General features: G+C 42.7%; 57 protein-coding genes (2 of these 57 cut by a window edge). 20 read left to right on the forward strand and 37 right to left on the reverse strand.

All coding sequences use genetic code 11. From position 1 onward, the window contains the following. Both J2X69_RS06345 and J2X69_RS06350 read left to right on the forward strand, forming a co-directional pair. Positions 1-29, forward strand: partial view of a DUF5074 domain-containing protein gene (locus J2X69_RS06345; RefSeq protein WP_310100262.1) — the 3' portion only. It extends 1,021 nt beyond the left edge of the window; 29 of the gene's 1,050 nt are visible here — the last part of the coding sequence; the start codon falls outside the window, past its left edge; its stop codon occupies positions 27-29. Between the two features lie 233 nt (positions 30-262). Further along, positions 263-1,381 (forward strand): ATP-binding protein, encoded by a 1,119-nt coding sequence (locus J2X69_RS06350; RefSeq protein ID WP_310100266.1) that lies wholly within the window; start codon positions 263-265, stop codon positions 1,379-1,381. Positions 1,382-1,450: 69 nt separating this feature from the next. On the opposite strand, the gene meaB is transcribed toward J2X69_RS06350, so the two are convergent. Both meaB and J2X69_RS06360 read right to left on the reverse strand, forming a co-directional pair. After that, on the reverse strand, positions 1,451-2,446 hold the full coding sequence (meaB, locus tag J2X69_RS06355) for a methylmalonyl Co-A mutase-associated GTPase MeaB (protein WP_310100269.1): 996 nt from the start codon (positions 2,444-2,446) through the stop codon (positions 1,451-1,453). Further along, positions 2,443-2,781 (reverse strand): hypothetical protein, encoded by a 339-nt coding sequence (locus J2X69_RS06360; RefSeq protein WP_310100272.1) that lies wholly within the window; start codon positions 2,779-2,781, stop codon positions 2,443-2,445. Before J2X69_RS06360 ends, meaB begins: the two co-directional genes overlap by 4 nt. A 122-nt stretch (positions 2,782-2,903) precedes the next feature. On the opposite strand from J2X69_RS06360, the gene J2X69_RS06365 reads away from it, so the two are divergent. Genes J2X69_RS06365 through J2X69_RS06375 form a run of 3 tightly spaced genes read left to right on the forward strand, consistent with a single transcriptional unit; the run spans position 2,904 to position 4,533 of the window. Beyond that, on the forward strand, positions 2,904-3,440 hold the full coding sequence (locus J2X69_RS06365) for a CopD family protein (RefSeq protein ID WP_310100274.1): 537 nt from the start codon (positions 2,904-2,906) through the stop codon (positions 3,438-3,440). Between the two features lie 5 nt (positions 3,441-3,445). Beyond that, positions 3,446-4,096, forward strand: coding sequence for an SCO family protein (locus tag J2X69_RS06370; RefSeq protein ID WP_409014397.1), 651 nt, complete (start codon positions 3,446-3,448; stop codon positions 4,094-4,096). Further along, positions 4,093-4,533, forward strand: a complete 441-nt coding sequence (locus J2X69_RS06375; protein ID WP_310100277.1) for a cytochrome c — start codon at positions 4,093-4,095, stop codon at positions 4,531-4,533. The genes J2X69_RS06370 and J2X69_RS06375 overlap by 4 nt, the downstream gene beginning before the upstream one ends. A 268-nt stretch (positions 4,534-4,801) precedes the next feature. Here the strand turns inward: J2X69_RS06375 and J2X69_RS06380 are convergent, their stop codons facing one another. After that, entirely contained in the window at positions 4,802-5,221 is a 420-nt protein-coding gene (locus J2X69_RS06380; protein ID WP_310100281.1) for a hypothetical protein, read from the reverse strand. 569 nt (positions 5,222-5,790) lie between these two features. On the opposite strand from J2X69_RS06380, the gene J2X69_RS06385 reads away from it, so the two are divergent. Then, on the forward strand, positions 5,791-6,612 hold the full coding sequence (locus tag J2X69_RS06385) for an aminotransferase class IV (protein ID WP_310100285.1): 822 nt from the start codon (positions 5,791-5,793) through the stop codon (positions 6,610-6,612). Positions 6,613-6,653: 41 nt separating this feature from the next. Here the strand turns inward: J2X69_RS06385 and J2X69_RS06390 are convergent, their stop codons facing one another. The 4 genes from J2X69_RS06390 to J2X69_RS06405 form a co-directional block, all read right to left on the reverse strand. After that, on the reverse strand, positions 6,654-7,055 hold the full coding sequence (locus J2X69_RS06390) for a hypothetical protein (RefSeq protein ID WP_409014401.1): 402 nt from the start codon (positions 7,053-7,055) through the stop codon (positions 6,654-6,656). 66 nt (positions 7,056-7,121) lie between these two features. Continuing rightward, the gene (locus J2X69_RS06395; protein ID WP_310100291.1) at positions 7,122-8,393 is read right to left on the reverse strand and encodes an FtsX-like permease family protein; all 1,272 of its coding nucleotides are present in this window, start codon (positions 8,391-8,393) and stop codon (positions 7,122-7,124) included. Next, positions 8,390-9,022, reverse strand: a complete 633-nt coding sequence (locus J2X69_RS06400) for an ATP-binding cassette domain-containing protein (protein WP_310100295.1) — start codon at positions 9,020-9,022, stop codon at positions 8,390-8,392. Before J2X69_RS06400 ends, J2X69_RS06395 begins: the two co-directional genes overlap by 4 nt. Positions 9,023-9,024: 2 nt before the next feature. After that, positions 9,025-10,200 carry an ATP-binding protein gene (locus tag J2X69_RS06405; protein WP_310100298.1) on the reverse strand — a complete coding sequence of 392 codons (1,176 nt, stop codon included), beginning with the start codon at positions 10,198-10,200 and terminating at the stop codon, positions 9,025-9,027. Between the two features lie 287 nt (positions 10,201-10,487). Here J2X69_RS06405 and sucD point away from each other — a divergent pair, with 287 nt between their 5' ends. Then, a complete protein-coding gene (gene sucD, locus J2X69_RS06410) occupies positions 10,488-11,369 on the forward strand; it encodes a succinate--CoA ligase subunit alpha (protein ID WP_310100301.1) in 882 nt (293 codons plus the stop codon). Positions 11,370-11,667: 298 nt separating this feature from the next. Here the strand turns inward: sucD and J2X69_RS06415 are convergent, their stop codons facing one another. After that, positions 11,668-12,084: a hypothetical protein gene (locus J2X69_RS06415; RefSeq protein ID WP_310100305.1), complete on the reverse strand. Its 417-nt coding sequence runs from the start codon at positions 12,082-12,084 to the stop codon at positions 11,668-11,670. A 216-nt stretch (positions 12,085-12,300) separates the two neighbouring features. Between J2X69_RS06415 and J2X69_RS06420 the strand changes: the two genes are divergently transcribed. From J2X69_RS06420 to J2X69_RS06430, 3 genes are all read left to right on the forward strand, one after another. Continuing rightward, positions 12,301-12,438: a hypothetical protein gene (locus J2X69_RS06420; RefSeq protein WP_310100308.1), complete on the forward strand. Its 138-nt coding sequence runs from the start codon at positions 12,301-12,303 to the stop codon at positions 12,436-12,438. 147 nt (positions 12,439-12,585) lie between these two features. Then, positions 12,586-12,885, forward strand: coding sequence for a hypothetical protein (locus J2X69_RS06425; RefSeq protein WP_310100311.1), 300 nt, complete (start codon positions 12,586-12,588; stop codon positions 12,883-12,885). Then, the gene (locus J2X69_RS06430) at positions 12,882-13,373 is read left to right on the forward strand and encodes a hypothetical protein (RefSeq protein ID WP_310100316.1); all 492 of its coding nucleotides are present in this window, start codon (positions 12,882-12,884) and stop codon (positions 13,371-13,373) included. The genes J2X69_RS06425 and J2X69_RS06430 overlap by 4 nt, the downstream gene beginning before the upstream one ends. Before the next feature lie 80 nt (positions 13,374-13,453). Here J2X69_RS06430 and J2X69_RS06435 read toward each other — a convergent pair whose 3' ends face one another. After that, the gene (locus J2X69_RS06435) at positions 13,454-13,591 is read right to left on the reverse strand and encodes a hypothetical protein (protein WP_310100318.1); all 138 of its coding nucleotides are present in this window, start codon (positions 13,589-13,591) and stop codon (positions 13,454-13,456) included. 131 nt (positions 13,592-13,722) lie between these two features. On the opposite strand from J2X69_RS06435, the gene J2X69_RS06440 reads away from it, so the two are divergent. Beyond that, positions 13,723-15,354, forward strand: coding sequence for an ABC-F family ATP-binding cassette domain-containing protein (locus J2X69_RS06440; protein WP_310100321.1), 1,632 nt, complete (start codon positions 13,723-13,725; stop codon positions 15,352-15,354). Positions 15,355-15,475: 121 nt separating this feature from the next. Here the strand turns inward: J2X69_RS06440 and J2X69_RS06445 are convergent, their stop codons facing one another. The 5 genes from J2X69_RS06445 to J2X69_RS06465 all read right to left on the reverse strand — a co-directional run bounded on the left by J2X69_RS06445 (position 15,476) and on the right by J2X69_RS06465 (position 18,938). After that, complete coding sequence (locus J2X69_RS06445; RefSeq protein ID WP_310100324.1) at positions 15,476-15,811, reverse strand: type II toxin-antitoxin system RelE/ParE family toxin; 336 nt, start codon at positions 15,809-15,811, stop codon at positions 15,476-15,478. Continuing rightward, complete coding sequence (locus J2X69_RS06450; RefSeq protein ID WP_310100326.1) at positions 15,801-16,004, reverse strand: hypothetical protein; 204 nt, start codon at positions 16,002-16,004, stop codon at positions 15,801-15,803. The genes J2X69_RS06445 and J2X69_RS06450 overlap by 11 nt, the downstream gene beginning before the upstream one ends. Positions 16,005-16,143: 139 nt before the next feature. Next, positions 16,144-17,439, reverse strand: coding sequence for a TRAP transporter large permease (locus J2X69_RS06455; protein ID WP_310100329.1), 1,296 nt, complete (start codon positions 17,437-17,439; stop codon positions 16,144-16,146). After that, entirely contained in the window at positions 17,439-17,927 is a 489-nt protein-coding gene (locus J2X69_RS06460) for a TRAP transporter small permease (protein WP_310100331.1), read from the reverse strand. The genes J2X69_RS06455 and J2X69_RS06460 overlap by 1 nt, the downstream gene beginning before the upstream one ends. A gap of 24 nt (positions 17,928-17,951) precedes the next feature. Further along, entirely contained in the window at positions 17,952-18,938 is a 987-nt protein-coding gene (locus tag J2X69_RS06465; RefSeq protein WP_310100334.1) for a TRAP transporter substrate-binding protein, read from the reverse strand. Between the two features lie 293 nt (positions 18,939-19,231). On the opposite strand from J2X69_RS06465, the gene J2X69_RS06470 reads away from it, so the two are divergent. Beyond that, positions 19,232-20,878 carry an altronate dehydratase family protein gene (locus tag J2X69_RS06470; protein ID WP_310100337.1) on the forward strand — a complete coding sequence of 549 codons (1,647 nt, stop codon included), beginning with the start codon at positions 19,232-19,234 and terminating at the stop codon, positions 20,876-20,878. Positions 20,879-20,911: 33 nt separating this feature from the next. On the opposite strand, the gene J2X69_RS06475 is transcribed toward J2X69_RS06470, so the two are convergent. The 11 genes from J2X69_RS06475 to J2X69_RS06525 all read right to left on the reverse strand — a co-directional run bounded on the left by J2X69_RS06475 (position 20,912) and on the right by J2X69_RS06525 (position 36,089). Then, positions 20,912-21,952: a Gfo/Idh/MocA family oxidoreductase gene (locus J2X69_RS06475; protein ID WP_310100341.1), complete on the reverse strand. Its 1,041-nt coding sequence runs from the start codon at positions 21,950-21,952 to the stop codon at positions 20,912-20,914. Next, on the reverse strand, positions 21,949-22,962 hold the full coding sequence (yiaK, locus tag J2X69_RS06480) for a 3-dehydro-L-gulonate 2-dehydrogenase (RefSeq protein WP_310100344.1): 1,014 nt from the start codon (positions 22,960-22,962) through the stop codon (positions 21,949-21,951). The genes J2X69_RS06475 and yiaK overlap by 4 nt, the downstream gene beginning before the upstream one ends. Before the next feature lie 75 nt (positions 22,963-23,037). After that, the gene (locus J2X69_RS06485; protein ID WP_310100347.1) at positions 23,038-23,421 is read right to left on the reverse strand and encodes a VOC family protein; all 384 of its coding nucleotides are present in this window, start codon (positions 23,419-23,421) and stop codon (positions 23,038-23,040) included. A gap of 6 nt (positions 23,422-23,427) precedes the next feature. Further along, positions 23,428-24,180, reverse strand: a complete 753-nt coding sequence (locus J2X69_RS06490; RefSeq protein ID WP_310100352.1) for a rhamnogalacturonan acetylesterase — start codon at positions 24,178-24,180, stop codon at positions 23,428-23,430. Between the two features lies 1 nt (position 24,181). Beyond that, positions 24,182-25,864: a glycoside hydrolase family 28 protein gene (locus J2X69_RS06495; protein ID WP_310100355.1), complete on the reverse strand. Its 1,683-nt coding sequence runs from the start codon at positions 25,862-25,864 to the stop codon at positions 24,182-24,184. Positions 25,865-26,002: 138 nt separating this feature from the next. Further along, complete coding sequence (locus J2X69_RS06500; protein ID WP_310100358.1) at positions 26,003-27,628, reverse strand: glycoside hydrolase 43 family protein; 1,626 nt, start codon at positions 27,626-27,628, stop codon at positions 26,003-26,005. Between the two features lie 12 nt (positions 27,629-27,640). Beyond that, positions 27,641-28,615 (reverse strand): pectinesterase family protein, encoded by a 975-nt coding sequence (locus J2X69_RS06505; RefSeq protein ID WP_310100361.1) that lies wholly within the window; start codon positions 28,613-28,615, stop codon positions 27,641-27,643. Between the two features lie 3 nt (positions 28,616-28,618). Continuing rightward, positions 28,619-29,845 carry a glycoside hydrolase family 88 protein gene (locus J2X69_RS06510; protein WP_310100364.1) on the reverse strand — a complete coding sequence of 409 codons (1,227 nt, stop codon included), beginning with the start codon at positions 29,843-29,845 and terminating at the stop codon, positions 28,619-28,621. Positions 29,846-29,934: 89 nt separating this feature from the next. Beyond that, a complete protein-coding gene (locus tag J2X69_RS06515) occupies positions 29,935-31,617 on the reverse strand; it encodes a RagB/SusD family nutrient uptake outer membrane protein (RefSeq protein WP_310100367.1) in 1,683 nt (560 codons plus the stop codon). 29 nt (positions 31,618-31,646) lie between these two features. After that, positions 31,647-34,673, reverse strand: a complete 3,027-nt coding sequence (locus J2X69_RS06520) for a TonB-dependent receptor (protein ID WP_310100369.1) — start codon at positions 34,671-34,673, stop codon at positions 31,647-31,649. 123 nt (positions 34,674-34,796) lie between these two features. Further along, a complete protein-coding gene (locus tag J2X69_RS06525; protein ID WP_310100372.1) occupies positions 34,797-36,089 on the reverse strand; it encodes a DUF4861 domain-containing protein in 1,293 nt (430 codons plus the stop codon). A 276-nt stretch (positions 36,090-36,365) separates the two neighbouring features. Between J2X69_RS06525 and kduI the strand changes: the two genes are divergently transcribed. The 4 genes from kduI to J2X69_RS06545 all read left to right on the forward strand — a co-directional run bounded on the left by kduI (position 36,366) and on the right by J2X69_RS06545 (position 40,831). Beyond that, positions 36,366-37,205 carry a 5-dehydro-4-deoxy-D-glucuronate isomerase gene (kduI, locus tag J2X69_RS06530; protein ID WP_310100376.1) on the forward strand — a complete coding sequence of 280 codons (840 nt, stop codon included), beginning with the start codon at positions 36,366-36,368 and terminating at the stop codon, positions 37,203-37,205. 329 nt (positions 37,206-37,534) lie between these two features. Next, positions 37,535-38,320: a gluconate 5-dehydrogenase gene (locus J2X69_RS06535; RefSeq protein WP_310100379.1), complete on the forward strand. Its 786-nt coding sequence runs from the start codon at positions 37,535-37,537 to the stop codon at positions 38,318-38,320. Between the two features lie 48 nt (positions 38,321-38,368). Next, positions 38,369-39,403 (forward strand): LacI family DNA-binding transcriptional regulator, encoded by a 1,035-nt coding sequence (locus J2X69_RS06540; RefSeq protein ID WP_310100382.1) that lies wholly within the window; start codon positions 38,369-38,371, stop codon positions 39,401-39,403. A 24-nt stretch (positions 39,404-39,427) separates the two neighbouring features. Next, positions 39,428-40,831, forward strand: a complete 1,404-nt coding sequence (locus tag J2X69_RS06545; RefSeq protein ID WP_310100385.1) for a tagaturonate reductase — start codon at positions 39,428-39,430, stop codon at positions 40,829-40,831. Between the two features lie 154 nt (positions 40,832-40,985). On the opposite strand, the gene J2X69_RS06550 is transcribed toward J2X69_RS06545, so the two are convergent. The 9 genes from J2X69_RS06550 to rpsT form a co-directional block, all read right to left on the reverse strand. Continuing rightward, entirely contained in the window at positions 40,986-42,296 is a 1,311-nt protein-coding gene (locus J2X69_RS06550; RefSeq protein ID WP_310100389.1) for an ATP-binding protein, read from the reverse strand. A gap of 266 nt (positions 42,297-42,562) precedes the next feature. Continuing rightward, on the reverse strand, positions 42,563-43,324 hold the full coding sequence (locus tag J2X69_RS06555; protein WP_310100392.1) for a zinc-dependent peptidase: 762 nt from the start codon (positions 43,322-43,324) through the stop codon (positions 42,563-42,565). Positions 43,325-43,490: 166 nt separating this feature from the next. Further along, positions 43,491-45,056 carry a ribonuclease Y gene (gene rny, locus J2X69_RS06560; RefSeq protein ID WP_310100396.1) on the reverse strand — a complete coding sequence of 522 codons (1,566 nt, stop codon included), beginning with the start codon at positions 45,054-45,056 and terminating at the stop codon, positions 43,491-43,493. 67 nt (positions 45,057-45,123) lie between these two features. Next, a complete protein-coding gene (locus tag J2X69_RS06565; RefSeq protein ID WP_192348290.1) occupies positions 45,124-45,408 on the reverse strand; it encodes a cell division protein ZapA in 285 nt (94 codons plus the stop codon). Position 45,409: 1 nt separating this feature from the next. Continuing rightward, positions 45,410-45,694 carry a hypothetical protein gene (locus tag J2X69_RS06570; protein ID WP_310100402.1) on the reverse strand — a complete coding sequence of 95 codons (285 nt, stop codon included), beginning with the start codon at positions 45,692-45,694 and terminating at the stop codon, positions 45,410-45,412. Between the two features lie 2 nt (positions 45,695-45,696). After that, positions 45,697-48,108 carry a phenylalanine--tRNA ligase subunit beta gene (gene pheT / locus J2X69_RS06575; protein WP_310100405.1) on the reverse strand — a complete coding sequence of 804 codons (2,412 nt, stop codon included), beginning with the start codon at positions 48,106-48,108 and terminating at the stop codon, positions 45,697-45,699. Between the two features lie 221 nt (positions 48,109-48,329). After that, positions 48,330-48,947, reverse strand: coding sequence for a DUF1684 domain-containing protein (locus J2X69_RS06580; RefSeq protein ID WP_310100409.1), 618 nt, complete (start codon positions 48,945-48,947; stop codon positions 48,330-48,332). Between the two features lie 4 nt (positions 48,948-48,951). Continuing rightward, complete coding sequence (gene radC / locus J2X69_RS06585; RefSeq protein WP_310100412.1) at positions 48,952-49,647, reverse strand: RadC family protein; 696 nt, start codon at positions 49,645-49,647, stop codon at positions 48,952-48,954. Positions 49,648-49,743: 96 nt separating this feature from the next. After that, the gene (rpsT, locus tag J2X69_RS06590; RefSeq protein ID WP_310100415.1) at positions 49,744-49,998 is read right to left on the reverse strand and encodes a 30S ribosomal protein S20; all 255 of its coding nucleotides are present in this window, start codon (positions 49,996-49,998) and stop codon (positions 49,744-49,746) included. Positions 49,999-50,211: 213 nt separating this feature from the next. On the opposite strand from rpsT, the gene J2X69_RS06595 reads away from it, so the two are divergent. Continuing rightward, positions 50,212-51,153, forward strand: coding sequence for a zinc dependent phospholipase C family protein (locus J2X69_RS06595; protein ID WP_310100418.1), 942 nt, complete (start codon positions 50,212-50,214; stop codon positions 51,151-51,153). A gap of 265 nt (positions 51,154-51,418) precedes the next feature. Here the strand turns inward: J2X69_RS06595 and J2X69_RS06600 are convergent, their stop codons facing one another. Beyond that, positions 51,419-52,738, reverse strand: coding sequence for a pyridoxal phosphate-dependent aminotransferase (locus J2X69_RS06600; protein ID WP_310100421.1), 1,320 nt, complete (start codon positions 52,736-52,738; stop codon positions 51,419-51,421). A gap of 238 nt (positions 52,739-52,976) precedes the next feature. On the opposite strand from J2X69_RS06600, the gene J2X69_RS06605 reads away from it, so the two are divergent. The 3 genes from J2X69_RS06605 to J2X69_RS06615 all read left to right on the forward strand — a co-directional run bounded on the left by J2X69_RS06605 (position 52,977) and on the right by J2X69_RS06615 (position 55,091). Next, positions 52,977-54,191: a metallophosphoesterase gene (locus J2X69_RS06605; protein ID WP_310100424.1), complete on the forward strand. Its 1,215-nt coding sequence runs from the start codon at positions 52,977-52,979 to the stop codon at positions 54,189-54,191. 260 nt (positions 54,192-54,451) lie between these two features. Beyond that, complete coding sequence (locus J2X69_RS06610) at positions 54,452-54,787, forward strand: type II toxin-antitoxin system RelE/ParE family toxin (RefSeq protein WP_310100427.1); 336 nt, start codon at positions 54,452-54,454, stop codon at positions 54,785-54,787. Between the two features lie 4 nt (positions 54,788-54,791). Then, complete coding sequence (locus J2X69_RS06615) at positions 54,792-55,091, forward strand: helix-turn-helix transcriptional regulator (RefSeq protein WP_310100429.1); 300 nt, start codon at positions 54,792-54,794, stop codon at positions 55,089-55,091. A gap of 310 nt (positions 55,092-55,401) precedes the next feature. Here the strand turns inward: J2X69_RS06615 and J2X69_RS06620 are convergent, their stop codons facing one another. Next, entirely contained in the window at positions 55,402-56,919 is a 1,518-nt protein-coding gene (locus J2X69_RS06620) for a MutS-related protein (protein ID WP_310100431.1), read from the reverse strand. A gap of 117 nt (positions 56,920-57,036) precedes the next feature. Next, on the reverse strand, positions 57,037-57,671 hold the 3' portion of the coding sequence (locus J2X69_RS06625; protein ID WP_310100435.1) for a hypothetical protein. The gene runs 484 nt beyond the window's last position; 635 of the gene's 1,119 nt are visible here — the last part of the coding sequence; its start codon lies beyond the right edge, outside the window; the stop codon is at positions 57,037-57,039.

The following is a 57,671-nucleotide window of genomic DNA, read 5'->3' on the forward strand; positions in this document are numbered from 1 at the left end:
GAGGACCATCAGGATTCTTGGTTTATTAGGATTTGAAATTGAAACAACTTGTTCGCCGTGACGAATTGGAGAATTAATCTCCGAAAAATTTAGAATACAGTATTTTTTTCAAAAAGCCGCTGGGAATTAATTTTCAGCGGCTTTATGCTTTTGTGAAATAATATTATTTATTAAATCCATAAAAAGACGGCTTTTTGTGGATTGTATTCCATAAAAAGCCGTCTTTTTGTGGAATACAATCCATAAAAGTCTATATTTGAATATGAAATTTAATCGTATTCATGTCCAAAACCTCTCTGAGAAGCTAGAAAGCAAGAAAGTAATCCTACTGATAGGCCCACGGCAAGTTGGAAAAACTACGCTTATCTATGATTTGCTGGCGGGAAAAGATTATCTATTTCTAGATGGAGACGACCCTACAACTAGACGGCTTCTAGATACGCCAAATACCATGCAGCTCAAATCAATTATAGGAAACTATAACTATGTATTTATTGATGAAGCACAGCGAATTCAGAATATAGGAATCACCGCAAAAATAATCCACGATCAAATTCCGGAAGTGAGGCTAATTCTTAGCGGATCATCTTCATTCGAGCTATCAGGCTTAACTCAGGAGCCACTTACCGGAAGAAAAGCCACATTTCATCTCTATCCGATCAGTTGGAAAGAATTTGAGCAAAAAATGGGATATGTAGCAGCAGAACAGGATTTACCCAATCGGCTTGTCTACGGGTTTTATCCGGAAATCATCACAAATGTAAGGGATCAAGAGTCGTTATTATACGAACTCATAGAAAGCTATCTCTATAAAGATGTATTGGCTTTGGGTATCGTCAAAAAACAAGATGTGATTTTTCGTCTCCTACAGCTTTTGGCTTTCCAGATGGGAAGCGAAGTTTCCTACAATGAACTCTCCAGATCTCTTCAAATCGATGTCAAAACAGTCATTAGCTACATTGATTTGCTCGAACAAGCCTATGTAATCTATCGGCTGGGCACTTTCAGCAGAAACCTGCGGAAAGAAATAAAACTGAACAAGAAAATCTACTTTTATGACAATGGAGTCCGCAATGCGCTGATCAAAAACTTACAGCCAATTGACCTAAGAAACGATATTGGAGCACTTTGGGAAAATTTCCTGATGTCTGAAAGATTGAAGTTTTTAGAGTATAAAGGCATTAAAGTCAATAGTTATTTTTGGCGAACCAAAAACCAACAGGAACTGGATTATCTAGAAGAAAAAGACGGGAAATTGAATGCATATGAATTCAAATGGAATCCTGATGCTAAATTCTCAATTCCATCTGCATTCAGAGATACCTATAATGCAGACTATAAATTAGTACATAGGGAAAACTTCAGGGAATTTATCCTTTAACATCTCTATTACTTCAGCCTTACAATTCCCTCCAAATCCTTCATGCCAAACTCCAACCAGGTATTTCATTTAGATTTTCTTTTCGTTGAAAAAAAAATCAATCAAATCCCGCGCAAGGGACAAAGGGCTGAGTTCTCCATTTTCAACGCGTTTACGATTTTGATTGAGCATTTCCTGCACTTGCCTATGCTCTAGAAAGAATTTCCCAAGTAAGAACTGTAGATTTTCATCCAGCCATTTCAGCCGTTGGGAAGCACGGTTTGATTCCAAAAAACCCGATTTATCCATCTGGGAATTGTACTTCTGAATCATCATCCAGATATCACTTAGTCCTTCATTTGTCACTGAAGAAGCTGTCAGCACCGGAGTTGACCAGTTATTCTGTCCCAGTGGAAAAAGGTGAAGTGCATTTTTATAAGCTGATCTGGCTTTCTTGGCATTTGTCTGATTATCACCGTCCGCTTTATGGATCACTACGCCATCAGCCATTTCCATTATGCCCTTTTTAATACCCTGAAGTTCGTCTCCTGCTCCAGCCAACATAAGCAGCAAAAAGAAATCCACCATGTTCTTTACGGCTGTTTCTGATTGCCCCACTCCCACTGTTTCGATCAGAATCACCTCAAAACCTGCTGCTTCACAAAGCAACATAGCCTCTCTGGTTTTAGTACTTACCCCTCCTAATGCGCCACCCGTGGGACTTGGACGAATAAACGCCCGCTTATCCCCCGCCAATTTCTCCATTCGGGTTTTGTCTCCTAGAATACTGCCTTTACTTTTTTGACTGGAAGGATCCACTGCCAACACAGCCACGGACTTCCCCTCATCTACCAACATTTTCCCGAAAGCCTCTATAAAACTACTTTTCCCAACTCCGGGAACTCCTGTGATCCCTATTCTGATAGACTTGCCGGTAAATGGCAAGATCTCCTGCACCAAATCAGAGGCCAATGCCAAATCACTTTCCAGCGCGCTTTCTGCAAGGGTAATAGCCTGACTTAATTTAGTCCTATCGCCTGAAAGAACTCCTTCTTTATATTCCTGTAGCGCAAGACGTTTTCTCATTTCGGATATCCATCTGTAAAACTCACATCTCCCATTGGGCTCTTCTGATAGGTAGCAATCACATAAGGCTGCATTGCTTTGGAGAAATAGGGATCTGTAGGAGACAGGTTGATCTCCTGATCCAGTTCGTCTGAGAAAAAGAAAACCACAGTCCTGCCGTATTTGGTATGCGGCATAGCATCTCCGTATTCCCGCATCCATTCTTTAGAATCATCCAAAGCTTTTATCGCATACACCCGTACTACGGGTCCGGTATTATTTTCATTTCTATAGCTTGACAATTCTTCGTATTTCCCCTCAAACCGTTCGATTCCCGGTTGGGATAGCGAATCCATTGAGATATAAATTACAAGTCCAGCCACAATTAAGGCGATAATCCAGAAAATGATTTTAGAGCTTTTCAAAAACTAGGTGCGGTTATAAAGATTAGGCCTTAATTTAGCCGAAAATTCCGAGAATGACTTTCGAGTACCTCAAAGCACTTCACATCATTTTTGTAGTTACCTGGTTTGCAGGGCTATTTTATATCGTCCGGTTGTTTATCTACCAGACGGAGGCGATGGAACGTCCGCAGGAAGAGCGCAATATCCTCAAACCTCAGTTGGACCTCATGGCCTCACGCTTATGGTACATCATCGCATGGCCATCCGCAGTTCTCACCTTAATTTTCGGTACATTAGTATTGAGTCAGCGAATAGGGTACCTGCAAATGGGTTTTATGCATGCCAAATTGGGGTTTGTCTTTTTACTCTACTGCTATCATCTCTGGTGTCACAAGCTCTTCAAAGAGCTACAAGCGGGGCGAACCCGATGGACTTCCACACAGTTGAGAATATGGAATGAAGCGTCTACTTTGCTACTCTTTGCTATTGTGTTTTTGATAGTATTGAAAAGCACCCTAAGCATGGTGTGGGGTCTGGCAGGGCTTATCACACTTGGCGTGACCCTGATGCTTGCTATCAGATTGTATAAAAAATTTAGAAATAAATCTTAATCATCATGAACACGAGATTTTCGATTCTTGGCCTTCTTCTGATAGTATTTCTGTTCTCCCAATGTTTTCCGTCTGTAGAAAAAAAAGCGACGCTCCCGAAACTTGGAAATTGGCACATGGACGAAAAAACAGTGGACGGGAAGGTAGTTCAGGATACCGTTTACCACAAAATCGCAAGCTTCTCATTTATCAATCAAGAGGGCGATACGATTACCAAATCTTCAGTAGAAGGAAAAGTATATGTCGCAGATTTCTTTTTCACGACCTGCCCGACCATCTGTCCTATTATGAAAAAGGAAATGCTGAGAGTGTATGAGGAATTTGGAGACAATCCGAACTTCAAAATCCTGAGTCACTCCATTGATCCAACTCATGACACTCAGGAAGTGCTGAAAGATTACGCCCTGAAATTGGGAATTGAGAATGCTGACACATGGAACTTCCTGACCGGTGATGCAGAGAAAATTTATGAAATAGGACAGACCAGCTACATAACCACAGCTCAGGAGGATCAGACAGCTCCGGGAGGATTCCTTCACAGTGGAGCCTTTGTATTAGTGGATCAAAATGGTCACATCCGTGGTGTGTACGACGGTACCAAAGCCAAACAAGTGGATCAGTTGATCTCTGATATCCCAAAGTTATTGGGTAAATGAAAAAGTACCTGATGATCCTTTTATTTGCGGTAGCATGCAGCCCAAAGAGTTCTGATGAGGAGAATACACTCGCTCAAATAGAAGACCCTGAGGTGATGAAATATGCGGTAGAAGGCAAAACCATCTATGAAAGCCACTGTGGAAACTGCCATCAAAACGATGGCTCGGGACTGGGGAAATTGATCCCTCCCTTACGGGATTCGGATTATTTCCAAAAAAGCGTCCATCGAACTGTATGGATTATGAAGCATGGGCAGGAAGGGGAAATTTTGGTTAATGGCCAGATCTACAATCAACCAATGCCTGCGAGCCCACAACTGACTTCTTTGGAAATCTCCCAAATCAGTACCTATCTCTATAATATCTGGGGAATGAAAGAGGGTAAAATCACCTCAAAACAGGTGGAAAAATATCTGCAGGAAAAACCGGAATTCTGATTATTTAGGGCTTGCTGAAAAAGTCTCAGTTATGCCAGCTTCAAGGCGGCCGAGTGAAGATGTATGCTTATACCTCGAACGAGGCCAACGTAGAAGATGGTATGGCTGAGGCTAGCTGAAAATCCCGATTTTGGGATTTTCTGATGCATGGATAAAGACCTATTGTGGTCAATAGGCTTGCACTTGCTGAAAAACCGTTCGTATGAAAAATGGGTTAATCATTCAAAATGAGAGCTTTTGATCTTTTACCGGCGTTTTTCAGCATGCCCTATTTAAGGAGTTTATCCGCTTTGGCTATAGCTCCTTTCACATCTTTATTCACTTTAGCGATGAGGTCCATTTGCCCATCAAGGTAGGTTTTGAGTTCTTCATCACTCAATTCACCGTCTTCAGGCTCATATTGGTGCATCCAGTCAAACATCCCTTCATAAGCAAGGTTAAGATCGTAGGCAAGTGCTTTATGCTCCTCAATTGCTACCGAATCTACCGGATCTTGATTTTGCAATTCCTCCACTTTTTCTACTGCTTTTCGCTCTAGAGATTTGAGCTGCCCCATTTGAGGCATTACTTCATCGTGAACCGCAATTACTTCCGCCCGTAGCTTCTCGCTCTCACTTGGAGCAGCTGGACCACAGGCATTTACCAATAAAAACGAAGTGAAAATCAAAAATAGAAATTGGCGTCTCATAATTGCTCTGTTTATTTAGAGTAAAGGTACTATTTTATCTAGATACAGTATTATTGGGTAAGATGATATTGGAAGGTGATAAATTGAGGAAGAGCTGTTAATTTTAAACACGAACAAACACCTACACTTTGAAATCGAGCCTACCTACCATTAGGCAGGGGACTGTCTCATAAGTAGGTTTTCTTGTCAGGCTGAGTAAGGAAAATTTAAGATTCACAAATGAATAATGACGGAAAGTGATGTAGAAATAAAGTTGGGTCACCCTGAGCACTTGAGAGACGAGAGTCTCGAAATCGAAGGGTCCTCGTTCCTTCAGACTCCCGTCTTCCGGGTGCTCGGACTGACACAACATTTGCATACTTATTTAAATTCTGTCATTGGTAGCAGCCAGTCTGCCGAAGGCATGAAAGTCGAAGCCTTTTATGAGCTAATTAAGCCCATTTCGACTTCCTGCCAAGGCGAGGCAAGCTGCTCAATGTGACAATTATAAGTTATGAGACAGCCTCACTGGGATGATTATAGACCTTGCGAAGATTCCATATTGCCACTAAAAAATCAATTATAAACATATGAAACCATTTTGCTTTGCCGACGGGCAAATTATCTCTACCGAAAAAGCCAGCATTCACCCGATGGATTTAGGACTGATCCGAGGATATGGGATTTTCGATTTTTTCCGTACAGTAAATTTTAAACCGCTTTTTCTGGACAGCTACTTAGATCGTTTTTTTGCTTCAGCAGAAAAAACTTTTCTACCGCTAGACTATTCCAGAGCGGAGCTGAAAGCGGTAATTCAGGACTTGATTGAGAAAAACCATCTCAAGGAAGGCGGTATTCGTATGGTTTTGAGCGGGGGTATTTCGTCCAATCACTTTTCACCTGCCAAAGGAAAGTTGTTCATCTTCGCCGAATCACTGATTTTCCCACCTCAGGAGAAATACGAAAAAGGCATCAAACTACTCTCTCTGGAATATGTACGGCCGATTGCAGATATCAAAACGACGAACTACGCTCTCTCAGTCTGGGATAGTATGCGCTGGAAGGATGCGGGAGCAGAAGACGTGCTCTACCATATGAATGGCATCGTCAGTGAGAGTTCCCGCAGCAATTTTTTCATCGTAAAAGATGGAATCATCAGTACTCCCGATGCGAATGTACTGATGGGAATTACCCGCAAACATATCATAGAATTAGCCGGAGAAGTGCAAATCAGACCTGTAAGCATACAAGAAGCCTTCAATGCGGACGAGGCCTTTATCACCAGTACTACCAAAGTGCTGCTACCTGTCACCCAAATCGATGAGCGTGAAATAGGCAACGGAAAACCCGGACAGGTCTCACTTGATCTTCTGCAGAAATTCCGTAAGATGGAGAAAGAGATTTGCTATTAGGCGGAGCCTTTAATTTGGTGGATTGGGAGAATCAAAATCTCTTAATTCACCAAAGTTCCATTTGTCAAAATATACATCAGCTTCTCAGGATCCTTGCTATTGAGTGTAAGAGTTCCTCTCACACGAACTCTGTTGGAAGTATATTTGATCGGGGAAGCCATGTCCACTTCCATCACGGTCTCGGGACCTCCGGAGCCACAGAAGAAGCATTCGGCCAAAGGTAAACTTGATAGGATAATATGATCCGGCTTGAACATTCCTTCGAAGGGAATAATGTAGCCATCGGCCTCCACCACCTTGCCTTCCAGCTTGGTGATATTTTCAGAAAAGACAGGCACATAAAGCTCCCCATATTCATCTTCAGAGATTTTATAGGTAACCTCAGAAAGGTTTTTCCAGACATTGGTACTTTGTGCCACTAGAGACACCTGTCCCAAAATCATCACCAGAACTGCCAAAAGGCTTATTTTTATCTTTCTCATATATTCGGGTTTTTAATCAGCCACTAGTTAAGCCTTTGTCAACTGCTTTGCAATACTTGTTTGATAAGCTGCAAAGGCAGGGATCATAGAAGCCAAAACTCCCACCACTAACGCATAAACTACTATCCAAAGTTCTGCTTTCAAGAAAATCCAAGGCTGGAGACTGCTGACTACGCCTTGTTCATTCTGGGAAATAATCACCGAAAGAAAGCTATGTCCAAGTAAAATCCCCAGCACTGCACCCATAAAAGTCAGCATAATCCCTTCAAGAAAAATCAACAGCATAAGCTGAGCTCTAGATGCACCTATAGCACGCAGAATTGCCAGATCATATTTTCTTTCTCTGAGTGAAGTGTAAAGCGCTATAAAAATCCCAAGCCCCGAAATCCCGATGATCACCACCGCAAGCCCCTTCAAAAGCGTAATTCCAACACCAAGGAGCTCGAACAGCCTAACCATCTCAAAAGTAGGTGAGGCCGCTTGCATAGACGTACCTGAATTAATCAACCGGGGAAGCTGAATCGCTGCCATAGGATTTCTGTATTGGATCAAAAGCGTGGTCAATTCTCTGGATTGATCTGAGTGAGGAAATCCTTTCATAGCAACTGATTCCTGGAAGTCACTGCCAGGATGCCCCTCATGCTCAGCGGTAGAATCTGCATGCTCGGATTCTTCTTCATCGTGTTCATCGTGCGTGAACCAAATGGATTCCACACTTGTCAGAATTAAGCGGTCCAGCACATTTGCCGCAGGCTCCAGTACTCCTACTACTCTAAATTTATTTTCATCATGCTCATGGCTTCCCTCGCTTATTCCATGGCTTCCCACAAACTCATCTCCCAGATTATAGCCCGTTTTCGCAGCTACTTCCCATCCCAGCACTACTTCAAACGGTTTTTTCCAAAGTTCTCCACTTTGCAGTTGCGCATCATAAAGTGCCGGATAGTCATGATTTGTCCCTACAATTCGATAGCCTTGGTAATTGTCTCCCAAAGCCATAGGAATGATATTTTTCACCAGACGGTTTTTGGATAGTTTCTCCGCTTCATCCATTGGAATATTCCCTGTGGGAAAATCAATGTGATAGACACCCGAGAGGATCAATTGCAGAGGACTCCCTTTGGCTCCCACTACCAAATCTATCCCGGCGGCATCCCGGTTCATCTTCTTTTCGAACTGATCCTGAATAAGGAGCAACACCGTGATAATAGCCAATCCAAGAGCGAGCAACAACACGTTCAGCCCGGTAGAAAGTGGTCTGAATGTCAAATATTTCCAACTAAGCTTAACTAAATTCATGGCGCTATCACTTCGACAAAGTTGGGGATATGTGATTTGACCCGCTGATCGTGGGTGACTATGATTAAGGCTGCGCCGATCTTTACCGCCTGGGTTTTCAGAAGTGTGATGACTTTCTCCGTATTTTCATCGTCCAGGCTGGAAGTAGGCTCATCTGCCAGAATTAGCTTTGGGGTATTTGCCAGCGCCCGGGCAATGGATACCCGTTGCGCCTCTCCTTCACTTAGGGTCAGCACAGAAGATTTTGCCTTGCCTCCCAATCCCAATTCTGCCAATAGCTGATCAATATTTTGCCCTTTTTTCTTGCCGAAAAAATGAGCCATCTGAAGATTTTCTTTCACATTCAGTGAAGCGAGAAGGTGGGGTTTTTGAAAAACTATTCCAATCTCTTTTCCGCGAAATAAATCCAATGCCTGTCCTTTCATGGCCGTAATATTCTGACCTCCCAGCTTCACTTCTCCTTCCTCCGGCTCCAGCAATCCCGCAAGCAAATTCAACAGCGTGGTTTTTCCCGAACCTGATTTTCCCAGCACAAGTACACTCTCTCCCGGCTCCAGTGAGATATCCGAAAAAACCAATGCTTGCTGGCCCGGGTGACTGTATTTTAGATTTCTTGATTCAAAGAGCATAATCAGTTTACCGGAATTACCAGCCTGAAGGTGGTGCCTTTTTTAGAATTGCTTTCAAAGCTAATCTCCCCTTTCAATACATCGACACATTTTTTCACAATAGAAAGTCCCAAGCCGGATCCATCAACGACACCTACATTCTTTGCTCTGAAAAAACGGTCAAAAAGCTGGCTCTGTTCCGATTCAGGGATCCCTATCCCAAAATCTTTGACTGTTCCTATCAGTTTATTGTCTGCATATTCCAATTTAAAAATCACCTCCTGCCCTTCTTTTGAATATTTGATACTGTTTGAAAGTAGGTTTTCAAATATCTGGTACAACAGTTCACTATCCGAAGTGATGATTTTGGGTAGATTTACCAATTCAGTTTTGATGGTTACGTCGTTTTCTATCCCCGCATTTACTGTATCAAGCAACTCTTTGACAAATGCTCCCAAAAACATCTTTTTAGGTCTGAACTCGATCTTATTTGCATCCGCCTTTCCAAAAAACAGCACGCTGGTCAATAAGTTATTGAGTGCCCTCACGGAATGCTCGATTTTGAAGGCATGCTTGGCTATCTTTTGCTTCATGGGGTGATCCTTTTCAGAATAGATCTGAAGCAACTGCGCTGAGCTCAAAATGGACGTGAGGGGAGTTTTGAAGCCATGAGAGACGTTCAGCACGATTCTGGATTTCAATTCATTGATTTCCCGTTCTTTTTCCAATGCCTTGGTGAGTTCTTTATTTGCATTGTATAGCTCTTCCGTACGCTGCTTTACTTTTTCCTCCAATTCATTGTTAAGTTTTTGGAGTTCTTTTTCTTTGCGGTCTTTATAGATAGCCAATTCAATCACCATATTTAACTCACGGATATTAAAAGGCTTGATCACATAGGCACTTGGATTGGTTCCCACCACTTTATTAAGCGTCTCTGCATCAGAGCTTGCACTTAGGTATACTACCGGGACACCGTATATCTCATTGATGATTTCGGTGGTCTTAATTCCATCAAGCTCTCCGGCCAGATTGATATCCATCATCACTATATCGGCGTGATTCTCGGATAAAATATCCAGAGCTTTTTCTCCTGAGTCCGCTATTTCGAGGATCTCGTGTCTGTTTTTCTCCAAGGCACGCTGAAGCAAAAGTGCTGATACCGGATCATCTTCAACGATGAGGATTTTGAGGCTGAACATAGACTACATAAAAGATGTGAAAAATCTAATTTTGTCGCAAATATAAAAAATATAGGTCTCCCAAATCTAAAACGTGTCAATTGCTTCTTATAAACACATTTCACTCTAAGGGAATGGGCTGATTTCCTTCCCTAAGACTACAGGGTATTCAGCTCTTTTCATCCACCATCCGTCCCCGAAATCCTGACTTCCTCAAAGAATCACCGAATATCCGGGATATTGTTCTTCTTTTCTTTTGTGGGCGGTGGGTTTATTATATTTTTGTGCCAAACTATAGAAATCGCATCATGAGTGTACTAGTAAATAAAAATTCCAAGGTAATCGTACAAGGGTTCACAGGATCTGAGGGTTCTTTTCACGCACAGCAAATGATCGAATACGGTACCAACGTAGTCGGCGGTGTAACTCCGGGTAAAGGAGGATCGACTCATTTGGAAAGACCTGTTTTCAATTCTGTAGAAGAAGCTGTTCAAAAAACCGGAGCAGACACATCTATCATTTTCGTTCCACCGGCTTTTGCTGCTGATGCGATCATGGAAGCTGCTGATGCAGGTATCAAAGTTATCATCGCTATCACTGAGGGAATCCCTGTAGCTGATATGATGAAAGCCAAACCATATATTATAGAAAGAGGAGCTACGCTAATCGGCCCTAACTGTCCCGGCGTAATCACTCCGGGAGAAGCAAAAGTAGGTATCATGCCCGGTTTTGTGTTCAAATCAGGAAGAATCGGTATCGTATCCAAATCAGGAACCTTGACTTACGAAGCTGCTGATCAGGTAGCCAAAGCAGGTCTTGGCGTATCTACGGCTATCGGTATCGGTGGTGACCCGATCATCGGAACCTCTACCAAACAAGCAGTACAGTTGCTGATGGAAGATCCTGAAACTGATGCGATCGTAATGATCGGTGAGATAGGAGGAAACTATGAAGCTGAAGCTGCCAAATGGATCAAAGAAACCGGCAACAAAAAGCCTGTAGTAGGATTCATCGCAGGTCAGACTGCTCCTGCGGGACGTAGAATGGGTCATGCAGGCGCGATCATCGGTGGTGCTGACGATACTGCTGCTGCCAAGATGAGAATCATGAGAGAAAACGGAATTCACGTAGTAGATTCTCCGGCTGAGATCGGAGCTACCATAGCCCAAGTATTGGGTGTGAATGTATAATATTTGTTGGGTGCCTGCCCGCCGTGGCGGGTCGGGTGACCGACGTCCGATGCCTGCCAGCAATGGAGGGCTTAAAAAAACCGCTTCGATTAGGTTCGGGGCGGTTTTTATTTTTTAGAAGCTAGATGCTAGATGTAAGACTCAAGTATCAAGATTCCTTACCTGCGAATTGTTCTTTCAAAATTCAAAGCCTCTATTAAGCCTCCGTGAGTGTCTCACTCACGGAAAAATGGCAAATGAAAGCCAGTCGTGATGACCCGCCTACCGGAGGGCAGGCACGAACGGCGGAAGAAATGCCTTACTTTTTAACTTCCGGATATTCTGAAAGTAATTTTCTGGATACAAGTTTCGCTATTGCATGCCTCTCTCCAGAAAGTCTGTAAAACATATTTCTGATTCCCAAGACCCATTTTGATTCATAAATCACATGCGTTGAAACCGGATCAATAATCATTATTTTACCCCTTCTATTTCCCAAATCTTTTTTTACAACACTCAGTTGCACTATGTAATCCACATCGTTTTTGTCTTCACTTACATTCAGAGAAGTCTTATCGCTGAGGTAATGTTCCAACAAATTAATAGATTCCAACTCATCTGCATCCGCTTGATCAAGCTGCTTTTCGAACGCTAAATACACATTTGAATCTTGAGCTAATTGAGCATGGGCTGTAAGGGAAAGAAAAGTAAAAATAAGAACGACAAAATTCTTCATAGCTTTTTCGATTATGGTTTAAGATTTATTCAAAAAAATGTGCTTAGGATTTTCAATCCCAGTATGGGTCTATTACAAAACAATAAACTCCTTTTAATTAGTTAGTATACATGTTATTCGATAAATACCTGTAAAATGTTTCATATCCTTCGTATTTAATATCACCTATCATAAAAATCAACTGAAGAAGAAATTCTAAAGCATATATCAGCATGAATGCACTTATTTGGAACTTGTCTGGATTACCCAGTGAAAAATCCCCAGCTCCGTAGCGGAGAAAATGAAATTCACGTAGTAGATTCTCCGGCTGAGATCGGAGCTACCATGGCGCGGGCTTTGGGTGTGAACGCATAATATTTGTTAGTTGTCGGGTGACCGATGTCCTATGCCTGAAAACCGCTTCGATTAAGTTCGGGGCGGTTTTTATTGTTAAATTAAATTTTCAAAGTAAATTCTAAATTAACCTCTATTTTTAGATGCACTTCATAAAAGCTTAAAGCCATGAAATTGACCTTAATAATATCACTCTATATATTATTCGCATTCGGATGCTCTCAAAAAGAAAAAAAAGGGTCCCCCGAAAAAGAAATTCAAAGAGCAAAGGGAGCGATGCTTACTGCTGATTTCAAACGTGCACAATCAATTTTAGCAAATATCCCAGCAGGCAGCAAATATAAAAATGAAATAGATAGTTTATATATAGTTGCCGGTAAAGCGCAAATATTCCTTGACAGTGCTCAGGAAAAAAAAAAATATTTAGCGAAAAAGAAAACGAAATTAAACAAGCTGAATGGGCTTTGAAAGAAAAAGAGAGAAATCTAGTTTTCTTAAAAGAATCACTGACTTCCTCCCTTTTTACCAGTAAAAAGCAGTGGAATTCTGTAGAATCAATAAAAAGTGACATCTCTGCTTTATATAAAATGAAATTAGCTGCATCAAGAAAATATCCAGATGGATCTGAAGAATTGAAACTAAGCAAGGAACTTGATGTAAAAATCAAAAACAATAATAAACTCATATATAGATCAATGAGAGAATCCTTTAGCGAAATCGCTAGAAAGGAAATGTGGATTGACAATATTGAGGTAAGGATAATAGGAAGTAACCAAGACGAACTACTATTGGCTGGCCATTATTTTTCTGATAACGCCAATAAGTTAGACACATATCAGATACTAGAACCACATATGAAATCCCTAGGATTTAAAAGGGTTAACTTCAAAATGTTCTGGGGTGATGATGGAACTACTTTCAAAATTGATTCTCCAAACGATTCAGAATTAGAATAAAAAAATCCGGTAGCATCCCGATATAAGTCGTAAAAAAAGTTATTCTGGAATTTTTCGGCCCATTTGAAGGCCTGAAAAAATTACGGAAATAACTCAGCAATCAAAAATGCCTGAGATTTTTCCTCAAATGCATCTCTTGATTTGGCACCAAGCTTCCCATACTTTTGGTCAAAATGCGCATTAATCGTTTTAGGGTTCTTTTTTAAAATTTTTAGCATTCCCTCAATCTAAATTGAAAACCCTAAACTACAAAACCAATCTAGCTATTGATCGGATTAACCAATCTCAAATTTTCAATTACAAATTTCAAATTTGAAACCTTACCTTTGCCGCTTCACTTTCGAGACTTATGATTTCAGTAGATAACGTAGCCGTCATTCACAGCGGTTCCACGCTCTTTAGCAATATTTCCTTTGCCATCAATGAAACCGACAAAATAGCCCTTATGGGTAAAAACGGTGCCGGCAAATCCACACTACTAAAAATTATCGCAGGTCAGACCAAGCCCAGTTCGGGTTCTGTATCTGCTCCAAAGGACTTTGTGGTGGCTTATCTTCCTCAGCATCTACTGACTTCGGATGATTGCTCTGTGATGGACGAGACTTCCAAAGCATTCGCCAGCTACCTGAATATGAAGACGGAGATCGAGCGGATCAATGAGGAATTGACCGTGAGAACTGACTACGAATCCGATGAATACTACAAGCTAATCGAGCAGGTATCCGAGCTTTCGGAGAAATTCTATGCTATCGAGGAAGTGAACTATGAAGCAGAGGTAGAGAAAGTATTGCTTGGTTTGGGATTCGGGAGAGCTGATCTGACGCGTTCTACTTCGGAGTTTTCCGGAGGATGGAGAATGAGGATCGAGCTTGCAAAGATCCTCTTGCAAAAACCTGATCTGATCCTTCTTGATGAGCCTACCAACCACCTGGATATTGAGTCGATTCAATGGCTGGAGGATTTTCTTCTGAATAAAGCAAAAGCTGTGGTTGTAATTTCCCACGATAGGGCCTTTGTGGATAATATCACTACCCGTACCATAGAGATCACTATGGGGCGTATGTACGATTACAAAGCTAAATACAGCCACTACCTAGAACTCCGAAGAGAACGTCGCGAGCAGCAGCAAAAACAATACGAAGAACAACAAGCTACCATAGCAGATATCCAAGGCTTTATTGACCGCTTCAAAGGGACCTATTCCAAAACACTCCAAGTACAATCCCGCGTTAAAATGCTGGAGAAAATGGAAATCATTGAGGTGGATGAAGTAGATAGCTCAGCATTGAAACTCCGCTTCCCTCCTTCTCCCAGATCAGGCAATTACCCTGTGATCGTAGAAGAGATGAGCAAAAGCTACGATGAGCATGTGGTCTTCAAGAATGCTTCCATGACTATAGAGCGGGGGCAGAAGGTCTCCTTTGTCGGCAAAAACGGGGAAGGTAAATCCACCATGATCAAGGCGATTATGGGAGAAATTGATTTTGAAGGCAAATGCGAGCTGGGACACAATTCCATGATCGGCTATTTCGCACAGAATCAAGCTTCGCTCTTGGATGAGAGCCTGACAATCTTCGAAACCATCGATCATATAGCAGTAGGCGAAGTACGTACCAAAGTGAAGGATATTTTGGGCGCATTTATGTTCAAAGGCGACGATATCAACAAGAAAGTAAAAGTGCTTTCCGGTGGGGAAAAAACACGTCTGGCGATGATCAAATTGCTTTTGGAACCGGTGAATTTGCTGATTCTCGATGAACCTACGAATCATCTGGACATGAAGACCAAGGACATCATCAAGGATGCATTGAAAGCCTTTGACGGCACGCTAATCATCGTATCCCACGATAGAGATTTCTTGGATGGACTGGTGACCAAAGTGTTTGAATTCGGAAACAAGCGGGTGAAAGAACACTTCGAAGACATCAACGGCTTCCTGAGAAATAAGAAAATTGAGAATTTGAAGGAAGTGGAGAGGTAGAGTCAGTGGTCAGTGGTCAGTGGTCAGTGGTCAGTGGTCAGTGGTCAGTGGTCAGTGGTCAGTGGTCAGTTAGGCTAACTTTGATTCGGATGTAAGGTTTGCTTTATTAAAAATTAAAAAGTTAATCCGGCATTTTCACCTGATCAATTAGGATTTTTAGTTCTTTATCAGAAAGGGAATCCTTGTCCGATTTATCGTAAATATCCAGTAAGTAAATCCTGTTTTTTACCAACTTCAAAAAAGTAATTACTCTAGCTCCTCCCGATTTCCCTTTACCTTTTGAGGAAATTACAAGGCGTATTTTGAAACAATCTTTACCAAGTGGCTTACCCAACTTGGGGTTTTTATTTAAGTGAGAAATTAGCGTCTTCAAATCTTCTTTAACCGACTTATGTTTTTTGGCGATTTTTTTCAGTTTTTTCTCGAAAGAAGCTGTCGCCAGAATCTCAAAGTTCATTCAATACATCGTCTATACTTTTAAGTTTTTTCACACCCTTTTCATGAGAATCAACGTCCTCAAAAGCATCCAAGATTCGCTTGATCATCTCGCTTTTTGATTGTGACCTGATAGAAATCAATTCCAAATCAGCCAAATCATTTAGAATGCCTTTGACTTTTGGATTTAAAATATCAATAGTTATAGATTCCATAGCCTTATGATTTTGTTATTTACAATTTACGTAAATCTCCACCTAAAGATCAAAAAAGCCAAAACAAAAGACGGCAGTCGTAAAACTGCCACTTTTTGTTCTGGGATCATCAGGCATCCTACATCTGTCACCCGACACTTTAAACCCCAAACACCCTCGGAAGCCACATCGTAATCTCCGGGAATAACATAATCAAGATCAACGCCAACACCATTGCAAAGTAGAATGGAAGCATGGGTTTCAGGATTTTTTGAATTGTGGTCTGTGCAACTCCTACACCGATAAAGAGAATAGATCCCACGGGTGGAGTACATAGCCCAATGCATAGATTGAGCACCATCATGATCCCAAAGTGTACAGGATCTACTCCCAATGCGGTCACTACAGGCAAGAAAATAGGAGTAAAAATCAATACTGCCGGAGTCATATCCATAAAGATCCCCACGAATAGCAATAGCAAATTGATCATAAGCAGAATGACAAAAATATTGTCACTCAAGTCCAAAAGGGCATTGGAAATGTTTTGGGGAATTTCTTCACTCGACATCACCCAAGACATCGCCATGGAAGTTGCGATCAGTAGCATCACTACCGCAGTGGTTTCGGCGGATTTCAACAATACCGAAGGCAGGTCCTTCACTTTCAGTTCCCTATAGATCATCGACAAGACCAAAGAATAGACCACAGCAATAGCCGAGGCTTCTGTTGCTGTAAATACGCCTCCGATAATCCCTCCTATCACTACGATCAGTAGAAATAAACTGGGTACTGCATCCCAGAATGTTTTCAAAACAACCCCCAAAGAAGACCCTTCTCCCGCCGGCAGTTTATGGATTTTCACCATAATCGCCGCTGTCACCATCAGTAAAACCCCAACCAAAAGCCCCGGTAAATATCCCGCCACAAATAATGCCGCTACAGAAACACCTCCCGAAGCAAGTGAATAAACGATCAGCACATTGGATGGAGGAATGATCAATCCGGTCGTGGAAGAAGTGATATTCACTGCGGCCCCAAGTTCCTTCGGATAACCTTCTTTCTCCATTCTTTTGCCCAAGATACCTCCCATAGACGATGCCGCTGCTACCGCAGAACCTGCAATTGCTCCCATGAGCATGGCTGCAATAATATTCACATGAAGCAAACCACCCGGCATTTTGCCCGTGAGGGCTTTGGCAAATTCTATCAATCGATTGGCAATACCTCCCCGATTCATCAATTCACCCGCAAGAATGAAAAATGGAATTGCCAACAGGGAAAAACTATCCAATCCTGTCCCCATGCGCTGTGCGATGGTGGTGATGGCCGGCATGGTCTGAACTGTCACCATCAAGGTCAGCATACTCGAAAGTCCAAGGCTCCAAGCGACCGGTACCCCTATACCCAAAAAAAACAAAAAGGAAAGTACTAATACTAAAACGCTCAATACTTCCATTACACAGCAGATTTAATGGTTGTCAAAAATTTAATTGCAACGAGCTGGTAGTAAATCACCAAAAGCCCGCTAAAGGGAATAATTCCGTAGATGTATGCGAGAGGAATCTGCAGCACTGCTGACTTCTGCTCCAAAATAAAAGTCAGGTAAACAAGGTTTGAACCGCCAATAACCATTACGACAAGCGCGAAAATCAAAATGCAGCAGTTAATCAAAATCATCAATTTATCCTGTGCTTTTTCCTCCAGTTTAGTCAGGAGAATATCAATTGCCAGGTGTTCATTTTTACCGGCTACATATGCCGCTCCAAGCATTCCCACCCAGATCAACATGTAACGGGACAGTTCGTCGGTAAATGAACTGGGATTTTGAAAAACATAGCGGGAAACCACCTGCCAGGTCACATTGAGCACCATGAGTGCCATCAAGACGACCAGAAAATGGGCAATCCATTTATCCAGATTTAGCTTGGTTTGGGGTGAAAACATAGGTTTGATATGTTGGGTTAATAGTTATTTTACTGCGCGGATTTCCTCCACGATTTTATAGATTTCCGGTTGCTGAATTTTTAGATTAGTGTACATAGGTTCCACTGCCGCACGAAACGGTTCCTTATCGGGATAGCTGATAGTTACACCGGCTTTTTCAAGTTCACTTAAAGACTCTTCAGTAGCCTCAGCCCAAATTTTGTATTCATAAATAGCCGATTCATCTGCCGCCTCCTGCAGCCATTGCTGCTCCTGCTCAGTTAGACTTTCCCATACTTTGGTACTGACGATCATCACATCCGGCAATGCCGTATGCTCATCTATACTGTAGAACTTACATACTTCATAATGCTTGGAAGTATAGAGACTTGGCGCATTATTCTCTGCTCCGTCTACTATTCCTTGCTGCAGGGCGGTATAAAGCTCCCCATAAGAAACCGGGGTAGGCGATCCTCCAAGGCTTTTTACCATGTTGGAAGCAGTATTGCTTTCCATCACCCGAATCTTGAGTCCCGCAAGATCCGCAGGAGTTTCTATAGGCTTGTTTTTGGTATAAAAACTCCGCTTACCCGCATCATAATAGCAAAGTCCGCGCAGAAGATACTTCTCGGGATCAAGCAAGAGTTTTTTGCCGATCTCTCCGTTTAAAACCGCCAGCTGGTGTTCATCGTCACGAAAAAGATAAGGCATCCCAAAAACCTGCATCGTGGGTGCAAATCCTTCCAGTGCGGCGGAAGAAACCTTGGTCATCCCCAGGCTCCCAATCTGCAGGAGTTCTACCAGCTCCCGTTCACTTCCCAACTGTTGATTGGGATATATTCTCACCACCATTTTCCCACCGGATTTCTCCTCTACTTTTTCGGCTAAAAAGAGCATGGCTTCATGCACGGGGTGCGTGATCCCAAGGCCATGGCCCAGCTTGATTATTCGCTTTTCTGTCACTCCCTGACACGAAAATAAAAGCGTCAGGATTACACAAAAAGAAAGGATTGGAAGTTTTTTAATTGTCATGGGTTTATTGAACATAAAACATACTACACAATAATAGGTCTTTCTAAGCTGATATTTCAGGTCGATCTACGGAAACGATTTAGGCTGTATGATAAATGGCATTTCAACGCCGGGAACAGAAATTTCTGTGCTTCGCCATTACTTCCCAAGCCTGGAATAGCGCCGGATTGTCAAATACACATTTCAATTTTGACATGCCTTCACAATAATTTTAATTTTACTAATGATTTTCGTTATTGCATAACAATTACTTACTTTGCGCAATCGATTGCGCAATATAATGAATAATTCCAATGAACCATAAAACATTACAAATTCATCCTAAGGACAATGTTTTGGTCGCTTTGCAGGATCTGGTGGCAGGCGATATAGTTGAGCATAACGGCTTAAAAATCACCCTTAAAGACAATATCCCTGCAAAACACAAGTTTGCAGTCAATGAATTGAACAAAGGCGACCAAGTATTTATGTATGGTGGCATTGTAGGCAAAGCTCTCTCCATTATTCCTTCAGGAGGGGTACTCAGCACCCAAAACGTAACCCACGAAGCTGAGGACTTTGGAAAAAAATCCGGTGATTACCATTGGGACGCACCGGATATTGGCAAATTCAAGGACAAAACTTTCATGGGTTTTCACAGACCGGACGGTCAGGTCGGAACGGGCAATTATTGGTTGGTAATCCCTATGGTATTCTGTGAAAATAGAAACGTGGACATTATCAAAGACGCTTTCCTCGAAGAGCTTGGCTTCGGCAAGCCAAACCCATTTAAGAAAATGGTAAGAGAAATGGCTAGCCTGTATAAATCCGGTCAAACAGGTGCATTCGACACGGTTTCTGTAGAAACTGTAGTTGAAAAAAACGATGAGCGCCTTTTCGAAAATATAGATGGAATCAAATTCCTCAATCATCAGGTAGGCTGCGGTGGTACCAGAACAGATTCTCAGGCTCTTTGTGCGCTTATCGCCGGCTATATCAACAATCCCAATGTAGCCGGAGCAACAATTTTGAGTCTAGGCTGCCAAAATGCCCAGTCTTCTTACATGGAAGAAAAACTTCGCAAAATCAATCCTGACTTCAGGAAGACCCTCATCATCCTAGAACAACAAGTAGAAGGAACCGAGCAGCAATTGCTCACAAGAGCCATCAAAGAGACATTTATCGGTATGGCAGAAGCCAATACGCAAACAAGACAACCGGCTCCCTTGAGCAAATTGGTAGTTGGACTGGAATGCGGCGGATCTGATGGATTCTCCGGAATCTCTGCAAATCCTGCCGTAGGCTATGCTGCTGATTTGGTAGTGGCCTTGGGTGGAACGGCTATTCTCTCAGAGTTTCCAGAGCTTTGCGGGGTGGAACAAGAATTGATCAACCGCTGCGTTTCTGATGATAAGGCAGAGCGTTTTTCCTCTTTGATGCGTGCCTATGCAGGTGCTGCAGAGGCGGCAGGTTCGGGCTTTGATATGAATCCAAGTCCCGGCAATATCAAGGATGGGCTGATCACTGACGCAATGAAGTCGTCGGGTGCGGCAAAGAAAGGCGGAACCTCCCCAGTGACGGACGTGCTGGACTACGGAGAATACGTGAACACGCCGGGGCTGAATCTACTTTGTACTCCCGGAAATGATGTGGAAAGCACCACAGCCATGGCCGGAGCGGGAGCAAATATGATTCTTTTCACTACCGGTCTGGGCACACCAACCGGAAATCCTGTGACTCCTGTGATCAAAGTCTCCTCTAATCACAAACTAACCGAGCGTATGCCTGATATCATTGACATCAACACAGGTTATGTAATCTCCGGAGAGAAAAACATCCAACAGATGGGTGAAGAAATCCTGGAGAAAGTAATCAGAGTAGCCAGTGGAGAAGAAAAATCCAAAGCCATGCTACTCGGCCAAGATGACTTTATCCCTTGGAAAAGAGGCGTGTCGCTTTAACCCGAAATATGCCGTAGTAATTTTATTCCGGATTTAAGAATGATCAAAAAACGGGAGTTCCACTTCCTTCTCAAGTTCCGATGACTTATAAATGGCCCGGATCAGCTCGACTGATTTTCGGGCCATATTTCCTTCCACCAATACCTGCTCATTTTTCTCCAAAGCATTCAAATAATGTTCCCACTGGGCCTTGTGAAGTGCATGCCCGATTGCCATGGGATCGGCAGCTCCCGAACCCGTATTTGTATCAGCTAAAATTGGCTCATTTTCTTCACCCTGGATACTCCATTGAATCAATTTGCCTGCTTCCAAAACGGCGCTTCCATTCTTTCCAAAAATCTCCAAACGCTCAGGCAACCCCGGATACAAAGCTGTGGAAGCCGTAATATTCCCAAATGCCCTATTCTCAAATGTCACAAGCGCAGCTCCCAAATCCTCTCCTTCTATCGGATGAACCGCAGTCTTGACTTTAGCAAAAACAGACTTCACATCTCCCATCACATCCAGCAACAGGTCAATCGTATGAATACCTTGGTTCATGAAAGCTCCTCCTCCATCACCTTCCAGCGTGCCTTTCCAGGGACTATTGCTGTAATATTCAGGAGCTCTGTACCAGTTCACATGTGCATTCCCCATGAGAAGCTTACCAAATTTGCCGGCTTGAACCGCCGCTTTGAGTTTCATGTAATCAGCAGAAAAACGGTTCTGGAAAATCACTCCAAGTTTTACCCCATTCTTTTCACAAGCTTCAATTAGCTGATCCGCCCTACCGAGGTTTATTTCTATTGGTTTCTCTATCAGCAAATGCTTACCTGCCTGTGCTGCCAATAATCCTGCTTCCATATGATGGCCGCTTGCTGTGCAAATGCATACAACATCGAGTTCGGGATGAGTCAAAAAAGCAGAGAGATCGGAATAGGTATCAATGCCAAATTTCTCCTGAGCAGCCTTTGCCCTCTCGGATGAACTGCTGCATAGCGCCACCAATTTGGCGTTTTTGATTTCGGCGATTGCATCTGCATGCTTGCCGGTGATTGCCCCTGTTCCTACTATTCCAATTTTTAATTTCCTCATGATTTTAGTTCATTTTGAAGTTGCTCCCAGAGTTTCTGTGAAATAGGGACTCCATTTTTAAGATTTTTATTTCGGGTTTCTAACGTATGCTCTCCCGGGTATCGAATTGATTTCCTATCAAAAGTTGCTGAATTTTTTAGGTCTTCGATCAAAGCATCCGACTTGGTTTCTATCCAGTCCGTGAGCTCAAGCTTAGTTGGATCAAAGCAAAGAAAAACTTGGGAGACAGCGCTTTCATTTCCAGACTTGCCTACTTCAAAGGAGGCATTCCCGCCGGAAAGTACAGCTGCAAGAAGATCTAAGATCATACTGAGCCCCGAACCTTTCCAAAGACCTATCGGTAACCCCAGATGATTAGCAAGCACAGTTTCAGGATCCTTGGTCAAATTCCCCTCGTCGTCAAACCCTGCTTCATAATCCATTTGCTCGCCTTTTGTTTTTGCTATGCTCAACTTTCCATAGGCAAATTGTGAAAAAGCCATATCCAACACTACAGGTCCTTTCTCCCTGGGAATCGCTATCACAAGCGGATTGTTTCCTATTTTGGGTTCACTACCTCCCCAGGCGGGCATATTCGGTATGGTGTTGGTAAAGCAAATTCCGATACAACCGGCCTCCACTGCCTGCCAACCGAAATTCCCACCCCGCATCCAGTGATTGGTGTTTTGTAAAGTGACACAGCTAATCCCGAATTCTTTGGAAAGCTGAATCGCCCGAGACATGGCAAAATCCGCATTGAGATTCCCTACTCCCTGCTGACCATCCCAGCGCTCAAACATTCCGAGTTGGCTTAGGATAGCAGGTTCCTTGTCAGGATTGACCAACCCTTTTTTGATAAAGTCAAGAAAAAGGAAAAACCGGTTCACACCATGAGAGCGCACCCCGTCCAGATCAGCTTTGGCAAAAAGCAAGGCACATCGCTGTGCCCGATCTTCCGTCAATCCATACTTAAGTAATATTTCTTTCAGCGTGTTACTGACTTGCCCGAAGGGAATTTGAACGTCATCCATTAAAAAAACGAATTCTAGTGCGTGATATCCTCTAAGATAAAATCTATGCGGCAATTATGTCCCATTTGTCACAAACTAAATCATGGGAATAGCACGCTTGCACAGTTGCAGTGCCAATCCCCAAGGATCTTTCACCATCACGAGATGGGATCCATCAGGCAAAACATCATCGGAAATCAACTTAGCACCCGCTTCGACCAGACGGTCTCTATCAGCATTCGGATCCTCCGAGACCAATGCCAAATGCACTGCCAGAGGATGTAGTTTTTCAAAATCCAGTGTTTCTCCTTTCGGATTGGAATAGATCTCGATCATCACTGTGCCACTGTCATCTGCCAAAAAAGTCATGTATGGAGGCTCAGCCATTTTCTTAATTACTTTCAACCCGAGATGCTCCTCATACCAGTAAGAGGCGGCGGATGCATTGGTTACGTTTAGTGCAAAATGTTCGAATTTCATTTACGATTAATCTTTCAGATATTTCTTCAATTCAGGCAATTCCCGTTTTAATTCTTCTACTGCCAAGTCACTTACTTTGAAAGCCCCCGTAGGAGACAGATGTGTATCGTCTTCTCTTCCTTCAGGAAATTGGGAATAATCACCGGGACGATAATGCAGAAAAAGTTCCTTGGATTTCTCTACTCCAAATTGCTCCAAAACCTCAATTGTCTTCTTATGCAAGTCAAAAAGTGGCACATCCAGTTCAGTAGCTACTTCCCTTACCACCTCAGAATATCGCCCATGTGTGTCCGTCAGCACGCCATTTTCATCAAAACTCCTTCTTGAAATCGGAGTAGCCAAAACCGGTTTCCCTCCTTTTTCCCGAACTTCCTTTACAAAACGGATCAGATTATCCCTATAATCTGAATCGGCATAAGCATAGCGGTCTTTCGCGTTGATCTTCTGATCATTGTGTCCAAACTCAATTATCACATAATCCCCAGACTTGAGACGCTTCATTACCGTTTTCCAGCGACCCTCTGCACGGAAACTCTTCGTGCTTCTTCCATTCTTTGCATGATTTTCGAAGCGGATTCCCTCTTTGAAATACAAGGGAAAAACCTGCCCCCACCCTTTTTCAGGATTACTTCCAGCGTATGGTTTATCTGCCATTGTAGAATCACCGACTAGGAAAACCGTGATTTCATCCTTCGCTTGCTGGAAAGAAACCAAGCCAAGAATCACTATCCCAACCATTAAAAAAGCTAATTTTCTCATACTAGTTAAGTTTAACAGCTGATTCCAAAGCCCCGTTTCCAATCGAAATTTCAGTTTCAGATTTAAAGTCTTTCTTATCAAATGTGATATCAGAAGTTTTATTTCCCAAAACTCTCACAGGAGACTTTCCATTCTCCTCGAATGAAAACCCACTCACATTTACCACTTCACTATTGTAAATAGTCAGTGGAGTATCTTTCGTTCCCAGTACTTTTACATTGCGAAGTATCAAGCCCGAGGCGTCGATAGCCGTTATTCCTTTTTCTGTTTCGAACACAGAATTTTCCAAGCTTACATTCTTCAGCTTCATCTCAGGAAGTCCCATGAAAAATCCTGCGATTCCCGATCCGGAAACATAAATATTTTTCATACTGATATTTTGGAAGGAAGGAGTCTCTTCAGTTACCGGAACTAAAGCTTCATCTCTTGCTTCATCATCCGCATTTTGATCATCTTCCAAAATAGGTGAATTGCCGCTGTAAAACATATTGAAGCGAATCGCCTCTGCGGGAATGTCGATCATATGGATATTTGAAATCCAGATGTTCTCCACCACTCCGCCTCGGCCACGGGTACTTTTGAACCGCAAGCCTACATCTGTTCCTATAAAAGTACAGTTTGAAACATGGACATTTCTCACGCCTCCGGACATTTCACTTCCGATCACAAATCCTCCATGTGCATGATAGACAATGTTATTTTTCACAATTACATTTTCCGTCGGCATTCCCCGATCACGTCCATCCTTATCTTTTCCTGATTTGAAGCATATCGCATCATCTCCCACATCAAAGGTATTGTTATAAATCAGCACATTTTTGCAGGATTCCAGATCCAGTCCATCGCCATTTTGCGAATACCAAGGATTGCGCACATTGAGATTACGGATGATGACATCTTCGCTCATCAAGGGATGAATATTCCAAGCAGGAGAATTTTGAAATGTCGGCCCGTCCAATAGTACACGTTTGCTTTCTCTGATACTGACCATCACCGGCCGAAGAAAATCCTTCATTTTCTCCAATTCTGCACGGTCTTTTATGTCTGGCACATTGAAGCTACTACTTGCATTGTACCCATCCAGAGATTCCTGGGTAGGGAACCAAATCAATCCTTTAGCGTCCAAAACCCCACCGGAATCCAACAGTTTTTTCCACTGTGCCTCCGTCATTTTTCCTTTCTTCACAAATCTCCACGCATCCCCATTCCCATCTATTGTACCTTTGCCCGTGATCGCAATATTTTCTACCTGAAATGCATTGATTGGGGAAATACAGCGAACAGTATTCAGTCCTTCGAAACTCGTCTCGACTAAGGGGTAATCATCAAAATCACGGCTAAAAAGAACCAAAGCACCGTCCTCCAAGTGAAGGTTGACATTACTCAATAATGTAATCGGGCCAGTCAACCAAATGCCCCTTGGCACAATGACTCTACCTCCACCGTCGGAATTCACCGCTTCTATCGCCGCTTTGAACGCTTCGGAGTTTTTGAAGATCCCATCGCCTACAGCTCCATATTCTATAATGTTTTTCTCAAAATCCGGAAAACCCGTTTCCTTTACTGTTGGCATATCAAACTCCACACCTTCGTACATACTTTCCAGTGTTTGCTGCGCAAAAGCAGGCAAAATCAGCCAAGTCAAAAAAAGCGACAAAACCGCTCTTGTTACGTTAATTTGCATATTTTGAGTATTCATATTTGTTGTTTTTTAATTTTCGCTAGCCCAATGTGCTAAAACCAAGCACGTTTCAACCATTCAACTTTTTACTGCTTCCACAATCCAAATTTCCGACTTCCCTACTTCCTACCTCCGACTTCCCTACTTCCTAAATCTAAACCAATCCACATCGGCAAAACCGCTGTCATTGGTATTGGTATTTCTTATGGCAAAAAGGCCGACTTTTGCCCCGATCCATTTACCCGGAACAGCAGTGAATGTCTCGTTGATTACTGTGAATTCCTTTCCATCCTCGCTGTAAGAAAATTGGCATACTCCGCCCTTACTTACATTCACACGAAGTTGCACTGTATTGTTATCCAATGTTGCGATTTCTTTCTTCACTTCGGCCTTGCCATGCTCCGCATCGATGCAGGTTATATAGTTTAGAGAAATACCGCTTTCGGTACTTTCCAAAGCCACATAGGCGTAACTCATTCCCATTACGATCAGCCCAACCTGCTCATTTTGCAGTTTTGGATTTGGATGAAACGAGAGTGAAGTAGTAGTCGTAAATTCCTCCGCAGGAAATTTCTGTAAAAGCAAGTTGGGAGCATCCCATAGATTTCGGGCATTCTCAGGCAGCTGTGCCGTAAATAGCCGCAATTTGCTCTCCGCAGGATTGGCAAAAGCCCAAGTGGCTACAGGATTTGCCTGCCACTGCCATTGAAGCCCAATATCACTTCCGTCAAACTCATCAGAATCGGCAGGGGTAGCAATCTCTTGTTTCGCATTCACAGTCGGCTTTTTATAGTGCAACACAGGCTGACCCGTACCATCTCCATCAGGATCTTCGCCCATAGTCGGCCAATCATTTTTCCAGCTCATAGGCTGCAAATGTGTGATTCTTCCATAGGCATCCACATCCTGAAAATGTACAAACCAGTCCTCTCCCTTATCTGTATCGATCCAAGCCCCCTGATGTGGCCCATTAATTGGCGTATCGCCCTGCGCCAGTGAAATATACTCCTCGTAGGGCCCATAAGGATTTTTTGATCTCAAGATCAACTGCCAGCCGGTAGATACTCCACCTGCCGGCGCAAAAATATAGTAATAGCCATTTCGCTTATAGAACTTCGTGCCTTCCACAGTAGGATGCGCGTCGTGTCCATCAAAAACCAGTTTCCCAGCTCCGGTGGTTCTTGTCCCTTCCCAGTTCATTGGCTTCACCACCAACACACTTTTGATACCCGCACGGCTTCCCGCATAAGCATGCGACAGATATGCGCTACCGTCTTCGTCCCAAAGCGGGCAGGGATCAATCAATCCCTTTCCTGCTTCCACCAACACGGGATCTTCCCACTTACCCAATGGATCCTTGGTTTTCACCATGTAAATCCCAAAGTCCGGATCGCCCCAATAGATATAATATTCACCCTCATGGTAGCGGATTACCGGTGCCCATACACCATTCCCATGCTGTGGCTTCGCAAAATGATCCACAGGAACTTGTCTTTCCAGCGCATAATTCACCAAAGTCCAGTTCACCAAGTCCTTGGAATGCAAAATAGGCAAACCCGGAACGGCATTGAACGAAGAAGCCGTCATGTAAAAGTTCTCCCCCACACGCACCACATCGGGATCAGAGTAATCTGCATGCAAAATGGGATTGATAAATGTGCCATCTCCCTGATCAGCCACCCAGACTTCGGACACTTTCTTTTGCTGCGCAAAAGCAGAAGTGGAAGCTACCAGCAGAACACAAAAACTATAAATTATTCTTCTCATTAATACTTAATTCTACTTATCATTTCTATTCTTGGGATTCCACCCATCTTCCCCTCCCAAAACAGCTTCTACCGAATACTCAGCTGCCTCTTCCTCCGTCAATTGATGTGACCAGGAAACGCGTTTTGATGTAGTAGCCCCTAAGCCGGTGGAACCGAATTCTGCGTAAAAAGCAGTCTTCTCTGCATTGGGTTTGTTCCAATTGTACCATCCTTCCTGCTTGATATGATCTCCCATTTCGGTGTTGATAAAGACTGTCTTCGCATAATCTCTCCACGGCCTGCCAAGGTAAACTGAAGCAGGCTCCCCATCACTTGTCAGCTTACAGTCGATAAATACAAAGCCATGTTTTGTGACTTCTTCCGTGGATGCAGCAGTCACGTAGCCGCCTCCTTTTTTGGAGAAAATCTCACAATTTTCAAACACCGCCGTAGACCAACCGAAGATAAAATCTACCGTCCCTTCGATGTAGCAATCCTTGTAATATTGTCGGCTACGGTCTCCATGGGGATAAAGCGTATCCTGAAAACCCAGAAACTTACATTTCTCAAACATGACTTTATCACCATCCACCCGAACAGCCACAGCCTGACCTACAGGCCCGGATGAGTTCTCAAACGTGATGTTCTTGGCATAAAAGCCATCACCAAACACGAAAAAGCTAGTGGATCCGGTAGTACCCATTTCTTCCCCGAACTTATTTTCCTTCTGCGCAAAATCGTCGTAAGTCACACGTGTGTTTTGAACGTTTTCGCCGATCAGAGATACATTTGTTTTAGAAGTAGCCAGAAGCAATTTTTCTTTATAAACACCGGGCTTAAGCAGAATCTTTGTTTCATTTTTCCTGAAATCAGGAACAGCGTCAAAGGCTTGCTGAATGGTGAGAAAATCACCGGATCCATCTTTAGCTACCACAAAATCGAACTCTTGACCTTGTACCGACAAAGAAAAAACACACAACACAAAGACGAATACCAATCTCCTCATCCCTTACTTACTTATCGCTTCGTATTCTAAAGAGGCTAGGATAAAAGGCCCCACTCCTTTCGGATCGTTCACCCGGATCTCTTCACCTACATAATATTCGAAAGAGCCATCACGGTAAGGATTGCCGCCCAACCCTGCTACGCCGCAGACATTCGTCAAGCTGATCCCTCCATCTGCATCTTCACGGACAAACTCTGCCAGCATACCTTCATAGGCTTTCTTGCCGGCGGCAAGATCATCCTGATCCAAATATCCCTTTTCAGCTCCTTTCAGAAGAAAATAAGTAAACATTCCTGATGCAGATGATTCGAGGTAATTTCCCTCCCGTGTACCTTGATCCACCACTTGATACCAAACTCCTTCAGGAGTCTGATAGCGTTGGATTCCTTTGGCAAGCTTTTTTGCAATGGCTATCACCTCGTTTCTTTTTGGATGGTCAGTTGGAAGAAAATCAAGCACATCCACCAGCGCCATCGCAAACCACCCTATGCTCCTCCCCCAATAGTTTGTAGAAAGTCCGGTCTCCGGATCTGCCCATTTCTGTTCTTTGCTTTCATCCCAAGCATGATGAAAAAGCCCTGTTTCCTCACTGTAGCCATATTTGTCCATTACTATAATCTGGTTTGCCACGTCATCAAAAAGTGCAGGTTCATCGAATGCCGCTGCATATTGTGCCAAAAATGGGGATCCCATATAAATACCGTCCAACCACATCTGATGCGGATAAACTTTTTTGTGCCAAAAACCGCCTTCCTTATTTCGGGGATGATTACGCATCTGATCCCGCAGTTCTTCTAATGCCAATCTGTATTTTTTCTCTCCTGATTCTTCGTAGAGATTGATCAGAAACTTACCGCCATTCACCCGGTCAATATTGAAATCCGCCTTCTTGTAAGTCAGGATATTCCCGGCACTGTCCACCATGAAATCGGCAAACTTCTTTGTATAGTCATAAAAGCGCTGCTCTCCTTTTTGCTTCCATACAGCCTGCATAGAGGACATAATCAAGCCATGTGTATATTCCCATTTCGGCTTTTTATTGAAATCTATAGTCCATCCTTCCGGATTGCGGACTATCTCTGAATCCGCCATCCAAATGGAATAGGCTTTTCCTGAAGTGTTTTCCGCTTCCGAGTCCTCAGACTCTTGTGATTTTTGGCTACAGGAAGAAGTCCAAACTGCCATCATAATAAGCAGGAGAGATAGTATTGGTAGAAATTTCTTTTTCATGGGGAAGAACTTCAGAGGTTATATTGGGAAAATATGGCCTTGCAGACTGCCTGCAAGGCCAACATAGTACATACTTAAACGAACGACTATTAGAAGTATCCTTCGTTCTGGGTAAACTCATCCTTATTCGTGATTGCGTCCAGCTGCTTTTGGGGTATAGGTCTCAGATTATGAAAAGACTGAATATTTGGCGCAGCATCAGGATTAAATGCTTTCACCCGCTCCACAAGCTTGCCAGTTCGTTTTAAGTCAAACCAACGAATTTGCTCACCGGCGAATTCCCTTGCCTTCTCATCTAGAATCAGATCAATTGTCATATCACCCGCAGATACTTCCATAGCTTGCTCTTGTCCCGGAAGAGCGGCTCTTCTTCTTATGGTATTAAAGTATTCCAATGCCTGAGAGGTATTTCCTTGGTTAAGTTCAGCCTCCGCCACAATCATGTACATTTCTGCCAGCCTTATCACAAATGCATCCCGCTGACCTTGTTGCTGAGCAACAGTAGGGCGGCTAGGTTCCATAAATTTCTTCAAGGAAATATATCGATCTCTAACTCGTGGTGAACCATCAGGATTATATGTTCTGTTTCTATCGATTACGGTGTAGGGAAGTGCATCTTTTTGTTCGTTTGTGAGCGGATATTTGGTGGCAAAAATCGCCGTATCTCCTTCATTAAACACCACTTCCTTAGTATCTCCCGTACTTAGTGGCAAATCATATGTCCCGGGATTATTACTATACCAGGCTGTCTGAAAGGTGACATCGTATCTGCTGTCAATCGATTCATCAAATAAATCCAGCAAAAATGTAGTAGGCATAAATCTGGCAAATGGACGTCCGTTTTCGATATCACGAACCATTCCCGGCAATTGGTCATAGGTCATTAGGTAGAACATATGGCTGTTATTACCTCCGTCTCTCAAAAGTATATCGGTTCCACTGGGAGTCTCAAGCTCCCGGTTAAAGATCAGATCCGAAGTGAAATTCACAATCCAAACTGCCTCTGAATTTCGCACGTTATTGATATTCCATAGCTGTTCATAACTTCCCACAAGAGAAAAATTGTATTCCTCAATCACTCTCTTGGCCAGTCTTGATGCTTCGGCATCATTTCCCCGGGTCAAATGCATTCTGGCCGCAAAGGCCTCGGCTGCAGGTTTTGTCGCCCGGCCGTATTGATCAGGACTCACGGTCAGGTTGTCCATAGCAAACTGAAGATCTTCGAAAATCTGGGTATAGAACTCATCTACAGAACTACGTTGAGCTGTAGTCTGAACTGAAGTCACTTCCTCCAAAGACAAATGAACGCCACCCCATGTCTCCACAATATGCCAAAGGTAAAACGCCCGAAGGAACCTTACTTCCGCCATCCTCAACACTTTATCGCTCTCAGACAAGGGTGAATCCGGAATTCTTCCTACAGCAGCATTGGTAGCATTCAAGGCAGAGTAAAGTCTAGTCCAGTGGAAATCTATTTGCCCATTTTCCCCACTTAGATCAGCATTATAAAGTGCTACCGCGGGATTTTCCATCCCGTTTGCTCTGGTAAAGATATCTGTACCCATATCGGATAGGGTAATGCCATGCTCCTTTCCATACCAAAAACGCATAGGCGTATAGCAGGAGTTTACCAAAGCTTCTATCCCTTGAAGGGTATTGTAATAGCCGTCAGCTGTCAAGCCTGTTTTATTCTCTTCTTCGAGAAAATCCGTACATGAAGACATTCCTAAGGAAAGACTAAATGCCAAGATTATTATGTTTAGTTTTTTCATGGTTTTCAATTTTTTGGGTTTAGAAAAAATCAAAGTTCGATATTGACACCGAACAGCAACTGACGAGTCATAGGAAAGCTTAAATTCCCCCCACGCTCAGGGTCGTATCCACCTAAATTGCTCCAGACAAAATAATTTTTGGCTGTTGCATACACCCGAATTCCGGAAATTGAGAGATGATCGATTAATTGTTGAGGCAGGTTATACCCCAATGTAATATCCCTTATTTTCACAAACGAACCATCAGCATAGCGTAAGGTGGAGAAATACCTTGCATTTCCCGTACTGGTACCGGCATTAGGCCTAGGGTATGCATTAGTAGGGTTCTCTGGAGTCCAGTAGTCTACTCTCGGACCATTTTCACGGGCATCTATCTTATAGGACCCATTCGCCTCACTCACAATCATATTGCCTTGTCGTGCAAATACAAATACACTCAAATCAAACCCTTTGTAAGACACTCTATTGTTGATCCCAAGATTAAATCTCGGAACATTACTTCCCAGGATAGTCCGGTCATCAGGGGTAATTATGCCATCACCATTCTGGTCTTTGACCTTAATTTCCCCCACTTCCTGCTGATTTGCTCTGGCCTGATCTTCTTCTCCCAGCTGCCAAATACCGATTTTCTCATAATCAAAATGGGAAGAGATAGGATAACCCACAAACCAACCGTTTGCCAAGTCACGATCACCTTCTACAAGCTGTAGAATCTCTTCTTTATTATGGGTGAATGTGAAATCTGTACTCCATTTAAAGCCACTCGGCTGATCAAGATTAATGGTACTCAGCAATAATTCTATACCTCTGTTCCTTGTCTTGCCTACATTGTCCCATGCAGTGGTAAAACCTGAAGTAGCCGGAACCGCACGTTCAATTAAGAGATCGGTCGTATTTTGTTCGTAGATGTCAACTGATCCTGTAAGTCTGTTGTTGAAAAACCCGAAATCAATACCGAAATTGAGACTGGCAGTCTCCTCCCAGCCCAGAGATGCAGCTATAAGCGAAGGATAATAGCCAAATGCGGCTACCTCTGACGTCCCTTGATCCCATGCATAGGTACTTTTGCTCAAACCTCCCAATGTCTGATAAGGAGATACCGCAGAATTACCTGAAATCCCGTAACTCAGCCTGAATTTTAACTCGCTTATAGTGGAATTATCTACTAAAAACCCTTCTTCTTTAGCTAGCCAAGATACAGCAGCTGAAGGGAAAAAACCCCACTTATTGCCGGCTGCCAAAACTGATGATCCATCTGCCCTCAGCACACCATTGAAAATGTATTTGTTTTTGAATTTGTAATTCACCCGGGTAAAAAATGAGGCCAGAGATGTTTCTACAAGCGAACTATTGATTCGGATTCCATCTTGGGAAGCCCCTAAATTATGAAACAGCATCGTGGGTGACAGCAAGTCGAGTCCCTCTGCAAAATACTCTTCATTACGGGTAGCCCACATACTTTGTCCCAGCAACACCTGAAAATCATGATCTGTACTGGCTTTGGAGTAAGTAGCAAAATTTTCCCAAGTAACTCTAGAAGCCATATTATTGGTAGCCCTGCCTACAGTGCGTCCATCCGGTCCTACATCGATGGTATTTTCTCCCAAAAATACGCCTCTACGGGAATTTGAATTATCCAAGCCAAGCCTGGAGGTGAAATTGACCGATGTAACCGGTTTCCATTCCAAACTCACATTTCCAAAGAACCTTCTGTTGATTTCATTGTCCATGAAATTACCGGGAATCTGATCATTGAGAGGATTCACAGTGGTGCCATCACCAAGGGGAAGGGTAATTATTTCTCCTGCTCCATCGTAAGCGGGGCCAAGAGGGCTAATTTTATTTGCCCAGTTGAGCGGATCTCTTCTTCTGTCCTGATCCCTGACGGTGTACATGATATTGGTAGACAATTTAAGTTTATCGCTCGCATTGTAATCAACTGCCATTCTCCCACTGTATCGCTTGAGTTCGTCATTTTCAAACAAGCTTTGCTCGTCAAAATACTCCATAGAAAAGTAATAACTCACCTTTTCATCTGCTCCCGCGACACTCACCTGATGATTCTGTTGAGAGCCTGTGCCAATCACCTCGTTTGCCCAGTCAGTATAGATTCCGTTTCTGAAGTTCTCCAACTGCTGAGGCACAAAAATACTTCCATCATCTTCCGGACTGTTCCATTCACCTACGGTCCTTCTTGATTCCCTTCTGAAGTCTACCCATTCAGGCCCTGTCATTATGTAATCATAGTTATCTAAGCTCTGCGTGCTGTAGTAACTATTGATAGAGACTTTTGGCTTCCCTTTAGCACCTCGTTTGGTAGTAATTAGAATTACGCCATTTGCGCCCAACGTACCATAAATAGCGGTAGAAGCCGCATCTTTGAGCACCTCAATAGATGCTATATCATTTGGATTGACATCCAACGTACTTCCATATATAATCCCGTCCACCAACACTAGGGGATTATTTCCGGCGTTTAATGATCTGTTTCCTCTTAGTCTGATATTCAGTCCGGCTCCTGCCTGTCCACTGGCTTTGGTCAAGTCAAGTCCCGGAACTTTCCCCTGCATCACTTCAAGTGCATTCGTCACCGGAATGGCTGTCAAGTCCTTGTCTCTTACTGAAACAACTGAGCCGGTAAGGTCGGATTTTTTGACCGTACCGTAGCCCACCACTACCACTTCGCCTAGGTCTTGCATGTCGTATTTCAACTCGACATTAATCTGACTCAGGTTGTTGACAACTACTTCCTGGGAAACAAAACCAATAAATGAATAGACCAAAGTGACCCCCTCCTCAGGCACTTGAATTTCGTATCGGCCGTCAAGATCTGTGGTAACTCCACGTGTTGTCCCTTTTATCAATACTGATACGCCGGGTAATGGCTCCGAATCTTCATCTGTAGTTACCGTTCCTGAAACTGTCCTATTTTGCGCATGAGCAATCGATTGCATTGCGACTAAAAAAATAAGTCCTATTATTAAACGATAATAATACTCCTTGTGAAGAACTCTCAAAAACGGCTTTGTGGCCGAATTAAATAATTTTTTAATCATGGGTTTACTTTTTGGGTTAATGTATTGTAACTAAGATCCTCTTACCTAAATCTGTTTCCAGAACGCTAATCAATATAAATTGACACCTTTACCGCTCGTCCGTTGCGATAAAACTCCTATAGTTCATTTATGAATTATCAAAGGGGTTGATAGTTTTCTGATTTCATCCCTGAGATACTTCTCAAACTCTTCCTTATTTTGGATACCCTCTTTCTCTTGCTCCCAGGCTGCCAAAAAGTAATAACTCAAATTTTTATTACCGGAATCAAAAACCAAAATATGAGACAATTCATCAGCTGTCACCTGCATCAATTGGGCAGTCGGATATAGTATTGCTATTCCAAGCTTGTCTCCTGCCAAGCTCTGGGGGCCATAGGTAGCTAAATAACTATAAGCAAGCCCGGCATCACTTTTCAATACCTCTGCTTTGCTGTCTTTGATCAGTCCTGTTGCGAAATTTGGAATATCAGCCGTGGAAGTCAGGTCCATTCTGGACAGGCGGGTGCCTGAATGAATAGAGATAGTGGATAAAATATCCGTTTTGCCACTAGGCAAGTCCCACCCTAAATATCTCGTAAACACTGAAGAATAAACAGGTCCATTACTGATGATCTCAGCATATAAGCTATCGGTTACATCCACTCTTCTGGCCTTTCCTTCTTCTAACGTCGCGATACTTCCCAAGCCCAACGTCTTCCCTACCTTCAGGACGTCCATCCCCCAGTCAGCCGGCTCATGATAAGAATCAAATCCATCCTGACCCACATCCTGCAACGCGGGAGTACTTACTTTCTTCCCAAACACATCAATGCCATTTCTCCAATCCAGATAAAAACGATAACCGACTAAATCAGACTCCCACCCGGGGCCTTCGTAGCGGATAAACCAAGAATGGTCGGTATGTTCAGCCGGTACATGGAGCGAATCCACATTTTCAAAATGCCCTCCTATGTATTTCCGGTCTTTAAATTCGCCTCCGAATTTGTGGGAGAGTTCAGCCTGAGTGAGCTTAGGGTAATCCGAAGCAGACAAATCAGCTGAGTTTCTCAGTTCGATGTCGAGCGTTTGATTTGCACCAATTTGGGGTAAGACAAAAACCAGCCCTTGATCATTACCCTTGGTATTCAACTGTGAAGGGATCTCCTCTTCTCCTAAAAAAACCTTGTAATTCGACCCTTTAGGGTCAGGGAATTTACCCTGTAAATCCGCCGTGCTGATTACTACCAATTGGTTAGTCCTATCAATAGCCAGGGGATTTTCGATGGAAAATCGAGCAACTTTCGCCTGATCGTCAGAGTTATTCTTATCTTTTTGCTGTGCACAACTTAATGCAACAATCAATAGAAATCCTGATAATAACGTAGACAGGTGAAGTCTAGACTTTTTGGTTATTCTGGGCTGTATTTTCATTAGCATACTTAGATCCAATGAGTTATATAGTAATAAACTTGATATCTTGATTCCAAAACCAAACTACCAAACGCATTGTTGAGCAATCGATTGCATATTAAAAATAAAATATTTAAGAAAAAATTTTTACCAAGGTTTATTCTTCATTTAAGTGATTTAAGATCAAAAATGATCTCTTTTACGAAATACTAATTCGCAATTCCTTACCAAACGAATATTATCACTTCAATTTGATATTCAAAAATAATACTATATTGCGCAAACGATTACATCAACCCTCTTATGAGTACTACTATTGAAACGCGGTATTCCTCGCACCCTGAGGATTTCAAAAAATACCCCACCAAAGAAATTCGGGAAAAATTTTTGCTCGAAAACATTTTCCTTCCAAATCAAATCACCGGGATATATACCATGGAGGACCGGCTGATTGTAGGCGGAATCCACCCTGCAGACAGACCTGTGCAACTGGAAACTATCGATCAGCTGAAGGCTCCTTACTTTCTGGAACGTCGCGAGATAGGCATCATCAACGTAGGTGAGAAATGCACCATAGAAGTAGATGGAGAATCTATCAGTCTCGATCGCAAAGAAGCGCTCTATATCGGAAAGGGCGTTCAGCAGGTGATATTCCACCCTTCAGCTGAAGGCAAGACTTTACTTTATTTTAATTCCGCTCCTGCACATTGTTCCTATCCCACCCGCAAAATCACACAGAACGATGCTGAAGTAGTCACTCTCGGCTCCCTGGAAAACTCCAATCATCGAACAATTTATAAACTTCTGGTCAACTCGGTAGTAGAGACCTGCCAATTGCAAATGGGAATGACCGAATTGAAACCGGGCTCTGTCTGGAATACTATGCCTGCCCATGTCCATGACCGGCGAATGGAAGCTTACTTCTATTTCGATCTCAAAGAAGAAAATGTAGTTTCACACTTTATGGGAACCCCTGACGAAACCAGGCATATTTGGATGAAAAACCATCAAGCAGTCATCTCACCGGTCTGGTCTATCCACAGTGGTGCAGGAACTTCCAATTACACTTTTATCTGGGGAATGGCCGGAGAGAACATGGACTATGGCGACATGGATATGGTGAAGCCTTCCGAATTGAAATAAATTATCTGATTATCCGCAATGATGCCGGCAGCAATATCCCCTTTAGTTTAATGGCAGTAAGACCCGCCACGGCGAGGCTGTTCGATGTCGGATGATACGCCATAGCGGACTGGGCGAAGTGGTCTTTGAAAAAAATACAATAGTATGAAATCGAGCATGACTCAAAAGTCACACACTGGAATGATTACAATGCATGCGAGATTCCATGTGGCCGTTGAAGAACAAATTATAAACACATGAAATCGAGCATATCTCAAAAATCACACACTGAGATGATTAATAAGCCATGCGAGATTCCATCTGGCCATTAAAAATCAAAATATAAACAGATGAAACCAAACTTTGAATTAAGAGGAAAAATTGCTCTTGTCACAGGAGCGACTCATGGTCTGGGTATGGCTATGGCAAAAGCGCTGGCTCATCAAGGTGCCACATTGGTCATCAATGGTCATACCCCATCCAAAATGGAAGCCGCAATTGAAGAATATGCATCTGAAGAAATCCTAGCCCACCCCTATTTATTCGATGTCAGTGATGTAAAGGCTGTAGATGCTGCTATCACTAAAATCGAAGAGGAAATAGGAGCTATAGATATATTGGTGAATAATGCGGGAATGATCAGGCGTGTACCTGCCTTGGAAATGGATCCTGAAGATTTTCGAAAAGTAATCGACATAGATCTTGTATCGCCCTTCATTGTATCTCAGCGAGTAGCCAAAACCATGGTGAAAAACGGAAAAGGAAAAATCATAAATATCTGCTCCATGATGAGCGAGCTTGGACGCAATACAGTAAGTGCTTATGCTGCAGCAAAAGGCGGTTTGAAAATGCTTACCCGCAATCTGGCTACAGAATGGGCTAAATATAACATTCAAGTCAATGGTATAGGCCCCGGCTATTTTGCTACCGAGCAAACTGCTCCAATCCGGGTGGACGGGCATCCATTCAACGACTTTATCGTCAACCGTACTCCAGCCGGCCGATGGGGCAACCCCGATGATCTGGGAGGCGCGGTTGTCTTTTTGTCCAGTCAAGCCAGTGATTTCGTCAATGGACAGATAATCTATGTGGATGGCGGAATTCTTGCTACTATAGGCAAACCAGCCGGTGAATAATTATCTTAGAACTTCCAAAACCATTTTTCCTTAACACTAAACAAGGCAATGAGAAACGGGAAAGCCACCATTCATGACATCGCTGAAAAGCTTCAAGTAACTGCTTCTACAGTCTCTAGGGCACTGAACAACAATCCCAGGATCTCAGATGCCACTAAGAGAAAAGTACTAAAAGCTGCTAAGGAACTCAATTATCAGCCGAACAATATCGCATCTGCATTGAGAAGCGGGAGAAGCAGACTGATCGGAGTGATTGTACCGACTGCAAACAGAAATTTCTTCTCCTCCGTAATCCGGGGGATAGAAGAAATAGCCAATTCTCTCAACTACAAAGTGGTAATCACCCAGTCTTATGATGACTACGAAAAGGAGATGCAGACTGTAGAAGCCTTGCTTAATGCACAAGTGGATGGAGTAATTGCTTCTGTAGGCAAAACGACCGAAAATGTAGATCACTTCAAAAAAATCCTTAAAAAAGGAATCCCTCTGGTGCTTTTCGACAGGGTAACCAATGAGCTGGATGTAAGTCAGGTTGTGATTGATGATTATTACGGGGCATTTGAGGCAACAGAACATCTGATCAGTGAGGGATGTAGGCGAATAGTACACTTCTCCAGCTCCCAAAACATCAACATTTATAAAGAGCGAAAAAGAGGCTATGAGGATGCTTTGCTGAAGCACGGAATAGCAGTAGATTCTAAGCTGATCCGCTTCAGCAAGATGCAACTGGAAGACGGAAGAGCATCCATGCAAGAGGTGATAGATGAAAAAATCTCCTTTGACGCTGTTTTTTCAGCCTCAGACTACTCCATCATGGGGGCAATGCAGGTTTTGAAAGAAAATGGATATAACCTTCCCCAAGATGTAAAACTGGTGGGTTTTGGAGATGAGCCATTTACATCATTCACAGAACCCACACTTACCACAGTCAATCAAAAAAGCATTCCAATGGGAAAAATCACAGCCGAAACCTTTTTTGAAATCCTTGGTCAAAAGGATCAAGCAAATAACATCCCCAAAAAAACCATTTTAAAACCGGAGCTGATCATCCGCAATTCATCAATCAACAAACAAAATAACTAACGCTCCTAAGCCCCTTTTAACTCAATGCAAGCTCTTTCCCGATCCGCCTTCCCCCCTTCTCAACGCCCCGTAAAAATCCTTCAGTTTGGAAATGGAAATTTCCTTCGCGGATTCACAGACTGGATGATTCAGAAGGCCAACCAAGCCAATGTTTTTGACGGAGATATTCATATCGTCCAAGTACATAGTAAGTCAGGCAGCAACCCCATGAAAGAGCAGGATTGCCTCTTTCATGTAATAGAACAGGGCCCGAAAAAGGGTGAATTGGTACAAGAATACACGCTTATTAATTGCGTATCAGGCATTACCAATGTATTTGAGGAATATGATGAATATCTGAAACTGGGAGAAAATCCAGATTTGCGATTTGTGGTTTCCAATACCACAGAAGCAGGGATTGTCTTTGATCCTACAGATTCTTCCGCAGATCACATTTCCAAAACATTCCCCGGCAAACTCACTGCCCTGCTTTACCATCGCTTCAAAACCTTCAAGGGAGATGACTCCAAGGGACTGATATTCCTTCCCTGTGAACTGATCGAAGGGAATGGTGAGGCACTGAAAGAATGTATCCAGAAATACATTACATTTTGGAAGTTGCCTATGGAATTTTCTGAGTGGATTGACTGGAAAAACATCTTCTGCAATACACTGGTGGATAGAATTGTCCCCGGATTCCCAAAAGATTCTATCGAAGAGGTTCAGGAGAAAATCGGTTACAAAGATGATATGGCCGTCATGGTGGAACCCTATCATTTTTGGGCCATAGAAGGAGCTCACGCGGTAAAAGAGGAGTTCCCATTGGATAAGGCTGGCCTCAATGTGAAATTTGTGGATAACCTTGCTCCTTTTCGCACTCAAAAAGTAAGAATCTTAAACGGAGGACATACGTCAATGGTACCTTATGCGTATCTCAAAGGGCTGAGAACGGTAAAGGAAGCTGTGGAAAACCCTGAAATCAGCTCTTTCCTGAAAGAAGCGATTTACGACGAGATAATTCCTACGCTCCATATGCCACAGGAAGAATTGGAGCAGTTTGCCAGTGATGTCTTGGAGCGGTTTGCCAATCCGTTCATTGTGCATGAGCTTAAGTCGATCGCATTGAATAGCATCTCAAAATTCAAAGTCCGGGTACTGCCTTCTCTCCTAGCCTATTATGAGTTGAAAAAAGAATGGCCTGAGAAACTGATTCGTTCCTTTGCTGCACTTCTGGTATTCTATAAAGGAAATTACAAGGGAATAGAAACTCCTGTCAATGACAATCCCACACTAATGGCTGAATTCAAAGCTGCTTGGGAACTTACTACTACCGAAGCGACTGTGAGCAAACTATTGAGCGAAAGAGCGTATTGGGGAGAGGACTTAGGAGGGTATGAAGGCTTTGTACATGCAGTAACTGATGCTGTGGATAAGTTACTAAAGGCTTAGCTTCTTTGATTTAGTAGGTTAAGCCATTATGTCTGCATAAGCCTTCAACTGATTCCAATTCTCTGCTTCTCCAGAAGTCGGGCTTGGCTTATCCTTTTTATTACTTGGTCAAAAGCTAGGGTTGTTCTTTCGAATGCTTGAGATCAAAATTCGACTAATTCGTTTCCAGCATCCACCTCCAGACAGGCATCATTCGGATAGTCACCCCATCTTGTTCCCAGCTGCCACTTTCCTCCAACGTGAGGATCAAGCCTTCTTTTACATCCGCATATTTACAAGCCTTTAGTAGTCCTTTTACTTCCCGATCATGCGTCCGAAGTTGCTCCATAGACCAACAGACTTGGATGGGCATCGGACGCCCTTCTCCTCTTAGTACCACAAAATCACATTCGTGGGACTGATCTGAATAATAGAAGATTTGGGATAAGTACATCGAACCGTATATACGATAGAGGTGGAGAAAAACACTGTTTTCCAACAAGGTTCCGTTGCCAGATGCACCTATGCCGACCAGGGCTCTTAGGAGTCCATTATCCAACCAGTACAGTTTTTTGTCAGATTTATCAGACTTACCGGTAGAATGATCATAGCGTCCTATCCGTTTGAAAAGGTAAGCATCCTCCGCATAGTTCATCACCTCATACAGACTATTCAGGCCTACGGTATATCCCATTGATTTCAGATGATTGAAAAAGCGCCTGATGGAAACAGGCTGACCTATACTGGTCGCTGCCAGCCGAAACAATGGTCTGAGGTACTGAAAATTGGACAAATGATGATATTCGACGATATCCCGCAGGAGCATCGTGTTGTAATATTCTTGTAAGTAGGCTGTCCGCAAGACTTCATCTTCTAGTCCGATCACTTCGGGGTAGCCTCCCTGTCGGAGGTACTTTTGAAAAAACACCTCAGTGAGGCTTTTTTCGGAACCGTAGAGAACTGGCTGATGGAGCTGAAATCGGCAATATTCCGCAAAAGAAAGTGGTAGAAGTTCCACCGCAATGCTTCTTCCACGGAGTACCGTGTTGACTTCGGTGTGGAGCAGTCTGCTGTTGCTTCCGGTAAAGCATATTTTCTTGGTCAAGGTCTCATTGATACGGTTGAGGAATTTTTCCCAGCCCTGTGCCGCCTGTACTTCATCAAAAAAGAAATAACAATCTTCCAGTTTGACTTCCGGATGGAGTTCTTTCCACCCTTGGAGGATCAAATCCAACTGCTCGGGCTGAAAATAGGCCCGCTCATCTTCAAAATTGAAGTAAACCAACTGATTAGGTTTGACTCCCTTTTTTTCGACTAGTTCCTGCATATAGACCTGCATAGCGGTGGTTTTACCCACTCTTCGTGGACCAACTATGACTTGCATTTTTGCCAGATCGACATACAGCTGCTTATCTCTGGGGAATAGTCCCGAAATGTTTTTCCGTATGGAGTAACCCGCCAATATGTCTTTGACTAGTTCTTTCACTCTGGAAAGATAATGTTTATTTATATCTATAGTGACAATTTTTATAAAATTGTATTTTACATAGTGACAGTTTTATAAAAATTGTCACTTAATATTCCTCTCCTAAAATAAAATCCACGGTTTATTGGCTCTGGATTCTAAGTATTCTACAAATGGAGGACTTTGCCTACTTCATCGGCTTGCAGGAAGAGGTCAGGGGAAGAAGACCTGAGAGGCTATGAAGGACTGATTGCTGGAAGCAGTGATAGGGACTGTGGACGGCTTGCTCATTTCCGGATCCAAACTCGCGGGTCTTGACGCATCAAGCCCGCCAAAGTACCATAAAGAGCAGGATTATAGTCAAAAAATTCCTGAGGCTTTTCAAAGAAAGCTTCCAATGCTATGGCAAAAAACTCATCACCATTTAAGCCGGCACTTGACCTAAATACAGTCAAGTTTCCGGCTTTTATGTTCTCTACCTCTATAGCCGCTAACTTCTGAAATGAATTATATACTCCAGGGTTGAAGAACCGACTTTCTCCATTGTAATGAATTTGATTTTCAAGTTTCAAGGCATGGGCTACTTCATGAATACCGAGATTTACCCCATCATTTACGTTCTCTAGTCCTTCTTGAAAGCAGTTCCAAGACATCACTATAATCCCGTGCTTTGGATTGACTTCACCCCGGTGATACTGTCTGGAAATCGTACTGTAGTACGTATCAGGGTAGATTAGAATCTTACTAAAATGAGGCAGACGAAGATCTTTCCAACCGAAGGTAACCATTACCATAGTTGCTCCGATCAGGATTTTCATTTCGGAAGTAACAATTCTCAGACCTCCTCTTCCCATAAAAGATTTGGTGGTAAGAATGACTGCAAGTTTCTCTCTGAATTCCCTTTTATGCTTTTCTGAAAGTCTGGCATAATACGGGAATTGTTGCTCAAGAATCTGAATCTCCAGCTTTGTCAACCGAATTCTCCCAAACAATATCCGAAGTTCCATGATCAAACTTGCAAGACTGTTCATCCTGTATAAAGGCATCATAAGCTTAAAATAAAAATGGCAGAAACCCGAAGATATCTGCCATTTAACTATTGATCAAGTTATTATTTTATGGATACCCACTTTTCTTCCAGTAAAGCAAAAGCATCATAGTGTTCAAATAACACTAGCTTAAAGGCTACTTCGGTCTCCTGTCTTCCCCCACAATTTACCTAGCGTAATTTACCGCTCTCATTTCTCTGATTACCGTGATTTTGATCTGGCCGGGATACTGCATTTCCTTTTCTATTTTCTGGGAAATATCAAAAGAAAGCTTACCTGCTGTAGCATCGTCTACATTATCCGCATCCACCAAAACCCGGAGTTCACGGCCTGCCTGCATAGCAAAGCATTTGTTCACTCCATCAAAGCTTAAAGCAAGCTCCTCAAGGTCTTTGAGTCGCTTGATATAGCTATCCATCACTTCACGTCTTGCGCCCGGCCTTGCGCCTGAAATAGCATCTGAAGCCTGCACGATCGGGGAGATCATGGAAGTCATCTCTATTTCATCGTGGTGGGCTCCGATGGCATTACAGATTTCCGGATGCTCCTTGTATCGTTTAGCCAGCTCCATCCCCAATACTGCGTGAGGAAGTTCCTGTTCTTCATGCCATACTTTTCCTATATCGTGTAACAAGCCTGCACGCTTGGCCATCTTCGCATTGAGTCCCATCTCAGCAGCCATAGTAGCACAAAGCTTGGCCACTTCTCTGGAGTGCTGAAGAAGGTTTTGACCGTAAGAAGATCTATAACGCATACGTCCTACCATTCTGATCAACTCAGGATGAAGTCCGTGGATTCCAAGATCTATACAGGTTCTTTCTCCTATTTCGACGATTTCCTCTTCGATGTTCTTCTCTGTCTTGGCCACTACTTCTTCTATCCTGGCAGGGTGGATACGTCCATCCTGTACCAGTCTGTGAAGGGATAGTCTAGCCACTTCCCTTCTCACCGGATCAAAACCGGAAATAATGATTGCCTCAGGTGTATCATCCACCACGATCTCCACTCCTGTAGCAGCTTCCAGTGCCCGGATGTTTCTACCCTCTCTACCGATGATTTTGCCTTTGATGTCATCGCTTTCGATGTTGAATACAGACACACAGTTTTCTACAGCATGCTCAGTTGCGGTACGCTGTATCGTATCCAACACGATCTTTTTGGCCTGCTTGGTAGCGGTAAGTTTTGCCTCATCCAAGATGTCCTTGATCTGGGAAGATGCTCTGGACTGGGCTTCCTCAGTAAGCATAGTTACCAATTGCTCACGCGCTTCTTCACGGGTAAGGTTGGCGACTTTTTCCAAGTCAGCAATCCGCTGATTGGTTACCCGATCAAGCTCTTCTTTTTTGACTTTTAGTGAGTGTAGCTGAGCGTTTAAGTTCTCTGACTTGCTATCCAGTTCCGCTTCTTTTCTTTTCACCTGCTCCAGTTCTTTGGAGACTTGCTGTTCTCTTTGCTTAACCTTATTCTCATTGGTGAGGATAATATTCTTCTTATTGGTCATCTCCTCATCAAACTCGGATTTAAGTTTGAGATACTTCTCCTTAGCTTCCAGAATACGATCCTTCTTGATAGCTTCTGCATTGATCTCCGCTTCGCGAAGCATGGATTTCACCCGCTCACGGGTTTCTTCTTCCAGTTTAGAATTTTTATTTTTTATTAATGCGCCGGCAATGGCCGCTCCTGCACCAGTCCCAACTAGGGCCGCGAGGACAATATATAGCATTTCTCCCATAGGTATTTTGGATATAAATCAAACCCGGGGAATCTGAAAAATCTTCTGAATTTTGTGTTTTAAATAATTACAAAGCCTTAGACAGCAAAGCATTGATGTGAGAAATACTGGATTTTATATGCTCGGAATCTTCCGTATTCACCTGATTGGTTTCCAATGATTCCACCATGCAATCAAAGGCTACCATAGCCAGCAAATCCTGATTATCGTCCAGTCCGTACTCCTCTTTATACTTTTTTAATTTCTCATTAATCAACTTGCCTGCATGCCGGATCTTGGATTCATCCTCGATCTTCACGCGCATGGGATATTCTCTATCCCCTATTTTTAACCGGATGGCAAGTGTCTCCATATCACTCAGATAAGTAGGTGATTAAATGATCGATTTCTTGTATATAATTATTGATTAGGTCACTCATTTCAGTTGACTGTTCCGGATTCACCGGTTGGTTGTCCACAATGTTACTAATTTTAATTTTATTTTTAAAATGTTCGATTTCCTGCTCCTTTTTATCCAAAGCATTACTTACTTCAAATATTTTTTGCTTCAATTGCCGGTTTTCCTCACTTATCTCAAGCAATTTACTACTAGCCTGCTGGGCTAGTTTCTCTAATTTTTGCAGTTCCTCTTGAATCATTTCTATGTTCTTATCAAAGCACCCACCTCTTTCTCAAAGGCTTGAATCAATTTACTCATAGTTTTGTCAATTACCTTATCAGTCAATGTATTTTCCTGATCCTGTAGATGAAAACTTAATGCATAGGCCTTTTTGCCTCCATCAATTTTATCTCCTTGGTACACATCAAAAACTCCAATTCTTTTTAATAATTTCCCTCCAAACTTCACGGCAACGGATTTTACCTGATCATAACTCACGTTTTTGTCTATCACCAGGGAGAGATCTCTGCGGACTTCAGGGAATTTTGAAATTTCCTCAAACTTTTTCAAACCTGAAGCTTTTTTGCAAAGCAAATCCCAATTCAACTCCGCATACCATACTTCTTGCCTTACCTCTGTTTGCTTCAAAACCTTATCGTCAAGCAAACCGATCGTCGCCAGTTCCTTTTGCCCCAGCATGATCTTCAAGCCATAGGCATAAGGTGCAGTCTCCACCATAGTAAGATCTCCCGGCTGCACATTCAGCTTTTCCAGAATCCCCTCCACTGTAGCGTACAAATCCGTAAATGCGAACCCTTTGGTTGGTTCCACCCAGCTTTCGGCAGTCTTCTTACCCGTAAGGAAAAGTGAAAGCCTCTTGCTTTCCGCATATCCTTCTTCGGACTTATGATAAACGGTACCAAACTCGAAGTATTTCAAATCAGTCTGACGTCTGTTGATATTCCTAGCCAGCACTTCCAGACCCGAGTAAAGCAAACTCTGACGCATCACATCCAGATCTTCACTAAGCTTATTATAGATGACTACGCTGTCCTTTGGATCCAGAAAACCGGATTTCTCCGCATAGGTGGACTTCGTCAAACTATTCGTAATCATCTCGTAATATCCCTGACCGGTCAAAATCTCCGTCAAGCGATACTGTAGCTTATTCAGGTCTTTTGCAGGATGCTCTGCAAGGTAATCCGTTCTGAGATTCTCGGAAAGGGCCACATTGTGAAAGCCATAGATTCTCAAAATCTCCTCAATAATATCCGCTTCACGGGTCACATCTACACGGTACGGCTTGGCAATCGCGGTAAAACCTTCTGCAGTTTCATTTTCAACTTTGATTTCCAAACTTTCCAAAATCGATCTCACCTGTGAGGGCTCAATTTTCTTTCCTATCAGTCGGTTGATGTGACCGTAATTCACCTCGATCACAAAATCTTCAACCGGTTCAGGATATATATCCGTCAACTCAGAACATACTTTGCCTCCGGCGATTTCCTGCAAAAGCTTAACCGCCATTTTTAACGCATAAACAGGCATATTTGGATCAGTTCCTCTTTCGAAACGGAAAGAAGCATCTGTCTTCAACCCATGAAACTGGCTTCCTTTTCTGACTATGTCCGGAGAAAAATAAGCAGACTCCAAGAATATTGACGTAGTTCCCTCAGAAACCCCAGAATCTACTCCTCCAAAAACGCCGGCGATGCAAAGCCCGCCTTTTGCGTCTTTGATCATCAACTCTTCACCTGAAAGCTTACGCTCTTTCCCATCCAACGTCACAAACTTGGCATCCTTCGGAAGTTTGCCTACAATGATTTTTCCTTCGGAAATTTTCGCCGCGTCAAACGCATGAAGAGGCTGACCCAGATCATGCAAAATGAAATTGGTGATGTCCACCACGTTGTTGATAGGCTCCAAGTCAAGCGCTTTCAAGAAATTCTGAAGCCAAGCGGGAGAAGGTCCAATCTTCAAATCAGTAATCACCACACCGGCATAGCGGGGACAATCGGCAGTATTTTCCACCTCCACCTGAATAGCAGGACCGGAAGCTTCCACGACAAATACAGGAGCTGGATCAATCTCCAATTCTCTGCCCAAAAGTGCCTTCAAATCACGTGCAACTCCTAAATGAGAAGCAGCATCGGCTCTGTTTGGAGTCAAGCCAATTTCCAAAACTTGGTCTTGACCTATTTCGATAAACTCAGATGCGGGAGTACCATTTGGCAAATCCGTATCCAAAACCATAATTCCTGCATGACTGGAACCAAGTCCAAGTTCATCTTCGGCGCAGATCATTCCCTCCGAAACTTCCCCTCTGATCTTTGTTTTTTTGATCTGAAAGGGATCACCTTCAGACGGGTAAAGTGTCGCCCCTATAGTTGCGACCAACACCTTTTGACCTTTGGCTACATTGGGAGCTCCACAAACTATTGAAGAAACTCCCGATCCTATATCTACCGTGGTGATGCTCAGTTTATCGGCATCAGGATGTTTTTCGCAGGTAAGTACTTCTCCGATCACGATACCTTCAAGGCCTCCTCTGACTGAGACGAATTCTTCTATGCCCTCCACTTCCAATCCGGACTGGGTCAGCAAGGCACCGATTTCCTCAACCGATTCGGTATGGGGTATATATTTTTTTAATCGATTTATTGAGATTTTCATGTGTTATTATTCATAAAGCAAATCAAAATAGATCTGCGAGATAAACAAAAGAGACTGTCTCATAATCAGTTTTTCTTGTCAGGCTGAGCGAAGTCGAAGCCTTTTAGAGGTTAACTAAACCCATTTCGACTTCGCTCAATGTGACATTTATGAGCTTTGAGACAGCCTCATTTTATTCAGTAGTAAGCACAAATTTAAGAGATTTGAGCTAGGCGAAAAGGCTATTTTCCGTAATTTTTCTCGCCCACGGGAATTGGAATCTCCAGCAAGTTTTCTTTGGGTGGAAGTGGACAGGCGTAATCGGGATTATAAGCGCAGTAAGGATTATAAGCCCTATTAAAATCCAGGGTAATACTGTTTTTGCCATCCTGACGGGCATTGATATATCTGCCACCCCCATAAGTCTCCTCAGCACTGGTTTTGTCTGCAAATGCCAAAAAGAAATTTCGCTTATCGGGTTCATTGACTGCCTGCAATAGCAAAAGCTTTTCAGCCTTACCGCTCAGCTCAAATTCTGCCCAAGAGTGCTCAATGTATTTTTCCTTGCTTCCATCCGTCAGCGGAACTTCCCTTACTTTCCTTTCTTCGATAGGCAAGAGTCTCGCCTTGACTTTGTAGGCAGGATCGATCGGGTAAAAATTCAATTTGGTAAAAGACAGTTTTTGCTCTTCCGTCAGAGGGGAATCAAATTCAAAACGGATGAATTTAAACTGCTTTTCGCGCTCCTTCTCTATCCTTTCAATGTAATCTTCGGGACTTTCAGCACCTGTAAGCGTATAAACAACCGCAGCTAAAACCACCACAGAGATAATCAGAAGTATAATCGTGTTATTTTTCATAGAATCAGAGTATGCCGTCATCGGCGAAGCTAAAGTAGCCAACATCTGTAAAAATCACATGATCCAGCACGGGTAAATCCAATTCCCTGCCTATTTTGACCAATCGCTGAGTAAGCCGCTTGTCTTGGTCCGAAGGCCCCAGGTTGCCACTTGGATGATTATGGACGAGGATGATTGACTGAGCCAGATGCTCAAGAGCAAGCTTGAAAACTATCTTGATATCTACGATAGTCCCGGCGGTACCTCCCTGAGAAATCAACTGTTTTTTAATGACCTGATTTCCCCGATTCAGCAGGATCAGATAAAAATGTTCTATCTGCTCGTCCAGCAAGTCCGGTCTCATCAGCTCATAAATATCCAGAGACGAGGTGATCCTTGGTTTCGTGACAGGCTCAGAATCCTTCCTTCTTCTTCCCAGTTCCATGGCGGCAATGATGGAGATAGCCTTGGCTTCCCCTATCCCCTTGAATTTTTTCAGATCCTGAATGGAGAGTTTTGCGAGGGCTCTCAGGTCATAATTTACGTCGGCAAGAATATGCTTGGAAAGATCCACCGCACTCACTGAGGGAGTACCGGATCCGATCAAAATCGCAATCAACTCTGCATCAGTCAGGGCTGATTTACCTTTGAGGAGAAGTTTTTCGCGTGGACGGTCTTCTTCTGCGAGCTGGGAAATTTTGATAGAAGAGTAAGTATCCATAATGTCCAACAAAAAAGTGAGCTATGAATTTAATTACTTCAGGGCATAAAAAAAACCCTGGCAAGCAGGGTTTTAGAGAAATAAAATCTTGGAAGATTAACCTAGTGCGGAAACGAACTTAGCCAATCTTGATTTTTTGTTACTTGCGTTGTTCTTGTGAATCACATTCTTCTTAGCCAACTTATCCAACATAGAAGATACTTTTTTGTAAAGCTCAGAAGCCTCTACTTTATCAGTACTTGCTTTCAATCTTTTGATGAAAGTTCTAGTTGTTTTAGCCTGATATCTGTTTCTCAAACGCTTAGCTTCGTTTGCACGAATTCTCTTCAGAGCTGATTTGTGATTTGCCATATCTTGATATTAATTGAATTTCTTTACGTGTCCCTATTCCGAATCGGAGTGCAAAGTTATTGTAATTTATTAATACTGCCAAAGGAATTTTAAACATTCCTATAGTACTCAGTCTTCTTTCAATTCAATAATTTGGCCTCACCCCCCTTTATTTGTGCAAATATACCTTTTATCCAAGCATTTACCTGACAAAGATTTTGATTATTTTTAAGTATGAAGATTTTTCTAATCTATATATTTTGGCCTTTTTTTGGTCCCGAGACCACTGATGCTTGGGGTTTCTATGCCCATGCTTTGATAAATCGCCTCGCTGTCTTTTCACTTCCCGAGGAAATGATTGGATTTTATAAACCTCAAATTCAATACATTACTGAAAACGCAGTTAACCCTGACCGAAGAAGATATGCCGTCAAGGGCGAAGCCGAAAAGCACTTCATAGACTTAGATTATTATGGGGACTCAGCATTGCTAATTTTACCAAAATACTGGAATGAAGCAGTGGAAAAATTTTCTGAAGATAGTTTAAGAGCAAATGGAATCGGGCCTTGGGCGGCTTATTCCACTTTTCTCAACCTTACAAAAGCCTTCGAATCAAAAAACTCGGCAGCTATTTTGAGACTCTCTGCTGACTTGGGTCATTATATAGCCGACCTAAATGTTCCCCTACACACCACGGTAAATTACAATGGTCAGCTGACCGATCAAATCGGTATTCACGGTTTCTGGGAAAGCCGTGTTCCGGAGCTCCAGGCAAAGGACTATCCGCTATGGGTAGGTCAGGCTGAGTATGTGGAGAGGCCTCAACTGGCAATCTGGGATGCTGTAGCGGCAGCGCATGCACAGGTGGATAGTGTTTTGTCTATAGAAAAGGAATTGACGAAAAACTTCTCTCCTGATCAAAAATACAGCTACGAAGAGCGAAACAACCTGACGGTACGCGTGTATTCCCGGGAATTTACGGAGGCTTATGCCCTTGCACTAGACGGGCAAATAGAACGGCAAATGAAGAAATCCATCAAAATGATTGCAGATTTTTGGTTTACCGCCTGGGTTAATGCCGGTCAGCCTGATCTGTCAGTTTTTCCTAAAAAACCTTTAGAAGAAGAAATCATCATCCCGGATGCAAAGATTAAGGTGAGGGGACATGATAATTAGTGGGCAGTTTTCAGTCGCAGTGGGCAGGATTCAGTCGCAGAACAATTTGGTTCAAGTCTCATGACTTGGACCCATTATAATGAAGTCTTTAGACTGCTATGGTTCCATAAAATTTATGATCACAGAAAGACAGTCTGAAGACTGCAATACTTTGGGTCCAAGCCTGCCTGCTGCAGGCAGGTCTGAAGACCTTGAACCAGATGCCTAAGATAGTTGGCACAAGTCTGAAGACTTGCGCCAATTACCTGAAAACTGCGACTGAACACTAAGCATCAACTTCCACCGATTCCAAATATATAGAAATCGCCCTTCCCAGCCTTCTAAACGTATTCTTAAACACTTCTTCATTTTCCTCCAAAAGTGTCACACGGAATCCCCTCAGATCTGAACAGAAGGAAGAAATAGGCACCACGCAAATCTGCTCGGCAGCCAATAAATTATAGACAAAGCGCTTGTCTAAAGGCATGTCCTTTTCCTCCAACCATGAATCCAACAACCCTTTCAGTTTCTCATCTTCTATAGGAAGAAACTGATCCTGCTTCAATACGCCTTCTTCAAATACTATGGTATTATAAAAAGCTCCTTGTGTGGGATTAAACTTGATTCCCGGAATATCACCCAAAATCTCCCGCATCCAGTCGCTTCGTTTTCCGATCTGAGCATTTGCTTCTTCTCTATACTTAAAGTAAGCTGGGTGCTTCATGATTCTAGGTATAGCCAGCTGAGGCAAAATAGTAGAGCAAACCTCGATCATTTTTGCATTTTCCAGCGTCTGGCAAAGCTTCGAAAACTCTTTGGAAGATTCCCTGTTGTAAAATTCCATCCAGCCGCATCGCGATCCCGGCCAAGGAAACTCCTTGGAAATCCCCTTCAGGGAAATCGCAGGTCTATCGCCGATTACATCTGCCAATGGAACTGCAGTTATTCCGTTATACGTGATATTTTGATAGATCTCATCGGTGATGAGTAGTAGATTAAACTCTTCCGCAATTTTAACAAAAGCCTCCAACACCTCTTTTGGGTACACCATTCCTGTAGGATTATCAGGATTGATAATCAAGATGCCGACTATGGACGGATTGTACCGGACTTTCAAATACAAGTCCTCCATATCCGGCAGCCATTGATTGTCCGGATCAAGCTTGTAAGTGATCGGCGCAGAATTCGCATGGGCTGCTTCGGCGGAACTATGCGTGCTATAGGCAGGAGAAGGACCGATAATCCTAGCCGTAGGAATCAAAAACTGGTATAGTTTGGCGATGGCATCACCAAGTCCATTAAAGAATAAAATGTCTTCTGCTGTGATCTGTGCCCCACCTCTTTTATTGGTAAGCTCAGCAAGAAACTTACGCGTTTCCAGCACGCCTTTAGAATCCGCATATCCGTAAGTCTTATCTTCTTTCAGCAGATCGGCGATGATCTCCTTCATCCAGTCTGGCACATGGTTGCTCTTTTGGATAGGATCGCCGATGTTCTCCCAAGTCATCGTATAGCCCAATGCTTCTACCTGACGTGCTTTCTTGACGATTCCACGAATTTCATACGATAATTCTTCCGCTCCGGGCCTGAGGAGTAACTGTCTCATAGGTTTGTTAGGTGACTTCCAACTATTTCAGGCACAAAGAAACAAAAAAGAGAAATGAAAGTATCTCATTGCATCGAAATACTAAATTTTTCTATCTAGGATAAAAGATCACCAAATTTAATTTGCCTTTACTTTGTTACAAGATTTGTTGAAAAATGCCCTGACTTTGTACCAAAAATCCAATAAAAATACCCTTACTTTCCCCTTATATTCCCTCCTTTAAAAAAATATTTCGCTATTGATACGCATTCTTCTACTCATAATCTTCGTATTTCTTATCGATTGGTATTCTTATCAGGCTTTTAAAACCGTATTTCCCGAGCAAAACTGGATTAAGATCGGATTTTGGATCTTTTCTTTTTTCGTTTATCTCTTTGTAACCTATGGATTTCTGACCTTCAGCAGGGGTAATCTCGGCCTGAACTTCGGAAGAATGATCTCCCTATTGGTTTTGTCATTGATCCCAAAACTCATCGTTCTGGGCTTTATGTTTGGAGAAGATATCTTACGTTTTCTTACAGGAATATTTTATTCTGTTGCCGGCAATCAGGAAGGCGATTTTCTTCCGGATCGCAGAAAATTTGTCAGCCAAGCCGCCTTAGCACTATCCGCAGTTCCATTTCTGGGAATCCTGCACGGGGTTCTGGTAGGCAAATACCGCTATCGTGTAGTCAATCATACGCTGGAGTTTGATGATCTCCCGCAGGAATTTGATGGTTTTACCATCACGCAGATTTCAGACATTCATTCCGGAAGTTTTGACAATAAAAAGAAACTGGAATACGGCATTGACCTGATCAATCAGCAAAAATCCGACGTCATCCTATTTACAGGTGATTTGGTCAACAACCATGCGAAAGAAATGGAGCCTTGGATAGATACTTTCAAAAAGCTGAAAGCTCCCATGGGAAAGTATTCCATTTTAGGAAACCATGACTATGGGGATTATATATCTTGGCCTAGTAAGGAGGCAAAAGAAGCGAATCTGCAGCGTCTATATGAAATACAGGAAGAATTAGGATTTACCCTCCTACGCAACGAACATGTAAAAATCATAAAATCCGGAGCTAGCATAGACCTGATTGGCGTGGAGAATTGGGGAAAGGGATTTGGGCAATATGGAGATCTGAAGAAAGCTGCTGTAAACCTCAGCGATCAAAGCTTTAAAATATTGATGAGCCACGATCCTTCTCACTTTGACGAAGAGGTGAAAAAATTCTCCCAACTCATCCACCTGACCCTGAGTGGCCATACCCATGGAATGCAGTTTGGAATAGAGATTCCGGGCTTTATCAAATGGAGCCCTGCCTCCCTTCGCTATCCGAAATGGGCGGGATTGTACGAAGAACTAGGCCGCTACTTACATGTAAACCGTGGATTTGGATTTTTGGCCTTTCCAGGCAGGGTTGGGATTTGGCCTGAGATTACTGTGTTGACGCTGAAGAAGAAGTAATAGTGTTGGCTGGAGGGTGTTTTTGAGAAATTAGTTTATATTAAAAAAATACTTGTCATAGGCTAACAAAAGCCAATTCCAAATTGGTAAAGATATGAGGGTGGAATTACAAATCCCACCCAGTCCAACTTGACATTTGACTTCACCCAGAGGGGGAGAACCTCTGATTTTTGCGGATAGGGATCTGGTACAGATAAGTCAGAGTGCTTAAAAAAACCACAGTTTTGGAAAATGTTATCTTTTGAGATAACTTTGTAAATATGTTAAGAAACATAATTTTTTATGAAAACCACTTTATTGAATTTTATCAAAACCAGAATGATAAGGTTAAAAACAAGATTCAATACGTTTTTGAACTGATCAAGCAAGTGGAAAAGGTGCCGGAAAAGTTTCTCAAACATCTTGAAGGAACTAAAGGTTTGTTTGAAGTTAGAATAGAACACCATTCAAACATTTATAGGATTTTCTGCTGCTTTGATGAAGGAAGACTAGTTGTCCTTTTCAACGGTTTTCAAAAGAAGAGTCAAAAGACCCCAAAGAATGAAATAGAGAAAGCGGAGAGGTTAATGAAGGAATATTTTCAATCAAAAAAATAAGATCATGAAAGATTATAGCAAAGTCAAAACATTCGATGAACTGATTGAACTGGAACACGGAAAAATTGGAAGTGAAAGCAGAAATAAATATGAAGAAAATGTCCAGTTATTCATCATAAGTGAAATGCTGAAAGGAGCTAGAAAGGAAGCAAACCTCACCCAGGAACAATTGGCGGAAAGGGCGGGGACAAAGAAAAGTTATATCTCAAAACTTGAAAATGGAAAAGGAAATATCCAGTTGTCTACATTGATCCGGATTTTCGAACAAGGTCTGAATAAGAGAATTGGATTAACTTTCCTTTAAGAAAGCAATGGAATAACGCACGATATTCGTCTAGGCGACACCCGGCTGGGGGCTATATTGCATGGCCTAGCAAGGAGGCCAAAGAAGAATCACCGTGCTGAAGCTAAAGAAGTAGTGCGACCCCAGAATCCCCAACAACCTTTAAGCTGAGCGCTCGGAACCTGTCTGACGGGAAGACACAAGCAATTGGTATAATTCTCCATTAAACTTTTTTCAGCAAAAAAATGACTATCAAACAATTAACTCATTTACAATGCGTAAGATTTTACTGTAGCATCTGATTTCATTTTTCTTAGGCAGCTTCCTTCTTTCAGGACAACTTCCCTTTTATTCTATCCAAAACCTCTTCTGGATATCCCATATCCCTCAGCACGAAAACAGCATTGGTACTCTGCAAAACTCCTGTCCTGAGCAGGAAATCGTATTGATACTTACCGGCTATGTCTTCTCCGGTAAAATAGAAAAACATAAAATCCGGTACTCCATAAACCAACTCCAAATCATGGGTCGTGGCAATCACTATAGAATTCTCTTTGGCAAGTTGTTTTAGGACTTCTGAAGAAATCACTAGTCGCTCCCGACTATTTGTCCCTTTGAAAATCTCATCGATCAACAGCAAGTTGAAACTATCCCCTTTTTGGACTGAAAGCATTTGTTTCATTGTCTCTGCCTCACTGTAGAAATAACTTTTGTCACTTTCCAGGGCATCAACGGTCTGGATGGAAGAATAAATACGCAGCTTGGGAGTTGTCATACTCTCCGCAAAGACAGAATTAATGGTCTGCGCCAAAAGGCAATTCAAACCAATAATCCGAAGGAAGGTGCTTTTTCCTGACATATTTGCTCCGGTGATCAAAACGCCATTTCTGTCAATACGAATAGAATTTCGAATAGCATCTGAAAGTAAGGGATGAGCCATCCCCTTGCCAACTATTTCCTGCGAATCGCTCTCTTTAGGTAAAGTGATCGATGGATCTGAGTTCCGAAGATTCGAAATGGATAGTGCAAAATCCAAATAGGCAACGTAATCAAAATTCTCTTCTATCACACTTCGCTTCTCTCTAATTTCATTCAGAATTGAATAATAAAGAAGAGTTTCGATCAGAAAAGCGGCTTTGATTAATTCAGTTATATAGCCAACCAATTCGGCCAGTTCCCCAAACCCTTTCATCCTAGGTTTAAGCACGGATGCCTTGAAGATGAGTGATCCTACTTTTTCGATTTCGGGCTGTGTCGGCAAGAAGATTTCTTGTTTTTTTGATTCTTTCAGAATGATCTGCGATATAGCTAACATTTCTCCTAGCTGGCCAAATGTCCTTGACTCAAGAGAAACGGTCAGTTTGCTCCAATAATGGATAAAGAAATTGCAGGTGATCACCAGTATCGCCGGTAAAACCATCCATTGCATGAAAAATGACGAGATCACGCAAATAACAGAAAGCCCCGATAGGATGTAAAATAAGATGATAAACCAGGGGGGTTTCGCTGTCTCTCGTTGAAAAACATTACACAGAAAATAGGAATCATTCTTAGCTAGACCTTCTAGCTTACTTGTCAAAAATGATTCAAAGCCCGGACTTTTCTTAAATACCTCAATCGTGGATTCTAAGCTCTTATCTACTAAAGGTCCCTGCTTTACCAATCGAAGCGAGGAATACAGGTACTGCTGCCCATACTTGGTTAGGGTGTGATCGATCCTGAAAAAAACCTCATCCATCCCCAGATCATTCCAAAGCTTGGAAGAAATATCTTGATAGAAACCTGCTTTGTCAGTTTGATGATAGTACTTACTGATTCTGTCAAAATCCTGACCGCCTGATTTCCCCATAAGCTTCGATGATTAACTATTTTCAAATTTCAAGTGCCAAAAGATAATTAATTTATAATAAGAGCCTTGCCTGGGGATAGACCAGTAACGAAAATCGAAATGAAAAAATTTAGAGCACTAGCTCTCCTCTCTCAACTCAAAAATATAATAGCACTGATAGTCCTTTTCATAGTCATGAAGTTCGGCTTGATCGCCGGTTTGCAAGTACCTCCTTGGCCCTACATTGAGTTTTAGCCTTCCGGGAAATGTCCATTGTATCGGTTTGCCCAATTGCTTTCCGTCCTTGATATAGTAGAAAAATCGCTTCTTTGAAGCCGCCTCTGCCTTATATTGTTCTTCATCCGGATTTTCGAAAACCAGATTGGGATCCGCTCCTGTTCTGTAGCCTATAAGCATTTCATCTCCATAGCCCACCATTTCATCAAATGCTCCCCCCATGACATGGTTCTGTGTCCGGTATTCTTTTACCGTGGTGTAAGATGCATCAGTCATTGGAATGTCAATCAGTTGATCAGGTTTGATACGATCCAACTTTATTTTGTTGACTGTTTTAAAACCGTCGTTTGGGTCTAACTGATACAACGTAGCATCTCCGTACAAAATAGTTGAAATGTAACGGGACTTGGAATCTGAGAAAAACACAAGCTTATCCATAGAAGGATAGAACTGCCCTGACCTAAACTTGCTGTTCTCATCCAACTTCCCTCCCTTCTTCACCTCCCCAGTCTGAATATCCATCAGATGGACTAGGG

Source organism: Algoriphagus sp. 4150 (genome assembly GCF_031457395.1).
Classification (GTDB): domain Bacteria; phylum Bacteroidota; class Bacteroidia; order Cytophagales; family Cyclobacteriaceae; genus Algoriphagus.

Coding starts and splice junctions, on each gene's coding strand:
- J2X69_RS06350 (WP_310100266.1), top strand. CDS start 263: ATGAAATTTAATCGTATTCATGTCCAAAACCTCTCTGAGAAGCTAGAA.
- meaB (WP_310100269.1), bottom strand. CDS start 2,446: ATGAGAAAACGTCTTGCGCTACAGGAATATAAAGAAGGAGTTCTTTCA.
- J2X69_RS06360 (WP_310100272.1), bottom strand. CDS start 2,781: ATGGATTCGCTATCCCAACCGGGAATCGAACGGTTTGAGGGGAAATAC.
- J2X69_RS06365 (WP_310100274.1), top strand. CDS start 2,904: ATGACTTTCGAGTACCTCAAAGCACTTCACATCATTTTTGTAGTTACC.
- J2X69_RS06370 (WP_409014397.1), top strand. CDS start 3,446: ATGAACACGAGATTTTCGATTCTTGGCCTTCTTCTGATAGTATTTCTG.
- J2X69_RS06375 (WP_310100277.1), top strand. CDS start 4,093: ATGAAAAAGTACCTGATGATCCTTTTATTTGCGGTAGCATGCAGCCCA.
- J2X69_RS06380 (WP_310100281.1), bottom strand. CDS start 5,221: ATGAGACGCCAATTTCTATTTTTGATTTTCACTTCGTTTTTATTGGTA.
- J2X69_RS06385 (WP_310100285.1), top strand. CDS start 5,791: ATGAAACCATTTTGCTTTGCCGACGGGCAAATTATCTCTACCGAAAAA.
- J2X69_RS06390 (WP_409014401.1), bottom strand. CDS start 7,055: ATGATTTTGGGACAGGTGTCTCTAGTGGCACAAAGTACCAATGTCTGG.
- J2X69_RS06395 (WP_310100291.1), bottom strand. CDS start 8,393: ATGAATTTAGTTAAGCTTAGTTGGAAATATTTGACATTCAGACCACTT.
- J2X69_RS06400 (WP_310100295.1), bottom strand. CDS start 9,022: ATGCTCTTTGAATCAAGAAATCTAAAATACAGTCACCCGGGCCAGCAA.
- J2X69_RS06405 (WP_310100298.1), bottom strand. CDS start 10,200: ATGTTCAGCCTCAAAATCCTCATCGTTGAAGATGATCCGGTATCAGCA.
- sucD (WP_310100301.1), top strand. CDS start 10,488: ATGAGTGTACTAGTAAATAAAAATTCCAAGGTAATCGTACAAGGGTTC.
- J2X69_RS06415 (WP_310100305.1), bottom strand. CDS start 12,084: ATGAAGAATTTTGTCGTTCTTATTTTTACTTTTCTTTCCCTTACAGCC.
- J2X69_RS06420 (WP_310100308.1), top strand. CDS start 12,301: ATGCACTTATTTGGAACTTGTCTGGATTACCCAGTGAAAAATCCCCAG.
- J2X69_RS06425 (WP_310100311.1), top strand. CDS start 12,586: ATGAAATTGACCTTAATAATATCACTCTATATATTATTCGCATTCGGA.
- J2X69_RS06435 (WP_310100318.1), bottom strand. CDS start 13,591: ATGCTAAAAATTTTAAAAAAGAACCCTAAAACGATTAATGCGCATTTT.
- J2X69_RS06440 (WP_310100321.1), top strand. CDS start 13,723: ATGATTTCAGTAGATAACGTAGCCGTCATTCACAGCGGTTCCACGCTC.
- J2X69_RS06445 (WP_310100324.1), bottom strand. CDS start 15,811: ATGAACTTTGAGATTCTGGCGACAGCTTCTTTCGAGAAAAAACTGAAA.
- J2X69_RS06450 (WP_310100326.1), bottom strand. CDS start 16,004: ATGGAATCTATAACTATTGATATTTTAAATCCAAAAGTCAAAGGCATT.
- J2X69_RS06455 (WP_310100329.1), bottom strand. CDS start 17,439: ATGGAAGTATTGAGCGTTTTAGTATTAGTACTTTCCTTTTTGTTTTTT.
- J2X69_RS06460 (WP_310100331.1), bottom strand. CDS start 17,927: ATGTTTTCACCCCAAACCAAGCTAAATCTGGATAAATGGATTGCCCAT.
- J2X69_RS06465 (WP_310100334.1), bottom strand. CDS start 18,938: ATGACAATTAAAAAACTTCCAATCCTTTCTTTTTGTGTAATCCTGACG.
- J2X69_RS06470 (WP_310100337.1), top strand. CDS start 19,232: ATGAACCATAAAACATTACAAATTCATCCTAAGGACAATGTTTTGGTC.
- J2X69_RS06475 (WP_310100341.1), bottom strand. CDS start 21,952: ATGAGGAAATTAAAAATTGGAATAGTAGGAACAGGGGCAATCACCGGC.
- yiaK (WP_310100344.1), bottom strand. CDS start 22,962: ATGGATGACGTTCAAATTCCCTTCGGGCAAGTCAGTAACACGCTGAAA.
- J2X69_RS06485 (WP_310100347.1), bottom strand. CDS start 23,421: ATGAAATTCGAACATTTTGCACTAAACGTAACCAATGCATCCGCCGCC.
- J2X69_RS06490 (WP_310100352.1), bottom strand. CDS start 24,180: ATGAGAAAATTAGCTTTTTTAATGGTTGGGATAGTGATTCTTGGCTTG.
- J2X69_RS06495 (WP_310100355.1), bottom strand. CDS start 25,864: ATGCAAATTAACGTAACAAGAGCGGTTTTGTCGCTTTTTTTGACTTGG.
- J2X69_RS06500 (WP_310100358.1), bottom strand. CDS start 27,628: ATGAGAAGAATAATTTATAGTTTTTGTGTTCTGCTGGTAGCTTCCACT.
- J2X69_RS06505 (WP_310100361.1), bottom strand. CDS start 28,615: ATGAGGAGATTGGTATTCGTCTTTGTGTTGTGTGTTTTTTCTTTGTCG.
- J2X69_RS06510 (WP_310100364.1), bottom strand. CDS start 29,845: ATGAAAAAGAAATTTCTACCAATACTATCTCTCCTGCTTATTATGATG.
- J2X69_RS06515 (WP_310100367.1), bottom strand. CDS start 31,617: ATGAAAAAACTAAACATAATAATCTTGGCATTTAGTCTTTCCTTAGGA.
- J2X69_RS06520 (WP_310100369.1), bottom strand. CDS start 34,673: ATGATTAAAAAATTATTTAATTCGGCCACAAAGCCGTTTTTGAGAGTT.
- J2X69_RS06525 (WP_310100372.1), bottom strand. CDS start 36,089: ATGCTAATGAAAATACAGCCCAGAATAACCAAAAAGTCTAGACTTCAC.
- kduI (WP_310100376.1), top strand. CDS start 36,366: ATGAGTACTACTATTGAAACGCGGTATTCCTCGCACCCTGAGGATTTC.
- J2X69_RS06535 (WP_310100379.1), top strand. CDS start 37,535: ATGAAACCAAACTTTGAATTAAGAGGAAAAATTGCTCTTGTCACAGGA.
- J2X69_RS06540 (WP_310100382.1), top strand. CDS start 38,369: ATGAGAAACGGGAAAGCCACCATTCATGACATCGCTGAAAAGCTTCAA.
- J2X69_RS06545 (WP_310100385.1), top strand. CDS start 39,428: ATGCAAGCTCTTTCCCGATCCGCCTTCCCCCCTTCTCAACGCCCCGTA.
- J2X69_RS06555 (WP_310100392.1), bottom strand. CDS start 43,324: ATGATGCCTTTATACAGGATGAACAGTCTTGCAAGTTTGATCATGGAA.
- rny (WP_310100396.1), bottom strand. CDS start 45,056: ATGGGAGAAATGCTATATATTGTCCTCGCGGCCCTAGTTGGGACTGGT.
- J2X69_RS06565 (WP_192348290.1), bottom strand. CDS start 45,408: ATGGAGACACTTGCCATCCGGTTAAAAATAGGGGATAGAGAATATCCC.
- J2X69_RS06570 (WP_310100402.1), bottom strand. CDS start 45,694: ATGATTCAAGAGGAACTGCAAAAATTAGAGAAACTAGCCCAGCAGGCT.
- pheT (WP_310100405.1), bottom strand. CDS start 48,108: ATGAAAATCTCAATAAATCGATTAAAAAAATATATACCCCATACCGAA.
- J2X69_RS06580 (WP_310100409.1), bottom strand. CDS start 48,947: ATGAAAAATAACACGATTATACTTCTGATTATCTCTGTGGTGGTTTTA.
- radC (WP_310100412.1), bottom strand. CDS start 49,647: ATGGATACTTACTCTTCTATCAAAATTTCCCAGCTCGCAGAAGAAGAC.
- rpsT (WP_310100415.1), bottom strand. CDS start 49,998: ATGGCAAATCACAAATCAGCTCTGAAGAGAATTCGTGCAAACGAAGCT.
- J2X69_RS06595 (WP_310100418.1), top strand. CDS start 50,212: ATGAAGATTTTTCTAATCTATATATTTTGGCCTTTTTTTGGTCCCGAG.
- J2X69_RS06600 (WP_310100421.1), bottom strand. CDS start 52,738: ATGAGACAGTTACTCCTCAGGCCCGGAGCGGAAGAATTATCGTATGAA.
- J2X69_RS06610 (WP_310100427.1), top strand. CDS start 54,452: ATGTTAAGAAACATAATTTTTTATGAAAACCACTTTATTGAATTTTAT.
- J2X69_RS06615 (WP_310100429.1), top strand. CDS start 54,792: ATGAAAGATTATAGCAAAGTCAAAACATTCGATGAACTGATTGAACTG.
- J2X69_RS06620 (WP_310100431.1), bottom strand. CDS start 56,919: ATGGGGAAATCAGGCGGTCAGGATTTTGACAGAATCAGTAAGTACTAT.